Raw genomic sequence first — 57,671 nt, 5'->3', positions numbered from 1 at the left:
CATCAATACCGAGCTCCTCCACTTTCTCTACACCATACATTTCGAGAAAGGTCACGCTTTCTGGAATCGAATTTTTTAAATTTTGCAGGTGATTAAGCGATGCCAATGCCCGTGAAAAATCTTCTTTATGAAAGCCTTCCGAAAATCGATCCGGTGTGAATCGTCGATTGACCAATTCACCTTTCTCAAGGATCATCATTCCGGTTGTGGCATCACGAATATCAATAACCGTTTTCACTTGTTCCGGAAGAGACTGCATGACATCCTGTACGAATACAAGGGAAACACCTAATTCACTCGGGTCTTCATTAAAGTATTCCATCACGGAATGATCCAATATCATTTTTTCATCGGTTATTAACACAACAAAATGAGGAGTGAAATGAATTTTCTCACTTTTATTACTCTTCTCATTGGTAGCAAGCTTGCGTTCTTTTAATATCTGATAAAGGGAGTTAAGGACCTGATCACGAGAACGTTCGTGATAAACAAATCCCCTTACGTTTAGTTCTCGTAAACTAGCATGCGGGAGCCAGCGCATCCATTCCCATTTCCCTTTTTCCGCTTCAGGAAAGATCGTGACAAACTGAACATCATGGTAACTGTGAAATAAAGCAGCCTGCATCACCAGCATTTGTAACTGTTCCAGCACAAGCGGACGCTGTCCAATGTACCCCACAGGTCCATTCATTAATGATGTCGCTGCCGGTACATCTTCTAATGTGAGATACTGAGCCCGAAGATTGCGGGCTGCATCCACCAGTTCATCCTTATCAAGGGTAAACTCCTCGATATTGAATTCGACCTCAAAGCTCGAATCAACCCTCCCTAATCCAACACGATACATAAGGAAGTCATGATGCAAGCTGGTTTTTTCATAAATTCGGGGATCAACCTTCATTGCCATCACACCCAATTGCTCCACATCTGGAAAGTGATAATAGAGGGCATGCCGCTGTTCTTCACTAGCTTGATATAATTGCTGTGTTTTCTGTTTCAAGTACTCGCGGTAGCTTATATCCCGCTCTTTTATATCTAGGCGGTATTGCTTCAGACTTTTTAGATAGGATGTGATTGAAAAAATGACCGTCGTTACTGTCATAGCAAGCATAATGATGATATAAAGCCCATTCGACAGAAACAATGAGACCATGATCATCGCTGCAATCATCACAAGCGGCGGAACAATCACCCGTGCCAGCTGTTCACTCGGTTTTCCAGGTTTATTAGAGGGTTTAGCAATTTTCCGTTTTTCCTCTGGCTCACGGTATATAATCCTTGGTGAACGATGATAATCAGGGTAATGACTGCCGAAATCATGGTGAACGTCAAATAAACGAACTAATTTCGTTGTTATGATGGAGTCGACTCCTAGAATTTCAAGGTCCTCCTGACCAATCTTTATCATCATCCCGTCAAAAAAAAGCTGGTCTCCTGGTTCTAGCAGCACCACACCCGTTGTCCGAACATAATTGTGGTAAATTTGACCTTCAAAGATTTCAAGTTTAAAAGGATCGCCCAAATGCTCGCGAATCAGTACAAAATCGAGGGCAGCGTTCTCGATTCTTACATCATCGTAATCATTAGCACCAAAAGTAATACTATAGTTTTCTGTTGTATCGTATACACACCGCTCCGCTTCTTCCTTGATATAAACCTGGAACGGCTCGTCATGAGTGTTTAATGTAAGGCATTCGTTAACCTGCAGCTGCTGATTACCGATTGTGCATGCAGCTCCATCCCACATAATGGACAATCCTGGATTTAAATCGAGAAAGGTAATCGTGTTGGAACGATCATTTCCGACTGTTATTGTTTTTGGTTCATTTATTGTTAAATGGCATTTGTGCAAATGATCTTTATAGCTCAGCAGTAATAATCGTTGTGCCATCTTTCTCTCCCTCAGTTCTGCTGGTTTAGGATGGAGTCCAGACCATATTTATCAGCGTATGTATTATATTGTTCTTGATATTTTTGAACCTTCTTTTCACGCTCTGTCCCACTTAAGTCAGGGTCATTTTTCGCCTGTTCGATTTGTTTGATTAGTCCATACATGATTAATTGAGGATCATCAATATACTTGGCAAGGTCGATCGTTCTGGCAAAATCGCCCCGGCCATTGTAAATCCAATACAACAAATAATTAGGATCACTTTTTATACTAATATTTTTCAAGATGACCTCTTTCTGATCTTCCGAAAGCTTCTCAGTTTTAATGAAAGAATAAGCAAGAACATACTTACTAGTATCTGGTAATTCTTCAGGTGTTTGGTCTTCTAAATCATTAATGACGTCCCCATAATCTAAGGATAAGAAATGACGATCTGCTTCGAGGAGATCTTCCTGAAAAGGTGTTTTTACAAAACTCAGATAGACGAGCGGCACGGCCAATATAACGGCAAGAGCAATCATAGTAAAAGTTAATTGTTTAAACAGGCGAAATCGCTTTGCAGGTACATGTACCATGGTTTTTCCCAGCTCTATTTTTTCCTTTATGTACTGTTCTTCCAAAAACTTGATTAATGCATCGAAATCATCTAGTTCACCCACTTGACGTTCAAATGGAGTATCCTTGGCATTTTTCAATGAACCAGAATAGAGCTCGTCAAAGGTATACATTTTTGAAAATAAGGCGACGATTAAACATTTATATTGGAGTAATAATTTTTCTTCGTTCAGCTCATGTGGGGGAATCAACTCCCGGATACCGCGAAACACGATAGATGGTAAAAGATTATCATCAAAAATCAGATTGTTGGGATGTAAGAAGAAGGTCATGCGCGTGGTTAGGATTTTTTTGAATCGAGCTAGATTGTACAACAGGCGTAGTTTATCTTTCCTGTTTAGCTTTTGTACATCTTCCCATGTGTTAGCCCTTGGGTCGACTTCAAAAGAGAAGGTAAACATATCGTCTCCTTCTTCAACCATTGCGGGTACGAATAAGTCTGAGTCGTTATTGATTAAAGCCAATTGGCGAACATCTTTTACTCGTGTTTGTGATTTCGGCAAGTTCAGCTGCCAGCTATTGTTAAGAATGAGAAACTTGTATGTGATTGACTCCCATTGGATGCTTATTTCATTCATGAGTTCTGACTCCTTCCTGCGAAACAGGCGCCATCTTCAGAAAGATTAGTGCCTGTTTCTATATACTTATAAAACTAGTAAAAGGTCTCCATTGGTTACCGGGTAATCGATAAGCCGATCGTCATCTGCTAATAAGAGATTTTTATTGGAAAGCTTTACTGCAAACAGAGGTGCCATTGTAAGATCAAGATTTAAGGTTTCTGCCAAATTCACCAGCAGTTGATTAATCGGTTGGTGCGCAGGAATTCTTACGTCATACTGCCCTTTGCCCCATCTGCTAAAATCAACGGTCACGTTAACATGTGTTTGACTAGGCATGGTGGCCCCTCCTTTACCCAAGCGTTTTTCTCATCATAGTAAAGATCCCGCCGCAGCCAATCACGACCATCCCTAAGAACGTCGTGATTGTTTTGCTGTTAAAAAAACCACCTTGTTGATCCTCAGGCTCGTTCTCGGAGGGAGCTGCAGTAAATTGAACTGTATAATTACTCGAAAACAGTACCTTTTCGGTATGTTTCAGGGTAATATCGGGCTTACTCGGCGAAACAAAAAGCCCTCGTTGTAAATCTGACGTGGATTGTTCCATTTCTATTTGTTTCGTTTTGAGGGCAGCCTGCGTTTGTTCCTTAAACAGGTTCGGCGCCAACTTTTCCAATTCCGTTTCTTGATAGTCTTGAGTTTCTAAGTTCTCTCTTTCAACTGAATCTTGGCCAATCCTTTCCGTTTGCAATCGAATTTTCCCGCTATGATCAAGGGTTTCATCCGCCAAAGGCTGGAGTGAAAACATAAAAAGGAATCCTGTAAAAACAGTGATAACACTACAGAGCTTCATTAATTCCTTCATGATTAACCTCCTCGCTTTTAGCCGAACGATTAAAGACAAACAAATGACCGGCAAGGCTGACAACCATCAGGGCTGCTAAGCCAAAAATAATCCACTTCGTATCAGCTGCTCCACTTCCAAACTTCATTAATAACGTCTCAATGTATTGCAAAGGTGAGTAGTCTCTTAATGTAGCAGCGGCAGAAAATTGATCAAAGTGACGTCCAAGTGCCTCGGTTAGGAATAAATAGAGGCTCAAAATCACCAAAAGGATAAACATACCTGCCATTTTCAACTGCCGTAATAAATAAGCTGACACCATCAGCAATGTGACCATAATCAACGTGATTAAACCGATCCATTGCAGGGATTTCCATTCACTCATTTGCAGTAAATAGGCTGACAGCAGTCCGATCACGATCCCCTCAACCAGACCAATACTCACAGTCATAATTGTGAGCGGTATATTCTTGCCAACAATTGTTTGTTCTCCCGCAAATGTGTCTTCTTGCAGACGTTTTCGCTCATGATTAGAGAGAACATAGGCGGTAAATAAGGCGACAATAAAACAGATCAAGACAACAAAGTAAGGTGTAAAGGTATCACCTGCAGCGATAACCCCAGCATTCTTGGTTTGGACCGGATTTGAAAGAAAGCTTAACAAATCTTCATTTGGCCGCTCACCTATGCGGCTATTGGCTAGCACCCCGGCGAAATTGTCAGCAAAGTTTTGGTCCTCTGCCAATTTAGTTGTTAAATTACTCGAAAGGTTCCCTGCTTGTTGTACTAAAGTCGTTCCACTGGCTTGAATTTCCTTCGCTTGACGATCGATTGCATCGAAGGTTTGATAAACCGAATCAGCGGAAGTTAAATTAGATTTCGACTGGTCCGCTAGGGACTGACTTGCAGCAAGCAGCGAGTTAAATTCATTTCCTATCGATAGAACTGCCTGTTGTTCTTCGTCCCCATTCAGCAAAACTTTTGCTTGTTCAGTTTGTAAATTGAGACTTGCTTCGCGCCATGCTCCCAAATCTTTTAACGTCTCAGAAAGGTTTGTATTTAAAGTTTCTGCTTGTACTGTTGTTTCGTTAATACGCTCCGACATTTGGGCCGCATCTTGATTGGCATTGTCAACCAGCAGCATATATTCATCTATTTTGCCTTTTACATCTTCTGTCTGTTCCCGTATTTCCTCTGTTATTTGTTCAGCAATATAAGATGCTAACACATCGACAATGTCTTGCTTATTAAATAAATAATATAGTGAATCCCCATCTGCCATATCCGTCAGATTGGTTTGATTCAAATCATTTACTAGGTCCTGACGATTAAATTGATCTATACCAATGCCAAAGTATAAATTATACAGAGCCAATAACTTATGGAAATCACTGACGGTATCGCTGGAAGCATTGATCAGAACACTTGTCGAATCCCCGGTAAGAGGTGACATCACTTGGCGGGTAATATGGTTATTTAAGATTTCCAATTTCTCAATAATGCTTTTGTTGTCATTGTCACTTGGTTGAGTCAATTCTTGATTTTCTACCGTCTTTTCGTTCGTCGTATCATTCGGACTTTTGCCCATTTCTTCAACTGTTATGGGCTGATTACTTTCATAGGACGATACGGATGGCTCGGTTTTCTTTTTAATTTCAGCTGAAGTTCCTTCTTCCATTCCTGGCAGTTCTGGATGATCTACATCGGTTATATCCTTCTGATCGAGTTCCCAACTCCATGTAATCGGCTGGAAAACATCAAGGATTGCATCCATGTTTTGAAGTCTCACATCAACTTTTACAGTGAATTGTCCTTCATCTGTTGAAGGCAGTTTAATTTTTTGGTACGGAAGAAATGACTCAGTATAATCCATTTCTTGACTATTTGGTAAAGATAATAAAACTCTCTCAATCTCAAATTCTTTTGGAATCGATAGAGCAAGTTCCTGCCCATTCTTTTTATTTTTCTGCAGGTTTACGGTATCTGTCAGAGTTACCCCCTTTGTCATCAAATCACTTTTGACTTGTTTTACTTTTTCAGACAAAGGAATCCCATTTGCATCACGATTAGGGGTATAACCAAACTCTTGATTGTATTTATTGGTGACAGCTATGACATTTTTTAGCTGGGTGATGGTTTGATCACTTAGACCTAGGCCGTCTAAATCATTCCTATCAAGTGTTGGCAGCAGATCAATTTGCTTTTGTAATGTATCCCGTGCATTTTTATCTGGAGCAGCAAACATATGACTTAAGGAAACATTTTTCTCTTGACCTGAACTATGTTTTATTTCGTTCTTAAGCTTATCGGCAATTAATTGCTCCATATCTGATGCCAATTTGTCCGACAGCTCTGCATTCATTTGATCCATTTTATCCTTCGTGTCCTTCAGGTACGCTTGAAGGGCGGCTGATTCGGTTAAAATAGTCGCCGACTGATTACCATTCTGGTGGAACTGGTCATTGATAGCCTTATTAGCTGACGTTAAATAATCTAATTGCTGCATGACATCGCCATGATTTATTTCACGATCTAACATGTTAAGCTGGCCAGAGAAACCCTTTGTTAAAAGACCATTTGCCACTTTCAGTTTTGTAAAATCCACTAAGCTGGATTGGTAGGTATGGCTTGCGGTTACATCCTCACCCAGGCTAGTTTCAAACCCCTTTAATAGGTCCTGTAAGCCGGTAAAGCTCTCTCTCGATATCTTTGTGTTACTCTCAACAGCTCCAAACTGAGCGGTGTAACCGGATATGGGACGATGGATCGATTGATTATAGAAGTTCGTATATACTTGCTCCTTGTTTACCAATGTACCAATATTGTCCTGAGCATCATGTAAATTGCCAATGACACTAGCAAAATAGACATCAATAATTTGGCGATTAAAATCTCCTAAGATAGTGCTCGCCGTTTTCTCGGCTTTTGCTTTTATATTGCTGTTATCTGAAGCATTAATTTTGTAGTTCAATACTACCTGTTCTGGTGATTTCGAATCAATTGATAATGCCTTTTCTGTAAAATCATTCGGAATGACAATCATCATGTTGTAGACATTCCGCGCAAGGCCGCTTTCAGCCACTCCACGACTGACAACATACCAGTCATGTGTATCATCTTTCTCAATATTCTTGATAAATTCAGCACCGAATTCATAGTTCTTATCATTAAAACTTGCACCTTGATCTTCATTAACCAATGCTACGGTCATTTTCTGCTCATCTGTGTTGGCTTTGCTATTTGAACCTTGATTCAATGCCAGATAAGAGATGCCTGAAGATAGCGCAAGGATCAGCACTAGAAATAACAAGACACCCCGCTCAACCCTTTTCATCCACTCAACCCCTGAAATTTTTAGTATGTAATAAAGAAATGATTTCTATTTTTATATAAAAACATTTTAATATGTTGGGAGACTTTTTTAGTTGCCTGCTAGCTGCAAACAAAGAATAAAAGCCACACAACAATTGTCGCGTGGCTTTTGGTTTTTTGGGATCATAGCCCCTAATGACATTCCACTTATCTAATGCTCATCTTTCATTTGTCAGGCAAATGAATTAATTAAGCCCAAAATTCTGCGATAATTGCTCATCTTGTTGAGCAACTGCATCTGCCGTCTTGTTCAATTGTGTATTAATTTCCTGCATTAATTGAGCAAAATTTTGTACTTTTGGCTTCAACTGGTTAAACTGATCGTCAAATCTTTGGAAGGCACGGCCTTCCCATTCACCACGAAGTTCATTTTGTAAATTAGTTAAGTCCCTTAAAATTTGCTCAATTTGTTGTGAACTTTGCCCATAGCGAGTCGCTTTAGCTTTTAACTCCGCTGGGGTCATACGAATTTGTCCAGCCACTTGTTCTCCATCTCCTCTGCCTATAGTTTGCCGTGGAATTAATTAATCACGAATTCCAGACAATAACACTACGTTGGAAGTAAATTCCTATCTATTTATTTAACATAGGATCTGGGAACATTCAAACGCCTCTGGAAATGAGTGGGATTTCATCTAGTACTTTCCTTCTAATTTACATTAAAACTGGGAATTTTCAGCCGGAGGATAAGGGGAATATGATTCTTTCTTAGTAAGACAAAGGGTTGGTTTTTTGACTATATATAAGGAAATATTAAAAATCGTAGCACTATTTACCTGTTTTTCCGAGTTAGAATGGGTTCCTTGCACAGTTCTAAATACACAAACTTTACTTGACAAGACGATGTGGTAAGTAGCTATGTTGATACGAAGAAATGAAAAAAGAGGCTTCTCATAATTACCATTACGAGAAGCCTCTTTCAAAGAGTAGAATATTTGTCATTTTTGTAATTTACATTCAAACTTTAGCAATTTCTATCTCATAACCACTTGGCAATGCTTCAATAGCTCCTATTTTTGTACAAACAAGCGCTCCAACCTTATTTGCGAAAGACACGATGTCATGGAGCGTATCAAAATCATTACTAATAGTTTTGAGTTGTTCAGAGTCAGCAAATCTGTATAAGGCTGCTCCGACAAAAGCATCACCTGCACCTGTAGAATCAATGGATGTAACCTGAATGCTGTTAACAATCTCATTTTTCTTTCCATTAGACAGCAATGTTCCTCTTTTACCAAGCGTAACTGCTATTATTTCCGCTCCCATTTCATGAAGGAGACTAACACCTTCTTCATGATCTTTAGTCTCTGTGATAATCTCCAATTCCTCATCACTTACCTTAACAAAATCACTTAAAGCGATTGCTTTTTTGGCAATTGTGACAAACTCATCGACTCTTCCCTTCCATAAATCGCCTCGATAGTTAGGGTCAAACGAAATAAATTGTCCCTCATCTTTAGCATTGGAAATAAGATTTAGGTAGGTGCTGCAAAATGGCTCAGATAACATAGCTGTCGCCGAACCAAAATGGAGAATCTTTGCATTCCTTATTTTATCTTGATCAATATCGTCTAAGGTCAAAAAAGCATCTGCTCCCCTATGGAATACAAAGTCTCGCTCTCCACTTTTCTTTAATGAAACAAAGGCTAAAGTGGTTGGTACTTTCTCATCCATGACAAGCATAGAGGTATCTACATTTGCAGCGTCTAATGTTTGTTTCAAGAAAACCCCAAATGGATCCTTCCCTACTTTTCCGCAAAACGCTGCCCCCCCTCCTAATTCTGCAATGGCAGCTGCGACATTGGCCGGTGCACCACCAGCACTTTTTAAAAATTGACGTCCCTTTATTAAATCCCTGTCAATATCCGTACAAAAGAAATCAATTAATAATTCTCCAACACAGACAACTGAAAGATTTCTAGTTATATTATTTTGCACATCTATCACACTCATTTACTAAATTTAAATTTTTATATAAAGAATAATTAAACTGGTTGTTTTGATCTTTGCTCCAAATCTGACATCATATTTTTATATTTTTTCTCTGTTAACGGATAGAAGCTTATGATTAATACAGCAAGTAAAATAAAAAGTCCTGGGATCAATGCATTCATATTTTTAATAGCATTTAGTGAAGTTACTGTCTGTACTGCATTAGGTACATAGCCTGCTATCCCTAAATAAATGGCAGAGAACGACCCTGCGAGGGCAACTCCTAATTTATTAGTAAAACTCATGCTGGAAATAACCACGCCATCAGCCCGAACTCCAGTTTTCCATTCAGCATAATCTACACAATCGGCAATCATACCCCAAGCTAGCGTATTTAAAGGAGTGGTAAAAAAGCCCGAAGCAAATAACCAAAATAAAATTAACGTAACTGAAGAATATGGAGTAAAGTGCAGCCCGATGTACGAAATAAGAGATATAGCAGCTGAGATAATCATCACGTTCTTTCTACCCCATTTTTTTGAAAATACAGGGATAAATAAGTTACTGATTAACGCTGCCCCAAAAAATAAAACGGTTCCCCAAAACACTAATTCCTTTTGATGGATATTGTACGTAAAGTAGTACACCATGGTACTAAGTTTAATATTAAATCCAATAGCAAACGCCAAAAATGATGAGGCTAGAATTAACAAAGGCTTGTTCTTAAATAAAACAGATAACGTCATTTTAATTCCATGTTTCTCGCTCTTTTTGGGGACAATTCGCTCCCGTACTGTAAAAAAGCTAAAGAGATTCAAAACGATACTTACCATCGCATAGACTAGAGCAGTCATCTGAAATCCAAGTTCTTGATTCTCCCCTCCAAATGCTGTTGCAAGTGGTGTTGCAAATGAAATGGATAGTAGGATTCCTATATAAACCAATATCATCCGAGTAGTCGTTAATACGGTTCGTTCTTGCACGTCATTAGTAATCCGCGCTGTTAAGCTGTTAACTGGAATCGTTTGCATACTAAAGGACATTCCTAGCAAAATATAGGTAACATAGGCATAGATAATGTTTCCAGTCGGGCCAAAGTGAGGGTTGGTAAAACACAGGAAAGTGAATAACGCGAACGGAAGGGAGACCCATAATAAATATGGTCTTGCTTTCCCCCACCGCGTGTTGGTCTTATCTAAAATCATCCCCATGACTGGGTCAAAAATAGCATCTAAAATTCGTACGACAAGGAATAGAGTTGCAATAACCGCAGGGTGAATCCCACCGACATCCGTATAATAGAAAAGGAGATACGCGTTAACAAATTGGAAAACAATATTATACGACATATCACCAAGTCCGTATCCAAATCGTTCTAACCAGGATAAACCAGTACTAGTCTTACTAGAGCGGGAACTATTTTTGCCTTTGGCCTTCAATCCTGCTAATTGTCCTGTTTCTATCATAGATTATACCTCTCCATTAGTTCAGTTTTAGTCATTCGGATAGACTATAATTTTTAAACATTCATTTTTAAAATTAAGGGCTCGTTCCATCGCTTCACTTGTGTCAGCTAACGAATATCGATCCGTCACAAGATGCTTGGTGTCAACTATGCCAGAAGCAAGGAAGTTGATCCCTTTTGGATACGTGTTTGCATAACGAAAGATGCCATAAATATCAATCTCATTGTCTGCGATAAATGGTACATTTAGCGGGATTTCATTCTGGGAAGGCAATCCTACAATGGCAAGTTTTCCACCTCGACGAACGGAAGCCAGTGCGGATTGCAGCGCTGCTGGATTCCCGGCTGTTTCCCAAGCAACGTCAACCCCTCTGCCATTTGTAATGTTTTTGATTTCCTCGAGTGGTTCCTGATCCCGAATGTTGATAACATGAGTTGCCCCCATTTTTTTGGCAGCCTCAAGTCGTAATGGCTCCAAATCAGTCACTATTATCGTGCCTGCCCCAAATGCTTTGGCTGCACCGACAGCCATTAACCCCACTGGACCCATTCCCATAATAGCAATGGTTGATCCAGGTTGAAGTTTCGTTCTCATCGCTGCATGAATTCCAACAGAAAAGGGTTCGATCAGGGCAGCATCTTCAAAGGATAGTGTATCCGGGATTGCGAAGACAAAGTCTTGCCGCATTTTTATATATTGTACAAATGCACCGTCTACTGGTGGCGTTGCCAAAAATTCTACATCTGGACAAAGGTTATAACGACCCTCTTTACACGCTTCGCAGTACCCGCAGGTTACACCTGGTTCAACCGCAACGCGATCACCGACTTTAAATCTATTAACAGCCGTTCCAACAGCAGCAATCTCACCTGAGCATTCATGGCCAAGGATAATCGGCTTCTCAACGATGTATTTACCAATCCTGCCATGAGTATAATAGTGTAAATCCGACCCACAAATTCCAACGGCCATTACTTTAATCAAAACTTCATCGTGACCAATTTGCGGGACAGGCAATGATTCAATTGTAATTTCTCTTGTACTGTGCATAATTGCTGCTTTCATGTGTGTAGGTAGTGTGTTTTTCATTATAAAATTCCTTTCTTTTTGTAAGTGCATACATTTTATTTCCCTCTGTTATATTTTGATTTTACTTGCTGCCCCAATGATCTAGTAGCTTTTTAGACTGTATAAACGTACAGCGGCACTGTACTTTTTAATTTTTCATATACAAAAAGAGATGGATTGGTAAAATAACATAATAGGAGGTGTGAGGCATTATGGCTGAACTTGAGGACCAGACAGATTTTGCGGAACTGTTATCATCTGGTGTTAAGTCTTTAAAACTCCATCCTGACTTTAAGATCAGAAGGAAAAAAAATGATGTTAATACATCTGGACAATCTTACTTAGACAAAGTCGCTTACCAGCTTGGGGTCTCTTCTAACACCATTAAAAGCTGGATAGGGCAAATGGGCCCAAAATATATTCCCGGTCGAATTGACGACGGCAAACTATTTGGAATTATCTGGGTTATAATCGAAAAGACTGACAGGAATATACAGTGGTTTACAAAACTACTTGAGACTACTTCCATACCTGTAATTAAACCTGCATTACCTATCTGGGTCGTTTCATGTCTAAAAAAAGCTAAAATCTTACGAAATAACGGGGCATTCGGTGCACCGCTTGATGAAGACATTGAAAATGTAATTAATCGATTGTTTCCTGATACGCAAATAAGCAATACTATTACACCTAAAGAACAGCCAATGACGCATAACTTGCCAACTCGCTGGTCAGGAGGCTTCATCGGTAGGAGTTTTGACTTAGAAGCTATTCGTCAGTGGATGCTTTCTCCTTCACCAGTATGTACAATTACTGGTTGGGCTGGCATGGGAAAAACGACCATCGCGCTTGAAGTAGCATATGCCTGTGTTGGGGAAAAACTCCATGGGAATTCTGTTAATGTCGACGAAAATTGGCCAACATTTAGATCCATAATCTGGGTAAGTGCTGATTGGAAAGGGTTAACCTTTAGTGATTTCCTAAATACAATTGCCTATCAACTAGGACGCGTAGAACAAATAGATAAATCAATTAATGAAAAACGTTTTGTTGTCCGTAATGCATTGGCGAATTATTCTCGGCAAGAACCTGTATTGCTGATTGTAGACAGTATTGATACTGCCGAAAGTGATATTCACGATTTCATTACCAATCTCCCACAAGGTGTTAAAGTAATCCTAACCTCTCGTGAGAATTTGTATCAAAAATATCGGGAGGCCTTTCGGGAAATGGTTACCATTCAGCTGAAGGGTCTTGAAAAAACTGAAGCTTTTGATTTTTTTACTTATGAAGTACGCCGTCAATTACAAACTTGTAACTCTCCAGATAAGCGAGAAAAGATAGAACAGTTATTGAATATATCTCCTGAAATCCAGCACCAGTTGTTTTTAGCGACTGCTGGTAACCCTAAAGCTATTGCACTCAGCATAGCCTATATTTCAGACGATGACATTCCTGCTCAACAACTTATTCAGGAATTAGGGAAAGCCGGCTACACATTGTTGGAAATGTTTGATTTCCTCTTTGGGCGGACATGGAAACGCTGTGATGAAGGTACCCGGCGTCTATGGCAGGTGCTATGTTTTTTCAGCAAACCTCCTGATGAAGAGAGCTGGGCTGCAGCCGCTGGATTAGATGTTCGAAATTATCATTATGCTGTTGAACAGATGCGGACCTTTGCCCTGATCCAACCAGAGCGGATAGAAGGGAAATTATATTATCTTGGGCATCAAACCGTAGTGGCTTATGGCGAGCAGCACTTGTTAGAGAATCAAGACTTTGAAAAGGAAGCACGCAGTCGATGGAGCCGATATTATATTCAGTACTTAGAAACCCATTTAAAACGGGAGCAGCTAAATTCTGTTTATTGGAGTCACCTGCTTGGTCGTGATTTGGATAAAATCAAGAAGGAATGGCCGAACATACTTAAAGTTATAAAGTGGGCAAGCCAAGTTCCAGAAAAGGAGCTGCTAATTGATCTGGTAACACGCATAAGTCACTTTTTAAGCCGGATTAACTTGCCGCTCCGAATCGAGTACGGACTGAAAGCCGCTGATTATGCCAACCAATTGGATAAAAAAACGCATGAAGCTTTTCTTCGAATTGATACAGTAGGCTGGGCATTAATAGAAGTCAATGAATTGGATGAAGCTCTTCAACAAATTGAAGCCGGGCTTCAGATACTAGAGCATTTAGATTCTAATTACGCGGATGTTTTTGATTTAAAGGTTTGGGGACTTGCCTTAAAATCCAGACTGTTCTTAAAATCAAGCGATCCTGAAAAGGCAGAAGCAATTTTAAGAGAAGTCATAGATATATCCACTACCCCTATTATCCAACATAGAGTTTTATTAGTTCGCGGGGACTTAAGCTTGTTGCGAAAGAATTATGAAGAGGCAATCAATTTATACGAAGCCGCTAATCAAATCAGCACAATGTATGGCGGTGAAAAAACGATTGAAGCATATTTTAATTTAGGTTTAACTTATGTTAATTGCGACGAATTTGAAAAGGCAGAAACAGCGTTTGATAATATTCTCTATCACAAAAATAACGCTAATCAGATTGAGCTAATTTATTATCATTATGGGATGGCCAAAATGTTTTCTAAGAAAGGCGATAATGAAAAAGCACTGCAATCAAATCAAATCGCTATTAACCTTATTGATTCGTGGGAACCAACCATCAGTATTCGAAAAGAAGTAGAACAATTTAATGATGTAATTGAAAGTAATTTACATATTTAGCCGTGTTTTAATAAAGGCCAGAGGCTTGGCAGTAAATTTTAACACTAAAAAACCACTCCTAAATTTTATTAGGAAGTGGTTTTTTAGAGAAGAAAATAGTGGCATTTTGTCGCTATATACTCAGAATTTGTAGATATTTCCCGGGAATTTGTTGAAATTTGGAGGAATGTCCGTATCGCGTACCGCTATAAGCGCATTAATGTCGGATTGAAGAACGATGCACCAACAACCTCTATTAAAAACTCATATTTAATTCGTTATATCGCCCGGCGATACGATACAGGTAAGCAAAAAAAACCTAAAACAGGCACCTTATTTTCGGAATATGGAGAAAAGCCTCTCCCATTTTTCCTTAGGTTTTTGTATCGCTTCTTCTAAACGCTTATTAAAATCATTTTGTGAACGCCATTCTTTTTCCAGTTCGTCCCGCATATTTTGAATTTCTTTTTGTAAAAATTCACTTTTTTGTATTTCTTGCTGCAGCAAAGTTTCATAATGGTTATTTTGTTGTTCCGTTAATTTTTCAATTTTAGCATGAGTTTTTTGCGCTGAATTAGCAATACTGGAACTTATAACATGGTGATCTTGCTGGAGTCGGGAAACCGTTAGTTTAAGCTGCGACATATCGTTTGTCAGTTGGACATTCATTTCACGCGTGGCGGCAAGTTCATTGACTAAAACCTTTAAAATCTCTTTTAATTGATTAGGGTCTTGGGGTAAATTTTCATATGTATCGGGTACCGCAATTTCCGTTTCATTGAAATCTACTAATCTTTCCTTTTGTTGATACGCAAGGTCTTTAGCTGTATCGTCTAGGGGCTTATCCGTATCGCGTAGCGCTATAAGCGCTCCGATATCAGATTGAACAAAGATACGCCGATCGCCATCTTTTAAAAACTCATATCCATTCCGTTCTAAGATTTGGCCATACTTTCGAACAGTTGGTGTTGCAATCCCAACTTCTTCTGCCACTTCCTTGGATGAGAAAGCTCGTTCATTCGATTGTATATCACGTCGCATATCGGACCTCCTTTTCTATTAAATATGAAGGTTTATTGATTCATTTGCAAGATATATCGCCCAGCGATACGAAACAAAATAAGAACAGATCAGCCCTTTTTTGATGCTATCTCGAAAACATCAAATTAAAAGCGCTCCAAATGAACGCTTCTTTCTACTCAACATCGAAATTCTCCTGTATAAATTCCATTTCCTCTTCAGGTGAGGCTATGCCATTAGCCTTTCCAACCGTGCCACCCTGTAGCGACCAAATGGCATTGTGGTTATTAACGACATGATCAAAATTGCCTTTATCCCAAGATCTTAATATATTTAAATATAAATCAGCATTTCCATATTTTTTCTTATTTGCTTCCACCACTTGTAATAATCTTTTAACCCGTTCAGGCGTTAATGGCAAAGCACCCCATTTTTTTTTCGCTAATACCTTTTGATGTGACATGTTATGTATGGCTTGCTGAACAGAGTTTTCACTCATGCTTAACGGAAATTCACGATCAACCTTATTATTTTGTTCATTTACTTGGACCACTTTTTCGCCACTAGGTGCAGTTCCCACCCTAACAGTGACGTTTTCCTTATCAAGATATAAATATCCCCCAATTAATACCCCCGCGAGTACTACTGGGATCCATATTTTTTTATGTATTTTTTTCATAGTTTCTCCTGTTCCTCTAATGTGAAGGTCTGGAACATTGCTCCGTCCCTCCAAGATAGGCTTTAACTATAATAATTCAACATTTTCCCTTTACTTTCCTTTAAAACCTTTTAAAAAGTCTCAATTACCGAATAAGCTTGGCGAACATCTTCAGGGGAAAAGGGAGCAATAACTTCATACCCTTACCTATCTATATGAAGAAGGAATGGCTCTAGGGGTTATTAGAAGTTTGAGATTTTCAAGTATTGTACTATGATAAATTTAATTCCATTATTTGAGTGGGCAAGTGTATGGGACAGTGACCCTTACTCTACACAATTTAGAATTACATAAGGAGTGGTAGAAATGGCACGTGTTTTATTTATTAATGCCGGATCAGAAGGACATATCAATCCAACTATTGGAGTTGTGCAAGAGCTTATTTCGCGCGGCGAAGAGGTAGTGTACTTTACGATAGAAGCTTTTCGAGAGCGAATTGAGAAAACGGGAGCAATTGTACGAACATTGGACAATCAAAAATTTTTAAAAGCCTTTATCTCGGGTGGAAGAAATTATTTACTTGAAAGAATTAACGGTCTTTTACTTACGGCAGATATTGTCATACCTAGCGTGCTTGAACAGATTGAAGGAGAACATTTTGACTACATCATCCATGATTCCATGTTTGGTTGTGGACGTATACTTGCCCAAATCCTTAAACTTCCGGCAATCAATTCTTGTACTTCCTTTGCGCAGACAAAGGAATCATTCGATCAAATGTTGGAACAGCTTTCTAAAATCATTCCTACAGAAGTGGGTAAAGAAATAAACGATGAATATCAAGGCCTGACGGCAAAGGTGAAGGAAAAATATGATGTCGAGATCCATTCTCCTTACGATGTTTTTTGTAATCCTGCCCCACTTACAATCGTTTACACTACTAGGGAGTTTCAACCTTTTGGAGAAACATTTGACCAAACTTACAAATTTATAGGTCCATCCATCTCTACACGATTAATTCAAGAAAACTTTGACCTTACAGCAATCAAGGGAAAAAGACCAATTTATATTTCACTGGGTACTGTCTTTAACCAAGCCATTGATTTTTATAAGCTTTGTTTCGAATCATTTGGAAATAGCAATCACACGGTTGTCATGTCGATCGGGGAAAAAGTTCAAATATCTGATTTAGGGGAGGTCCCTAAAAACTTTATTGTAAAAAATTATGTTCCACAAACTGAGGTACTGAAATACACTAAATTATTTATCACACATGGTGGAATGAACAGTACCCATGAAGGTCTCTATTACGGGGTTCCGCTCATTGTCATCCCACAAAGCGCGGATCAACCGATCATTGCCGGGCAAGTTGCCAATATCGGAGCCGGCATTAAATTACAAATGCAAGGCTTGACTGCAAATCAACTACGTGAAGCTGCAGAATATGTGTTAAACACCCCATCTTTCCATAAAGCTGTTTCAAATATAAGGGAATCTTTTCAAAAATCGGGTGGATATCACCAAGCTGTTGATGAGATTTTTGAATTTAAAAGTCAATATGATATCTAAATATAAAAATTTCTATGCTGCCATTATTGGTGGCTTTTTTAGTGGTTTCGGAGCTTCCTAATAAAAAGACTACCTCCTAGTTTTTAGGAAGTAGTCTTTACTTTAGAAAATGATGATATATGTGACCTTTCTTATACAATTGTAAGATCCTTTTCAAAAACCTTTTCTGGCGAGACAAAATTATAGCCAAGATCATTGTGGGACTTAAGTTTTAATAAGAAAACAATACATTCTTTTCTATAAGTGTTTTTTCAAGTCTTTTCAACTTTTTAATCGATTCTTCTGATGACCGTTTACCAATTTCAATTACCAATGCATCTAACAATGCAATAATAGGTATTACTGAAAATTGTTCTTCACTAACTTCTACTTTCAACGTTACAGACGCATATGAAATAATTGGGCATGAGATATGGTCTGTTATCAATATAATGCTATGGCCTAGTTCATAAGCCAGCTTAACGGCTTCGATAATTCGATTAGTGTATGGTTCAAATGCAAAAACCACTAAAATTTCATCCTTTTCAAATTGCAAAATCCTGTCATAAATCACTTCCGTATCATGGCCTAGTTGCCTTATCCTAGGATAGAATTCTCCAAGCAATAGTTCAAAATATAATGCAGTTGCTTTGTACGGTCGAGTACCCAAAACATTAATATAACTTGATTTTACAATGAAATCAATTGCATTTTCAAAATTTTCCATTAAATTAGAGTCTAAGGATTTGGTAATAAGTAAAATTCGTGCTCTAATTCCACTTGTTTCCTCCTATTAATTATCTAAATTGATGAACTAACCTCACCCGTTAATCGAATAAGAAAAAGGCTGCCGTTTGATAACGGATTTATTTTTGCTCGAGAGGATCAGGCATCCACAATTAAGAAAAGTTGATGAGACCCGGCTTAAAAGGCTTCTGAAAAAAGCAGGAAAATTGACTAAACCGATGTAAAATATCACCAAATTATCATAGGTGATACACCAAGGGGTCAGGTATGGAATCGATATTGTCTAAAATTAACATCATTGGCATCCTTGTTTAAAATAGTCAAGGAGAAATAGATTATCAACATTAACTTCAATCAATCCATTTATATATATACATAAACTTCTAAGGCACCAGTTTCCTCAAAATATGAAACTAACCAAACGTTTGATTAAAACTGGTATCAGCCCTGGTAAATCAACGTTTTTCTCTGTAATTGTATAAAATATTTGTCGATAATTGGGCAGCTAAGCCTTCCATTCACCTTATTTCCTTTTAAATATACACCCTTCGACCAACTGCAAACTAATCAAACGTTTAATTAAATAGGCTGAATAGCCTTCTCTCTCAACCTTTAACTCCCAAATCTAGAAAAAAGATTGTTGAATTTACACTACTCCAAAAAACTAACCAAACGTTTGATTAGTTAACCACGAAGCCATATAAGTAAAGAGTTTCAGCCTTTTTATAAAAAAATCTTTGTCGACGCAGTTCTATTTTTCCTATATAAAAAATAAAAAACAAGTCGATATTTGGATTACCTTAGGTAAACTCTCATGCTTCGACACTTTTCCTGATCCTTCCTTACTAACCAAACGTTTGATTAGTTGCGGGAAAAACCATTTTAACAAAAGGACTTTTCCCCGGGAAATGGAGAAAAGAATGTCGAAATCCGCTCGACAAAACAAAAAGCGCAAGCGCCCGTTTAGCAGCGTATGGACTGGAGCGCTCCAACAGAGATAAATGAAACGCAGAGAGCGAAGTACACTGGGCGCTGGAGCTGATTCAGAGACCTATTTCAATGTTATCAACAATGAATTATTTTATAATTTCCTATACAACCAAAAAACCACTCCCTAATTTTTATAGGAAGTAGTTTTTGCTATTAATATAAATTATTTACATGACTACTTCACAGAATGGAGGAAAATAGCCGTAACTATTTCTCAAATGTATGGCTAACGCCTTACATCATGCCGTCCATTCATTTTGTCATATAATATGGACAAATACTCTAAAAAAAATCGGCCTTTAACGCGGTTTTTCCAGTTTACTTTGGTACCTTAAACCCTAGAATATTCAATGCTTCATGAGTTCCGTGAGGTCCGGTCCCATCATAACCGCACGTACACCCCGTTAGATATAATTGATTTCTATAACTGTCAGTAAGTATTAAATATTGATTATAGCCACCGGACAGTCTGCTAATAATGTCCGTCCATTGAATTAGGTTCTGAAATTGCCCGTGAGTTATCTATTGACCTAATTTGAGCATATTTCAATGACATTATCCTCATCAATAAAACAGGGGGTTGCTACATGGATTAAATCATATTCATTATCTTTTTTAACACAATAAGTTCCGTTATTTGCATTGTATACAGATCGTGATATTGTATTGAATTGTGTAGCTGATGGGAAAGACTGCAATTCCGTTCATTGCCATGATTGTATGACTTCGGATGTAATCACTTGTTCTCCTGATACAGATGTACATGAATGTGCTCGTATGATGGCAGACCATCAAATCCGTCGCATTCCAGTTGTACAAAATGGTGAAATGATTGGTATTTGTGTCATTGGTGAGCCAGCCTAATCTATTGCAGAATTAATAGATGTTTTTATACCAGAACAAACAAAAAGATGTTTAGACCGCGTACTGTATCTAAACATCTTTTTGTATTATTTACATCGCTTTTTCCTTTTTTGAAGTTGAAGTAGCTGTAGAGTGCTCCCAACATTCAATGCCTTCATGATTTTTAATACAATCTTTATAAAAGACAGGATCTTTACCAGCTTTTTTCTGTTTCATGTAATCCGTTAAAGCAGCAAAGGCTATTTTTGCTAGTAATGTAATAGCAATCAAGTTTATGATAACCATAATGCCCATAAATAAATCCGCTAAATCCCATACAAGCTGGACCTTCGCAATGGAACCGAATATAATCATGGCTAACACGCTTATTCGGTATAGTATCACCCATACTTTACTTTTGTGTAAAAATCGAATGTTTGTTTCCCCATAATAATAGTTACCAATTAACGCACCGAATCCAAATAGGAAAACAAAGATAGCAAGACAGCCTGATGCCCAGGAACCGATGTGTTCACTTAATGCTGCTTGTGTAAGGGCAATACCACTTAGCCCTGGTTGTTTGTAAGCATTAGAAAGCAAAATAATAAATGCTGTGCTTGTACAGACGACCAGTGTATCCGTTAATACGCCAAATGCTTGAATAAGTCCTTGTTTCACCGGATGACTTGTTGTTGCCGTTGCGGCAACGTTTGGCGCACTCCCCATTCCAGCTTCATTCGAGAACAAACCACGTTTAACTCCATTCATGAGCGCTGCGCCGATTGAACCGCCTGCTATTTGTTTAAAGCCAAATGCGTTTTGAACAATAAGAGAAAGAATTTCCGGCATTTTTGTTATGTTCGTAGCTACAACAAATAATGCAACACCGATGTATAACACAGCTAGAATCATTACCTTGTATTCAGCCATTTTTGCTATACGCGTCACACCGCCAAAGATAATCGCAGCGAAAGCAAGTGCCATGATAATCCCTACAGTTAAACGATCTGTACCGAATGAGTTCTCAAAAGCAATTGTAACGGTATTTGATTGTACAGAATTGAATACAAGACCGAAAGCAAGCGTAATTAAAATGGAGAATAATACTCCCATCCAACGTTTGTTTAATCCTTTTTCCATATAATAGGATGGGCCGCCGCGGAAACCATTTTTATCTTTTACTTTATATACTTGCGCTAACGTACTTTCGATAAAGCTGGATGCTGAGCTAATAATAGCAATAATCCACATCCAGAATACCGCTCCTGGACCGCCTAATGCAATCGCAATCGCAATTCCTGTGATATTACCTGTTCCAACACGAGCGGCCATACCGATACAGAACGCTTGAAATGGGGAAATGTTGTCTTTAGAGCCAGTTTTCCCTTCCATTAAAACACGGACCATTTCCTTTAACATTCGAAACTGTACAAATTTCGATTTAAATGTGAAATAAATCCCGCAAGAAACAAGCATAATAATTAGTAATTTTGACCAAAGGAATTCATTTGTTACACCAATCATATTTTGTAATAATTGTGGCATTTTACCACCCCTTATTAAAATTTAGTAGTTTATATTGAAGCAATTAGGACATCAGTTTGATAGAAATGGTTCGAATCGAAGTAGAGTCAGTCCCGGCGATGGTGCCACCTGCTGCTGGAATCTTAATATGAGATCATTTTTTAACAGGGTTTATTGCATCAGCATCATTTGCAGAGTTAGCTGATCTCCGTATAGACATGGATGGTAATGAAGCGGAAGAAAATGTTTCTTTGTCGCTGTGGAAAGAAACCATTGAAATGTAATTTTATTATGCTTTGTATTGATCTTGTACCACTCCTATCATGGCCGCCTACGTATTTGTTAAAGCAATAGATGAATAAATTTCATCAGAAAGCAATTCTTGGAATGGCCTTGATGAACACCTGCAATGGTTAATGAAACGAGACTGTAATCACTTCTACTGATAACCTCATCACAGGCAGGTTTCGAAATTACTATAAAAATCTAAAAAAATAATTTTGAAACTTCAAAAAAGACCCCATTTTGTTAGCTCAATGGGCATGTGAGATGACCCTCTAACCTAACCAATTTGGAGCCCATTGAAATTACATAGTTAGAGTATTTAATTAACGCGGAAAAGTTTATCCCTTTCCTTTATATCCAACTCTCGGTATCCTCTTTATCTACGTTGAATATCTAGACCCGCTAGTGGATCTTCGAAAGGTAACGGATCTCAGTAAGGATTTTACAGCCCTTCATTTTTTCAAAAGCTTCTTTTGCTTCTTTTTCAGTGTCAAACTCAAACATGTTTAGATTGTTTTTTGAATGGACAGTGATAATCCACAAGAAAATCTCCTTCTTCCTTATAATTGTAGAAAATCTCGCATTTTAGATCCAGCCCCGGAAATGTGAGGCTTCAGCCAGTTTTCTTATTCCAACCATATACGCTGCTAAGCGCATATTAACTTGATGGACATGTGTTGTTTGATAAATATTTTCAAAAGAATCGACCATTACTTTTCGTAATTTTTCAGCCACCTCTTCCTCTGACCAATAAAAACCTTGATTGTTCTGAACCCATTCAAAGTAAGATACGGTGACACCACCTGCACTTGCCAATATATCCGGAACAAGGAGGATTCCTCTTTCATCCAAAATTTTGGTTGCTTCAAGGGTTGTTGGCCCGTTAGCTGCCTCCACTACGATGGAAGCTTTAATACGATTGGCGTTTTGTGCTGTAATTTGGTTGGAAATGGCAGCCGGCACCAGAATATCACATTCTTTTTCCAGTAATTCTTGATTCGTGATAACATTGTTAAATAAAGGTGTTACTGCACCAAAACTATCGCGTCGATCGAGCAGGTAATCAATATTAAGCCCTTGTGGATCATAAAGAGCACCATATGCATCCGAAATACCAATCACTTTTGCTCCAGCATCATGCATGAATTTGGCCAAAAAGCTTCCTGCATTCCCAAAACCTTGAATCACTATGCGGGCACCTTGCAATTCAATGTTTTTTTTCTTTACCGCTTCTTCAATACAGATGGTTACACCCCGGGCTGTTGCCGTTTCACGTCCATTTGACCCCCCTAAAACAAGGGGCTTGCCCGTAATGAATCCTGGAGAATCGAATTCACGAAGGCGGCTATACTCATCCATCATCCAAGCCATGATTTGAGAGTTCGTATATACATCGGGTGCCGGTATATCTTTTGTAGGCCCAACAATTTGGCTGATGGCACGAACATAACCACGACTCAATCTTTCCAGTTCTGCAAACGACATTATTCTCGGGTCACACTTAATGCCGCCTTTTCCACCTCCGAAAGGGAGGTTCGCAATGCCGCACTTTAAACTCATCCAAATAGACAAGGCTTTTACCTCTTCTTCGTTCACTTCTGGGTGAAAGCGTACGCCTCCTTTTGTCGGACCTACTGCATCATTATGTTGGGAACGAAAACCGGTAAACACTTTGACCGAACCATCATCCATTTTTACAGGTATGCGGACAGTGAGCATTCGGATAGGTTCTTTGAATAATTCAAATTCATTATTTGAATAACCTAATTTATCCAACGCCTCTTTTATGACCGTTTGTGTAGAAAGAAATAAATCTAGAGATTCCTTTTCTTTTTTCTGTTCTTCGGCTAAGTTTTCTACAGTATTTGTTAATGCCATTAATATCACCCCATAATTTCAAGAATAAAAGTTTTATTGCAACGTTTTCTTAGTTTCGTATGGATTTTTCAAATGTCCAATGAAATCTTCCTTGGACAATCGTATTCCACCAAACTTTTCACCCATTCCTACCATCGTTAACGTAAAAGTTCCCATCCTTCGATGACAACATCTATTGATACTCTTTCTTTTCTTATAAGATGTTTTTAGAAAATACACAGATCCCATTCTTGCGATAGATGTTTCAATAGCTTAACACCCGTCAGGCTATTGCCATACTGATCAATAGCTGGTCCATAAATACCAATTCCACATCCATCTTGAAAAGGCCGTTCTCTTTTCATACTTGGGGGAACTGTTGCTAAAATACCTCCCGATACCCCGCTTTTGGCTGGCACTCCGACAAAGGCGGCAAATTTGCCTGAAGCATTGTACATTCCACAGGTAAGCATTAAGGCTTTGGAAAGTCTGGCCACTTCAACAGGCAGTATTTGTTGTTTTTGTATTGGGTGATATCCATCATGAGCAAGAATCATTCCAATCAGGGCTATATCTTCCGTATTTACTTCTAAGGAACACACCTTCAGATAAACTTCTAAAGCTTCTTCCACCTCTGATTCTAAAAAACCCGTCTCTTTTAAATAATAGGCTATTGCTCTATTTCGATTGGCAGTCTGCCATTCTGACTGAAAAACCTCCGCATTGATGTTCGGACGTTTCCCTATCATTTTTTCGATAAATTTGTAAAGAAACTCCAATTTACTTTTTGACGATTCTCCCGGAAGCAGTGATGCGATGGTAATTGCTCCTGCATTGATCATGGGATTAAACGGCTTACCTGGTTTATGCATTTCAAGGCGGATAATGGAGTTAAAGGCATCTCCAGTAGGTTCCACATCGACCCGATCTAACACATAAGGAATTCCGCGACTTACACATGCCGCTATAAAGCTGATCACTTTTGAGATACTCTGCAATGTGAAAGGGACTTGCCAATCACCCGACTTGACGACTAGTCCATTTGATCCTACGATACAAATACCTAACTGTGACGGGTTTGCCTTTCCCAAAGCAGGAATGTAGCTTGCACATCGTCCTTCTGTACCATAGGAACGATAATGAGCCACCCATTCATCCAACCAATCCTGCCTTTGGTTCCCAATTTGATCTCTTTCCTTTTTTTTAACCTTGTGAATCAACTCTTCCAACCCTCTCTTTCTAAATTCTTTTTTAGGGAAAACATTTCACACTCAAAAGAAAACGCTTTCTATTTTCTGATAGAATGATATTGTTGATTTTATAATTAGAACTACAAAAGATAACAAAAACCTACAGATAATTTTTTATCTTTCGTTTAATTTTTTATTCAAACAAAATTGGAGTATCTAATAATAATGTTTGCATTGTATTGTGGCCAATCTATCTGTATACTAATTTTCAGAAAAATGAGGAAGTGATCTGCTTGAACATCAGTCCTTTAGTAAAAAAAGAACTATTCATTCTCGTTTTGATGATGATAACAGTCCCTTTGGCGGGTGAATTAAATTTCTATCCGATTAATGAAACGTTCCGGGTCAGTTTTGGTGTACCAATATTTTTATTCTTTTTGTTATTGTTCCGAAAAATTCCCGCTATTTTGTCTGGTTTATTGACAGCTATACAAGTTGTGGTCTTTCGTATTTTACTTGAATTCATCAACCAAGGTAATATGAATTTGACTTCCTCTTTTGAAGCTAATTTTCCTAGTTTTTTCTTTTATTTTGCCTATGCTTGTTTCTTTTATTTGGCAAAAGTAAACCGATTTTATCACCGTCCTATTTTAATTGGATTGATTGGCATCACCATCGAAATATTGTCGGATTTGACAGAGATAATGATGCAATATTTCGTATTGGGAACAACGATTAAATTGGCAGCACTTAGCGAAATTCTGATTATGGCGATTTCACATAGCTTTCTGGTTGTCAGCTTTTTCACGATCATGAAGTTGTATGAGTCACAGGCAAGGGAAAAACAAATAAGAAAACAAAATGAGCATATGCTCATGCTCATTTCCAATTTATACGAGGAATCAATTCATTTAAAAAAAACATTGCTAGATGCTGAAAACATCACAAAAAAATCATATGATCTATACAAATGCTTAAATGTTTTGCAAAACGAAGGGACGACTGCCCATACAGTCGAGGACCTCGGCAGGCAGGCATTGACAATAGCCGGAGAAGTCCATGAAATAAAAAAGGATAACCAACGTATTTATGCGGGACTTTCAAAACTTATTTCTGATGAAAGTTTTACAGATTATATGAACCTGGTTGAACTTGTTTCCATTATCAAACGAACAAATGAAAAATATGCCAGTATCCTTGGAAAAAATATTCAAGTTGAATATTCCATTACAGGAGCTCATCCTCCTTACCATGTTTTTACCCTTTTATCGATTATCAATAATATTGTCACTAACGCCGTAGAAGCCATCGATAATACGGGCAAGATTACCATTAGTATTGAAAGGGAAAACCATTTGGTTAAATTCCAGATCAAAGATAATGGCCCTGGTGTTATCCAGAAAAATAAAAATTTAATTTTCAAGCCCGGGTTTACCACTAAATATGATTATTCCGGAAATCCATCAACGGGAATGGGATTATCCTTTGTAAAAGAGATAGTTGAACAACTTGAAGGTGATATTACAGTGCAGAATAGATTAGAAGGAATAGGGTCCATTTTCACTATCCGCTTATCGACCAATCATTTAATGGAGAAAGGGTGATTTGTTCCTTTTTCATATAATAGATGATGATGAAGCCGTTCGTTCGATGCTGGCTCAAATCATCGAAGATGAGGGCTTAGGGGAAGTGGCCGGGGAGGCAGCAGATGGATCCTTATTGGATAGAAAGAGGTTAGACATTGATATACTTGAGAGAGTCATTGCATAGTCTCAATGACGGAAAAACTTCACTGAACCGTTGTTTAGTGGAGTTTTTCTGTTATAAGAAGAGAAAAATATACTATTCGTTAACAAAATAACAGGGCTTACATGTTTTGACCTGATACGCCATAAATTAATATAAGCTCTGTTGACCTTAAGGATAATTTGTTGTTAAAAAAGCAGCTAATTTTTTGCTCTTTTGTTTTCTTTCTTTCCGCATTATTGCTCGCTCTGGTGCGGTCTCATGCAATTTTTTCTCTTCTTCTGTTTCCGGAATAACCTGTGGAACATGTGTTGGACGTTTATGTTGATCAAGTGCGACAAATGTTAATAGAGCTGTTGCTGCAATTGTACGTTTACCACTTTTTAAATCTTCAGCAATAATTTTCACAAAAATCTCCATAGACGATGTCCCTGTCCATGTCACATATGATTCAAAACAGACCGAATCTGTTGTACGAACAGGATATAAGAAGTCAACTGAATCGGTTGAAGCAGTTACACATTCCCTGCGACTATGGCGAGCCGCAGAAATAGAAGCTACCTGGTCCACATCACTCATTAATTTTCCTCCAAATAATGTATGGTGATTGTTTACGTCATTTGGAAATACACGACTTGTTCGTATAACTCGTGATTCTTTACAATATTTTGCTTCCATAATATTCTCCCCTATTTGAACTACTGGCACCATCTTCTACGAAATAGCTTTAATTGAGCCACACTATAAAGCTCTTAGTCTTCTAATAATTAAGTTTCTGGATCTTACAAATAACTGGTTGACAGTGCCAAGAAACTAACGACTTCTTTTTCCATCCCAATCCAGTGATCGTAGGAAAGGGCAATATACATCTTTGATTTTAATCATACCGAGAATCCCCCCTTGCAGGCTTTTTAAGATCCGCGTTGATATTAAGGAACTAAAGACTCCACCGTTTGTGACAAAAATTTTCTGATTCGCATCACAACTGGTACTAGTAATCCTTCCGGTGCCGCCATGGCAATTCTGATATCATAAAACTTCTTCACCTCCAGTTCATCCCCTTAAATTCGGCATTCAAATGCAGAAATTGCTTTAACACTGCTACCACAGCTTTTGTAAAACCACATTACAGCGAAGGACATTTTCACGCGTTCTACCGTCTTATCGAATAAGCTTTTACAAAAAAATGTTTTATCGAACCGTTTGCATTAACCCGAACTTTCCATTTTATAGCCAAGATTTGGACCATGAAAGTATCGACAAAAGTTTTTGTTGGGTTTTCTGTATTTCCATGCACAATATCCCCCATGATTCTGTTTCTCATTAGAGAAGTATTTATATGACTAAGAATAATGCAATAATTGAAATAAATAAAATGATATAAAATTATAATCACATATAAAAAACTTTTATATGTAAAATTTCAATGGTACATTGAGCTATGATTTGTAGTCAGATGTGCTCAAAAATATTTCCATGAAATCAAAAGCTTTTTTAAGCATAAAAAAGACCCCCAACCAAATTGGTTGAGAGTATGAAACGTAAAATTAACGTTTTGAGAAGAGCTGTACGACGAGTGCCTTTAAGACCATATTTTTTACGTTCTTTTATCCAAAAGAATTCGGAGTTATGGCAGCCTAAAGGGTGTTTTATATGTGTCTCATATCGCTAGGTAAGTTCAGTTCACGCCTTTTTATTTACTAAATTCTCAATCCCACATGATGGTCGAGCCCGTCATCCCGTAGTTCCACAAATGGTCCTGTAGACTTTTCCTCTTCAGAAATCGGAATTTGCACCCCGTCAACTGTCAACCCACATTCATTACCACCAGAACCATTTTTAACATTAATGTGGTAACGAGTATTACCAAATCGGTACGTAATCGAAAATCCTGGCCATTCACTTGGAATACGAGGATTAAGATAAAGACGAGTTTCTCGTCGCCGAATCCCAAGTATCCACTCAATTCCGGCCTGATAAAACCAACCTGATGCACCCGTATACCATGTCCATCCTGAATGTCCCTGATTCGGTTCTGCCGTATACACATCGGCGGCAATTGCGTATGGTTCACCCGTATACCTTCTTACTTCATGGTCGGTTCGAGTATGCGTCATCGGATTAAGCATCGTAAACATCTCCATTGCTTTATCACCATTACCAAGCTGACACCAAGCGATGATGCCCCAAATAACTCCATGAGTATACTGGGCACCGTTCTCCCTGATTCCAGGCGGATAACCTTGTATATATCCAGGGCTTGGTTCGGTCTGATCGAAAGCTGGAGTCAACAGCCGGACAACAGCAAGATCCCGCTCTACCAGCTCCCTGTCGAACGAGTTCATTGCCTGAACAGCACGATCCATTGGTGCTGCCCCTGAGATTACGGACCATGATTGAGCAATCGCGTCGATCCGGCACTCCTCATTTTGAATTGAGCCGAGCCATTGTCCTGCATCGGTAAAAGCACGTCGGTACCACTGACCATCCCAGCCCTGCTCGTTGAGAGAGTCTGTTAACTGCTGGCGCATTTTCTGGAATGCTTCCACCCGTTCGGAATCGCCACGCAATCCGCAAAGCTCGGCAAACCGGTTCAACACGTCACAAATAAACCAGCCGAGCCACACGCTTTCGCCTCGTCCTTTCACCCCAACCTGATTCATGCCATCATTCCAATCCCCCACTCCGATTAATGGCAAACCATGCTCGCCAATCCGGCTCAAAGCCCGATCGATCGCTCTCAGGCAATGCTCATAAACCGTGCCCGTTTCTGAAGAGCGTACGGTCGGCTCATAGCGTTCGTGTTCACCCTCAGCAAGCGGTTCACTAATTAGAAACGGTGCGACTTCGTCCAAAACCGTTCGATCACCCGAATGCTCGATGTACCGTGAAACCACATACGGCATCCATAATAAATCATCAGAAAACGTCGTGCGGATACCACGTTCAGTTTCTTCATGCCACCAATGCTGCACATCCCCTTCTATATATTGGTGGGACGCGTGGAGCACAATTTGTTCTCTTGTTTTTTCCGGCATCGTATGCAGGAGTGCGAGCGAATCCTGCAATTGATCGCGAAAGCCAAATGCTCCTCCAGCTTGATAAAAAGCAGTTCTTGCCCATATTCGACATGCAAGCGATTGATATAATAACCACCCGTTCAACAAAAAATCTGTTTCCTTCGACGGGGTTGACACTTGTATTTGGCCTAAATGATGGTCCCAAAAAGCAATAACCTCATCCATCGCTTGCTCACAAGCTGAAGATTGGCTGTATTTCCTGGCTAATTGTAAGACTCTCTCTTTAGAGTCGTCACAGCCTAACAAAATATAGACAACCTGTTCTTCACCTGGCTTTAGCGTAAGCTTAGTCTGAATCGCACCACAAGATTCGTAATGCGTGCCTGTCCGACACGATAAACCAACGCGTCCCATTGCCGCTGGATGTTCCATGCTTCCATTTCGTCCAATAAATTCGTTGCGGTCCGCCGTCCAAGTAAGATCATATGAATGGTCAGAAGCAGAAACAGATCCTCGAACTTGGTCAGGAGCAGTAATAGAATCCTGTTCCTTTGCTGCATCAGAACCTGGAATTTCCCCCGGTGCTCCACTTGAATCTTGCCAAGCTGCTATACCGGAATCTTTCACTTCACCGGAACCTGTAACAGCACCCCGCTGCGGATAAATCCCTAAAAATACGGTTGCATCCCGGAAGGTTTCTTGATACGTGTTTTTTGCTATCATGACCCGCTCAGACTCAACCCAATCGGTCACAATAAACGGTGCATTCGCTTGTCGCTGTACCCCTAAAACCCATTCGGCATAATAGGTCAAAGAAATGTGCCTTTGTTCCGAAGTCTTGTTTTGCAGCTTCAACCTGATGATTTTCACAGGATCTTCTAATGGTACGTATACCAGCATTTCGTGTTTAATGCCGTTTCTTTCGTGATCAAACTTTGTAAATCCTTTGCCATGCGTTATTTTATATGGCTCGTTTGAATGGACTGCTGATGGTGCGGCGGACCACACCTTACCACTTTCTTCATCTCTTAAATAAGCTGTTTCCGTCGGTGGATCAAGGACGGGATCATTGGACCATGGCGTTAGCTTGCATTCACGGCTGTTCCGCCACCACGTATAACCCGATCCCATCTCGGAAATGAGAGAGCCAAAACGAGGATTGGCCAGGACATTAATCCACGGCGCTGGCAAATGATTTCCATTTTTGATCATGATCCGGTACTCTTTTCCATCGGGGGAAAACCCGCCCCAACCGTTAAAAAATAACCATTCTTTCGTTTCCTCTTGTATTGTTTGCCCAGAAAAAACAATCTTATTTTTAGCAGAAGTCACCGGAATCAGTTGTTCCGGCATCCCATTCTCCGTTTCATCCTTAAGCAGCCCATTTGGCGTTCCAATCTTATGCATCCCATTTTCCATTTCACCCTTAGGCAATCGCATTTGTGTCGCTAAACTAGCTCCGCCAGCGCGGAGCTCGACACGAGCTACTGCCATCAACAATGCTTTGTCCTCCGCAGACAATTGATTTGAGGCAATAACATATACACCGGACAAACCTACACCAAAACGATCAACTCCATGTTCTGCCACCTGCTGAAGTGCTTCTTGCAAGTGTTGATAATAGCCTTCCTCCGACTCGTTAAGGAGAACAAGGTCGAATAAAAGACCAAGTCGCCTTATGTATTCATGACCTGTTAACATTTTAACAACGAACGGCATTTGGCTGCGGTCTTCAATTCGTAAGAGGACGATCGGTCGATCCCCAGATACCCCAAAACTCCAAAGTCCAGACTGACCTTTTGTATTAATTAAAATACTTTTCCCTCGGTCCTTCTTGAACGGAGAAGTATATAAAATGTAACCTGCCAGCCTTTGAAAATCAGTTGCCTCTTGATTCGTTAAATGCAGATTACGAATCTCAATCTGTCCTCGGTTCCATGATAATTGAAACGCACGTTCCACTGCTTGATCAGGAGCAAACTTACGCACAATTTCGATCGCATCTTCCTTTGTCTCACTAACCGAAGTAACAGCAACTAATTGAATTTGCTTACCAGGTTCAATGCAGATGCGCCTTCTCATCACAAAGGCCGGATCGGCCACCGAACCAACCTTACCACGAAGGCGAGTCCGGATTCCTTGGGGATCGGATAGTCGATAGCCCCGGCCAATAAAGCTAGAACGGTCTGTTTCAAATTCAACCGATCCAAGAGTATCACCGTCAACCAAGAGTGAATGCGCTGACCAAAGTGTCTGGTCCTTCGCTTCACGCGGTCTTCGACCAGCAACAAGGCAGCCTGATTCAGCATCGAAAGCAGTCCGAATAAAAAGCTTGCTAAATGCAGTATGGGCAACATCTGCTATTGGGTTGGACAAAGCTAACTCAACAAAAGTAGTAACCTCCAAAACTTTTGCTTCTTCACCGCTATTTGTCAAAGTTATTCTACGCAGCTCCGCATTCATCTCTGATGAAACGACAATCTCCATACTTGTCTTAACGTCTCCATCCACCCGCATAAATGTTGCACGATCTAACCCAAATTGTACGCGTTGTTCAGAAGATTCCACTCGGCATGGTTGGTACGACGGTGACCATAGTTTATCTTCGGAGATATCCCTAATATAAACATAGTTCCCCCATGGATCCATTACCGGGTCTTCGCGCCATCTAGAGACCAATAAACCTTTATACTGGCTAAAACCACTGCCGGTATTCGTTACGACTGTTGTGAACGAACCATTTGAAAGAACGCTGACCTCAGGAACCCTTGTGTCAGGTGAAATATATTCTCTTATTTTTGCAGCATCCTGAGCGCTTTTTGAATTTTGCTTGTGCACTCGACCCAAAGCTGGATGCTTAATATACTTAGGCGTTTTCGGAATTCGTTCTTGTAAGAGCAATTCTGCTGACCGAATTTGTTTATTACGATGGAATCTCTCCACCATTGTTTTTGGCAGTAATAGGTTCGCCAGGGTTAGTAAGCTCATACCTTGATGATGGGCCATAAAACTTTGAATCACCTTATGCTGCTTATCATTAGGCAGCCGTTCTTGCGTAAAATCCATTGCTTCATAAAAGCCATATTTTCCTCGACCATTTAACTGCTCTATTTTTTTCAAAGCATCCAAAGCCTGATCCTTTGCAAATGGGAGAGCCATGATCGTAGCGTAAGGTGCGATAACCAAGTCTTGTTCAAGTCCCCGTTTAAATCCGAGACCCGGAACACCGAAGGCCCGATACTGGTAATTCATTTGATAATCAAACGCATAATAGCCTGACTCAGAGATCCCGAATGGCACTCCTCGCTGGTGTGCGTATTGAATTTGGCGATCAACAACCGCCGCATACGTATTTTCCCACAATGTTTTTCGATACGTCCTCATTAACAGCCATGGCATTAAATATTCAAACATCGTACCAGACCAGGACAAGAGGACGGGTCGTTTCCCAACTCTGGTCATCGTTCTTCCAAGTACATGCCAGTGGGATACCGACACTTGACCAAGCGCAATCGCGACAAAGCTTGCAATTCTTGCCTCAGACGCCATTAAATCATAAAGCACCTCATCCCGTGTATTACGATCAGCATGGTATCCTAAGGAAAATAACTTGGCTCTGTGATCAAATAAAGGCTGGAAATTAGTTTCTTCAATCAATTCTTCTAAACGTTTAAGCAACATTTGACCCCTATCCCGCCAATTAACACTTACCTTCTTACCATTTCGTCTTCTCGAGAAATCCGGTGTGATTTCTTCGGAAAAAGCAATTTTCATCGTTTCATCGTTATGAAAGTGGTAAGTTGGATTTTCCTTTTTATCAAAGGCTTCTAGCCACTCGGCTAAGCCTTCTTTTACTGTAATTAGACAGCCAACTAAATTTCCTGAATCAACTGTTGATACATACCTTGGCGATAACGGGTTCAGTGTCTCAGTGTCATACCAATTGTAAAAATGCCCTTCCCACTTTTCCATCCGCTCAAGCGTCTCCAATGTCCTCTCCAACCGCAAAATTAATCCAGGGGTATCAATAAACGAAAAATCCCTCGCTGCTAAAGCACAGGTAAGATACATCCCGATGTTGGTAGGAGAGGTGCGATGCGCCACCCCGTTCGGCGGTTCCATTTGCACATTGTCAGGAGGTAGCCAGTTCTCTTTTTCGGTAACATAATCTTCATAAAAAGACCATATTTGCTGAGCCAGGTTCGTCAGTTCTTCCATCTCATCTTCCGAAAAAGTAATACGATCCTGTGGAGACGGCTGATCGAGCCAGCTAATCACGAATGGAGCACACATCCACATCACACTCAATGTAAGCCCAATGATTTGCACCACGATATTTTCATTAAATAATGTTGCCGCCAAAAACAAAATACAAAGAACATAACCTCCCGCCATGCCTTGTAACAAGGGAGCATCCTTCTGATTGCTCTTGCGATTCTCTTCATCTGATGATACCCATTCGAGCAATCGTTTTTTTGAAAATAATAAACGGTACAACGTTCTACCAATTGCATCAAGCAAAAGGACAATTTGAAACGGCAGGATAACAATCCCCAACAAGACTTGAACCGTCGTGTTCAAAATACTACGCAGATTCATTAAACCGGTCTGAACGGTGACAATCTGGCGAAGAACCGGCAAGAACCATGTTGCAGCCACAAAAGCTATCCAGCGTAAAGGTGAACCCGGAAGGATCGTGACTGCTAAAAGAAGGGTGACAAATAGTGTCGTAGACAATAGACTCCGCCGCATATTATCAATGATCTGCCACCGAGTCAGCACAGACAAATCGACTGGCATCAGTTCACCTCTTCGGTTATACAATCTTGGCAGTAACCATAGTAATAGCTGCCAATCTCCTCTTACCCAGCGATGCTGCCGCTTTTGAAAGACAATAAACTTCGACGGATAATGGTCAATTAATTCGATATCTGAAAGTAGGCCTGCGCGCAGGAAACCGCCTTCAAGTAAATCATGACTCAACACCCGGTTGTCCGGAATCCGTTCACATAGCACTTGATAAAACGTATCGACTTCAAATATTCCTTTTCCAGTGAAAATCCCCTGACCGAGCGCATCTTGATACGGATCAGAAACAGCAAACGCATATGGATCAAACCCTGGATTTGTTGACCAAAGACTGGAAAAACGCGAACTCATTGAGGCCTGATGACTCATACTGAGTCTTGGTTGAAGCACACCGTAGCCCTCTATCACTCTCGTCTTCGTATCATTTAGAACCGGCTGATTATATGGTAGATGCAGCGTACCGATCATTCGCTGTGCACTTTCAAGTGGAAGCTGCGTATCAGAATCGAGAGTAATGATATAACGAACATCCTGAAGTAAACTCAAATCTGCCTCGAAAAAAGCGAAGCTGGTATCCTCTCTCCCTTTTAGAAACTCCACAAATTCGACTAGCTTTCCTCGCTTTCTCTCCCATCCCATCCATACACCCTCAGACGGGATCCATTTCCGCTTTCGCTGAAAGAGATGAAAGTTTGTGTTGGAGTAGGTATTTCGCAATTGTTCAATTTCTCGTTTGGCTGCTGTTAAAATGACTTCATCCTGTTCGAGAGACTCTGTCTCCGCATCCTTGAAGTCGCCCAATAACCCAAAGTGGAGATTGGAATCCCGGTTCGCCAAATAATGCAATTCAAGCCGTTCTGCCAACTCCTTCACTTCTGCTATTGATGACCAGATGACTGGAATCACAACCATCGTTTTCGCATCAGCTGAAATTCCTTTTGAAAAATCAAATCGCAATAACGGGACTGGACCTTTGACACGTTCAATGAACCAATGAGCTGAAGTAACCGCCCACTCTGTCACCGGGAACAAGAGGATTCCTAGGATAGCAAGCCATTGAATTGGTGAAAAAAGTTCATCCCAACCTATCCAGATTGAAAAGCCAAGCAAGAAAACAACGAAGCATACTGCTAACATATTAAAATACGTTCCAGTTGCACGGCGCATTAACCCTGTTTCAGGGAGAGTTCGTGGTTTACCGCACATCTTTAACGCTTGTCTCAATTGCATAATGCCATTGGGATCTAATAAGTAATATGCAACAAATAATGGACGATTTCTCTCCGTGCTATTTCTCTCGTGAAGCTCCTTTCCGTATTTTTCTGCTAATTCTTCACTATTTTCCCCTTTTTGTGATACCTCAACAGATGGTTCCTCTCCATATTTATCCGCGAGCTCCACTGCCTGTGCTGCCACAAGGTTTTCAGGCAGATTTAAACGTCTCGCTAGCTGCTCGACCCTCTTTCGGAGAGTGTCACGACTAGAGAAATCCAATTGCGAATAAAAGCCTGTCCTCTCTTTCCGCAGCGATTGTTCAACCATGCTAATTTGCTCAAAGGTTTCATTCCAATCCCAGCGAGAAAGCTTACGCATACTTGTGATTAGGTTACCTGTTGTCACTTGAAAGGCTGCTTGGAGCTGAAATTCATATGACAATATGTGATCAAGGCTCTCTGGTCCATTCTCCAATTTGCAAATGAGCCATTCTCCTACTGTTGCTGTATAATCAGCACGTTCGCGCAGATGTTTTACCAAATGGACAATCATCAGTCCAGAAAGAGGCATTTCTTGCCCAGCTTCCTCTAATACTTGCTTCAGTTTTTCTGGAGTGATCTCCGATGCCTTGATACCGGAAAGTAACTTCTCAACCAACGAACAAACATCGCGTCTTTCCTTGACTGTATCCATGATTTCGGCCAGACGACGAATCAAAGCCACCCTCATAATAAGCGGCATCGCCCAAACTTCAGCCATTTTCAATAGGGAAACTTCTTGATATGACTGGAGATAGGAAATAAATGAATCCATTTCCAAATGCCCGTCGTTAAATTGAAGGTAGTCTGTACAAATAGAAAATACTCTGGAATCCCCCGTTTTTTTTAGGTGGGGTAAAGAGTTAACAAACCCTTTCGTTAAACCTTGGTTTACTACAAGGACCTGTTCTTCCAAAAATTCCGCATTATCTAGTAACCATTCTTCAGCCGGCTGTGAACAGGAAGAACGATTATCTCTTAAGTCGTTAACAAAGCCGCGCAATTTCTCTAAGTCTGATTCATTAGACTGTAAAAAGCGGGCAGATGGCTTTCGGCTTATGAAAGGATCGTGTCTTAACGCTGCTTTATGCGCTTCTTCTCTTAACTGCTCTTTATTATAAATCACTTATATATCCCCCAAAATAGCATTTTCCATCAAAGTCTTACTGATAAAATTTGCCCACTCCGGCTGGAAAATATGCAAAATAGTTCCAAAGAGAGATGAAACTGGTGGAATCGACTAACCTCCAAATGCTCGACACGGAGTAGCCTAGTTAGCCTTATTACAGTTGAATATGATGTCCGAGAGACCGGCCAGAGGAGGCTGAAGTATTTCGTTTTGAACCAGCTTCAACTGAATTACCAAAACGCTTTAAATGATTTAAAGAAAAGAGGATAGATATATCCAAAACACAATTGATGGAGTTCACCGTACTGGAAAAATGTTTTTTAGAAAAACTGTAGAATTGGAAGTTTTAAAGAAAGATCCGACAGAATTCACTCATGTTCACAAACTGCAGAAGACAATCGAAGAATTAGAAGGGAGAAAAGATTTACCTAATTATTTAGAAAAACGGGAACTCAAGCACTTTCTCCAAGTTGCAAAAAAACCACTCCCTAATTTTTATAGGAAGTGGTTTTTGCTATTGATATAAATTATTTACATGACTGCTTCACAGTTTGGTCGGTAAATGCACTTAACCATTTCTCAAAAGAGAGTGGTTAAATTACATCATGCCGCCCATAAGTCCACCACTTTGTAATATGTTTAACATGAGTTTACAAAAGTTATTTAACCCGCGCCATACAAACGTTTTCTTAAACTTGGTAATGTAACATCTTTAACGATAATTAATGGGGTAACACAGGGTTATGTTACCCTTTTGTTACCCTCTTTTTCAAGCTATGGTGGTTTGATTTATAGACTTTTACTTTATACCAGTCCTATTTTGTTACTTGTTAAAACTTAAACCAGCTTCATGGCTACAGTATCTAATCTTTTAGGACCATATTTCTTACGTTCTTTAATTTATTTATAGAGGATACCTAGCCCTTTCATTAAAGGGTTTACCGGTTTGGAAGAAGTCATTAAGGAATAAGGAAATCTGCACCTTTGTTCTTACAACACCAACTTAATTTATTAAAATCCCTTAGCCGGGGACTTTCCAAAACTTCGAATTGATTTTAGACCTACAAAAGAAATCCAGATTAATAATTTTCATTATCAATGAAGGACATTCAGTCTACCCATTATATCCGAGCCATTTGTCATATAGGTCCGTTCTTCTGTCATCAAGAATACTGTTGAAAGGAGTCCAATGCTTTTCCCTGGATAACGAGAGGTCGATCGTTTCTATCAGGAGAACTTCCCCTTCTTTAGCTGCACTACGAATTTCCCTCAACCATTCGGCCCGACAATCGCAGAGTTTCCAAGAAACGTCACCCCACGTTCCGTCCCGACACGGTTGTATGCTGCAATAAACAATCCGTTTGCCTGGGCAGCGCACATTGTATGGTAAAGGGCCATTCACCTTCCACTGTCATCAAACAGGGGACCAGGCGTGTATATTCCCAGTTGTTAAGAGTGAGAATCAAATCTGCCCCCTGCATTCCCAAGATCCTGAATGTCTCAGGGAACCAAGTGTCCCAGCAAATCAACATTCCGATTTTTCGTATTTCCGCCTCAAACACAGGATAATCCAGGTTACCCTTTTCGAAATATTGATTTTCCCTGTTCCAAAGGTGCGTTTTGCGGTATTTCCCCACTTCACCTTTTGGTCCATACAGAATGCTTGAGTCATAAAGCCTTTCTACATCCCTTTCACCATAGGAACCTGCTATGTATACGTCGTGTTTTTTTGCAAGACTTTCCCATAGTTCAAGAGCGTCCTTTGCATGATTCGCATGTTCGTATACTTCCTTCAGACTTTCGAATACATAACCCGTTGCATTCAATTCCGGAAACAGAATTACATCTCACTTGAGCTGAACGGCTTGTCCTATCCATCTTTCGTTTTCCTTTAGGTTATGCGTTGCGTTCTCCATCCCCACTTTTGGGTCGCTCTGGACAACACTACCGTAACAGGGTTACTCACCTAATGATCTATTTTATTCTTAAAAACGCGCTCAAATTGAGTTCTATTCAAATATACTTAAAGCATCCGATAAAACCTTTTCCAACTTACTAAAGTCCTCCCTTGGGCTGTAAGGGATTCTAGTCAACCAGTCATCAACTTTTACTCTGCCGCTTGTCTCTTCTTGGAAGTTAGGGTACATAACCCACACTTGTTGAACTGGTTCCCACATCAAAGAAGATCGCTTTTCTGTAACCTTAAAATCACTTTTTTGGTTAACGAAAGGACTATCAAATTTCTTATAATGTAATAATTGTTGATAAACCTTACGATCATTAACATAACTTAACACCGATCCAATTGCTTGTGCGGGCCTATATTTAAAGTCAATGACAAAACTAGCTTTATACATGTCATCCACATATACATCGATTCGAGCATCAGGACGATTATTAGGAAATTCGGTATAAAGTGGATTATAGTATGTTGTGTCTTTTTTGTATTTCGGTATTGGTTTATCGTAAACAAGATTCAGAAATTGGTTTTTATCTGGATGTACAAATTTAATTGTCGTCCCTTCTTGTAAAAAAGGGACAACCCAATTTTCTCTTAATTCACTATTGCCATATATCCATCCTTTTATTGGGACAAAACCAACCGTTTTGGTCTGTAGAGCTTTGATTAAACGTATAAATCCCCACATTTCATAAATAAGATCTGTCCTTTTCCAAAAAAAGGCATAATTTGAATCTAGCTTGATCTGCTTCTTTAGATTTTTCAACTCAAGATATAACTGAAAAAGGTTACGATACCTAACATCTAAGTATAGGCTGGGTGTATTTGATGTATGAACCAAAACTTCTTTTACCCAGTCACTCTTTAGAAAAAGGGTACAGCTATTTACGATTTTTTTCATGGTTTTAACTTGAAAAAGTAATTCATCCAATTGAAGTGTTTGTCGTTTAACAATATTGTCATTTTGGTTGCGCCCTTGATAGTAATGGAAATTTCCCCTGTCAGGTACTAGCATAGATTCCCTTCCCTTTTCAACATAAGGAATTATACTATTTAAATAATCGATTGCATTTTTACCAATCTTCAAAAAGAACTGAACAGCTTTGATGATTACTTGGTTCTCAGGTAAATCATGCGTAATTAAGCGTTTGGGTACATACATCCGCTCTTGTGTATCTGGATGCTTTAAGCGATGTTTAATTGTCTCCTGATCAATAATACGAACCTTGGATGGCTCTTCCATATGATAAATTTTAGCAATTTTAGATCTTGGGGAATTCTTTATTTCTTCAATAAGGCCCATTAGTTTACCCGAATCTTGCATCAGTCTTAGTATTTGGTTTGCCACAGAAACATCATTATCCGGATTGACTTTATCTAGTGATGCTGATTCATGTTTAATAAGATCGTGTGCCAGATTCTCTATCATTTCTTCAACTTCGGCTCTCAAGTCATTTAAGTCTTTTTTTGATAACTGCTTCGGTTCAACATTTAGATAAGCATAATAAACTTTATTTCCTATCCGTACATGTATGCGGTAACTACCCGGAACAAAAGGGTAATGACTGATATTATTTTCATGGTCATATTTGTTTTGGAATAGTGTAATCCTTTCATTTGATTCTGAAATAAATATATTTCCGCTTTCGTCTTCTTCACATATACTACTCTGATAATAATCAAGTGTATCCATATATAATCTAGCCCCAACGCCACCAGCATCAAAATCCATGAGGATATCTTTGTTTTCAGTTATAGAGATCATGTTTGTTTCATTCAGATCCCCAAAAAATATATCTTCTTGGAAAAAACTTGTAGCATCTATTTGTCTATATGTTGGAGTTCCATAGCCACCCATTTTTTCATGTAAAATGATCTTAAAGGGTGTGTCCATACACGCTTAACTCCTTCGCTAATGAACTTACTTTCAATCGAGATTCTGTGAAGTCAGATAATAACGTATTCTTATTAAACATTTCTATGAGCTGGCTATTACGAGGCTCTTTTGAAGATTGATCATATATACCAATTAAGTTAGTCAATTGTTCTTCACTACCTCGGACCTTAGTTAACACACGTTGTAAAACTTGTAGATCGAAGGCGATCTTTCTTGTTAGCTTTCCGGTTTCTGGTAAGCACTGTAAGTATCTATCTATTTGTCTAACTATACGAAAACCAATCCCCAATTTATCATTACTTTCTTTTAAGGCTCTATGTAAATCCCATAAGAAACTAATTTCGTTTTCAGTCACAAAAAAATTGTTATCCCCAAAGCTATCTGGCCTTGTCCCGAAGTAATCATTCTTCTTATAGATAGCGGTTTCAATTCCATCTGTGGCTTTATAATTTAATGCATCTCTATAAACTTCACTGAAATCTCTTAATTTTAAATGTATTACGTTTGCCCTATCCAAAACCTTGTCTGAAAATTGATAAGTAGATTCATCTAAATTGACAGTACCAACAAACAAAACATTCGAGCCAATTTTCACTGCACTTTTGTACTGGTGGCTGTTATAGAGTTTACCTTCGTATTCTTTATTATAAAGAAAAATTTTTCGTTCATTCTCGTCATTTTCCAACACCGAAAGGAATTGAGAAAAATAATGCTCAACTCGAGCCAAGTTCATCTCATCAAAGCAAACAATAAACATATCATCCGGCTTATCCTGTGCTTCCTTTAGAAAGTCGATTAATCCTGAGTCTCCTGGTCGATAAATATTATTTAAAACGTCCAAATAGCCAAGCAAATCACTATCATCTTGCCAAAAAGGCCTAACTGGTATTTTTAAGAGTCTTCCATTTTCTTTTAACCCCAGTGCCTCACCGTAACAATCTACAATTTTCGATTTACCTGTGCCACTCATTCCAGCTAATATAACCATATTTCCTGTTTTCATAGCTGTATGGAAATTGTAAAGATCGAGATCATCAAAATATAGACCTTTACTTTCCGCACTCTCTTTAAAGCGCTCCATAATTTTTTGTTCCATTTGCATAGCTGGATTTTGTTCTTTTTCTTTTTCAACTACAACCTTCACTTTGCTCGACTCACTTTTTAATAACACTGTTACTTCTTCTTTTTGTTTCTCATGTGTCTTCATTTTCTCACGAATCTTATCAGATGAAATAGTATTAATAAAGTAACATGTGAGTTTAGTTATGTTATCAGACTCTTCATCCCCCAAATTATTATAATTATTATATAAGAAATCATCGTCATTCATCTTAAATTTATCAACATGGTCAGCAAATATAAATGATGTTCCATTGTCATCGCGTTTAATTTTATTTATCGGGCCATATGCAAATACATCATCCTCAGTATCATGAATAATGATGTATGGGGGTACATAATCGCTTTCGAAAAAACCTTCATCAAAATAACGATTTTCAATCACCCCTCTTAAGTCGGAAATAGTTGCTCCTCTTTTTAATTGATCAATAAAGCTATCCACAGAAGATACCTTAAAATAAGGAATTGTATCATAACGTTCTTCCACATTGTAAGGCTCATTTCGTTTCTTTATTGAACTACTAATTAAATTATAATAAAGATCTCTTTTTTCAAGCTTAAAAATAACGAGCGACTTACTTAAATCTGATTGTATTAGCTTTCTTTTCTCTATTTTTGACAACTTAGCATATGCTGGATTTGTTTCACTATTATATTGTGGTCTAATACGTGATTCCAATCCTGTTATAATATTGCTAGTATGGGCTAGGTCCACTTTTTCAGGTATTTCCGATAAGATCTTAATATTTACTTTGAATCGAGTTTGATTATCAAAGATAGGGTCTTGTTGACTAGGCATCTCTGATTGCGTTGCAAGTCTCCCAATATAGTAATTACCTATTGTATATGTTTCGTTCGTTTTAATCATAATGCAAATTCCTCACTTTTCTGTTTCTTATTCATTTCACCATAGTATGTTTTCTTAACCCAGTCGATCTTCTGTGCATGTTCATTTTTTTCAAGTTGTCTCTTTTCTCGCACCGATAATTTATCAACCACATACCAATATTCGTCATAAGAATCATTAAAATCATAATTCGAATAATCTCCATCAAAATATGAAAATTTATATTTCTCGTTCTGTCTTGTCGTCGTGAAAGGTAAATCGCCAAAAACAAGTACATTCACGGATGAGGCTTTCTTGAATGACTCTTTTAGTTCCAGAGTAATATGTTCAGGTATTCTTTGGACCTCTTCTTGTAATTGTTTTTTCTCGACCTCGAGCATGGAGACCTGCTTCTGTTTAATATCTAAATTAAGTTCTTGGTTTTCTTTTTCTGTTGTAAGTACAAGGATTTCATTCTTGTGTTCGTCTATTTGTTTCATTAAAATTTTAAGTTCCTTATCATATTCTTTAATTATTTCTTTTTGTTGATCTAACAGTTCCTTATTTTTTTTTTCTACTTCTTGCAGGGTTGCTTTTTGCTTTTCAATTTTATCAATTAAATTCTTGTTCTTTTTGGTTAAGTTATAGTTTTCCTTCTTTGCTAATTCTAATTTTTCTCTTAAATCCTTACTAATGTCCTCATTTACTTCTTCCTTAACCATTTCATCCTGTATATTTTCTATTATCTCATTTGCTTTTTGTAAATTATTTTTCAGAACAAAAAACATAAGAACATAAATATAGCCATTTTCTTCGATGACTTCTTTAAAATTTTCAATCGGCATATCCATTAATTCATCAAAATATTCGAGCTTTTTTTCATCCTCCATATCCTCTAATAGCTCTGGAACAATATGTTTGCCAAAATAAACAGATATCGCGTTTTTAATTTTTATTTGCGTACAGTTTTTTTCTAATAATTTTAAGGCAACCTTCCATTGACTCTCATTTGTAAGTAATCTTGGTTGCATATTCCCAATCTTTAGATCTTTCTCTTTAATAAATTCCTTTTTTTGATCGTTACTTAAATAATTAATGAGATATTTCCAGACGTTTGAAAAATCATTTTTTTTCATTTACATGTACTCCCTTCATTTAATAATCCTCTTATCTAGTCTTCATATAAAAAATTTTATTTTCCTACTTTTGTCACACTACTAATTGTACAGCATGTTAACTATTAATTTCCAATTAATAAGAGATATACTAAATATCCAGCCTTTAAATAACGCAAATGATCACAACTCATGAAAATGTAGTTCTGAAGTACGAATGTCTTCAGGGGCTTTTTAAATTCCTTGTATAGCTACTTTAAAAATTCTTATCTCCAATAGAAATATCAATGGCGCCCAGGATTGGGCGCCAACCAAATATTTACTATAATTTAAATTGCTCCCCCATTTGCTCCAATATCCGCAATAAATCCCTCTCCACATTCTCAATGAGCAGGTTTCAATGGATGATTTTAGATAGGTTATATCAGTCTTAGTCAGTCTTCTACTCCGGCAATAGAATTCAACATATTTAATGTAGGAATAATAAACGGAGCATATGCCACACAGATCTTTTCAACATCTTCTACAGATTGAAATCCATTAGAATTCTCATCATCTTCTTTTACAAGAGAATACGCTGCTAGCCCTAACATCGTCATTCCATAGATGAACTTACTTTTAGTTAAGTCTTTCAAGCTTTGACGAGCAGAACTTACCTCTGATTTCAATACTGTGTTATCTGCATTGAACACAAAAGTTAAAGACTTAGTGCTATCAATAATCTTTAATACACGCTTAGCATTAAAATCATATTGTTCCCAGTCTTCCTTTGTAACAGTCGACATATTTGGCAGCTTTAATTTACTTTTAGATGGAGCATCTCCTGTACCACCAGTATTTCCCGTAGTGTTGCCACCACCTCCACCCCCGCCGGTTGATTCAGAAGGCTTAACGATTGTAAGCTCAAATACATTACTGAAAATTTCGTCTGCTGCATCACTCTTAACATCGAATCTACATTTTATTACATCATTTTCCTTATAGATACTTGGAAGATTAAATGATAGCGAAGCATTACCGTTTTTAAGCTTTAGTGAGTAATCTAATGAGATAAGATCCCATTCAGATTGTAATAAAAATAATTGGCTTTTCCAACCCGATCCTTCTCGCGTAAAAAGATCATTATTCGCATCTGTTTCGAATTTAATGCGAGATTTTTTTCCTTCTTGATTGTTTCCTTTAAAGACATGATCATCTTGCTGGCCATAAAATCTAAAGAAGGTTGGAGTCTCTTTTCCTACAAATTTTTCTGAGCCATTGCCTTCCTCGTCATTATTACCAGAACCTATACCCTCGTCATCAGGAATATCAATCCCTAAATCTAATAACTGGTTTAATACTTCTGTATTCTTAACGACTTTCTTTAAAGCATCTGCTAAAGGCTTATTATCAGCCATACTATTTTTAATCATCTCTTGAATACGAGCCTCATTTAATCGCTTAAGGCTTGCTTCATAAGCTAGATAATTTTCTAGCTCTTTCTTTACTTCTTCAGCAAAAGGCGATTCCACTAATCGGTCACGACTGTTCATGAACAATTTTTCAATTGCTGCATTAGTTAAATGAGAGCAATCAACAATTGTTAATGTATCATCTTTAATTTCATTTAGTTTAAGTCGCTTACGTGAATAAATAGCCTTATCTTGCATTGCATGAGTTTGCCCATTTAAAGAGAAAATGGCCCCTGTACCACGTAAAAATCTCGAAAGCGTTCCTCGTTTAAATACATAGGTAGAACAGCTCAAAGTTTCCCCATGTACTGTCATTGTAGTATGAGTTGGGAAACCTTCCTCTAAATCTCCTTGACGAGAATCAACAAAGTAGTCTAATAAACCATCTGCAAATACATTTTTAGATCCTTGTGCTCTAAATTCACGGAATTCACAAAAACGAACAGGTATCGTCATTTTTGGTAAACGCATTTTGATAGCATGACCTAAGCCATTATCTAAGAGAATACTAGTCTTATGAGAGCCGACTTCATAATCAAATAATTTAATGAATGTTCCATACTCTACTTCTGTACCACATAAAGTCGTTGCATTCGGCATAATTGGAAAAGTATCTGCATCAAATCCTAAAATAGACCCTTTCTTTGGTTTAATATCTGCCGCAATTGGCGCTAAATATTCCACTACCGAACTGCGCATATTACCAGTTGGGGGTGTACGTCTGATTACTGTAAATGCCCACTGTTTATCACGAGGATTTGTAGAATCGATTAAAGCTGGGTTTTTACGAGTAATGATAACTTGTAGCTCAGTAAACTTTGCTACGCCACTTCCTCCCATATTATGTTTTCCTTGAACAATCGGGATTCGGATCTTATTGCTTTTACCTAATGATAAAATAGTATCTGGTAAGCTATCAGGTGTTTGTCCTTCTCCACGGTCTGCAATTGTAACATTAGGATTATCAGGATGCTTAGCCCCTGTTAAAGAAATTGCAACTAATCGCGAAATATCTTCTTTAATTCTTTTTACATCAGAAGCAGTGCTATTGCATTCTTGAATATATTTCATAATATTTTCTTTAGTCTTAGCTGGATCTAGAATATTGTACAAGTCAATTCCCATCTCTTTACCAGCGTTCATTATGATGGCATCAAATGCATTGACAATTTTTTCTACAATGGAAGAAACCGGATGGCTTTGCTGATTCCCAATACTGGAGTAGTTATTTTCGGAGTCACCTAAATATCTCCATACGGTATCGTCGTCCCAATAGCCTTTCTTCACTAAGAAAGAAATGATTTCTTGAGTTCTATCGAAATTACAAACTACTTTTACCTCATTCAAAGTAAGATTTTTATCTTTTACAGTAATCATATTAATATACCTCCCAAGGTATGCCGAGCGGCTCATTTGTATTCATTAAACATCATGTTGCATGATTTGTCAAACTTTTTATGTAAAAAGATAATAAAATAAGATAATTTTATACAGCGGCTGAATAACCAAAAAACAATATCACTATTTACGAGCGGCTTATAAAAATTATCGAAAAAAATAAATATTATTGCAATAAGTCCATAATAATGATAAATTTAATACATAACTATTTAGAGGTGATAAAATGTCTGTATTAAACTCAATTAAAATTTCATTTAAAGGTTCAAAGGGGAATCAATTTGGAAGGGATACTTATGTAACAATGATTCCTTTCAATAAACTTGAAAGTTTCTTTAAGGTTTTCCCAGAAGTTCAACGAAAACTAAGTAAGCCACGCGTTAAAGCAATCGCGAAGTATATTTTAGATGGTATTGATAAAAAAAGAATGACATTTTTAAGTGCTATTACAGTAACGTGTAAAAATGAAATTGAATATAATGAAGAAGAAGCTACTATTGATGTCGATATTAGCACTGTTTTTTCTATCAACGATGGACAACATCGATCTGAAGCTATTAAATTGGCCATTACAATATTAAAAGAGGCTATCGAAAATTCAAGTAACCATAATGAAAGAGAAAAGCTTACAGAAAAGCTTAACATCTTAGAAAACATGACTATTCCAGTTGTAATTTTCACTAGAATTGATCAAAAAGGCGAACAACAACTATTCCACGATTTAAATCTATTAGCTGGTAAGCCTAACAAATCAATTGCATTAAACTTTGATTCAAGTGATTTATACAGTACATTAGCTAAAGATTTGGCTAAAAATAACGAGCAGTTATTAAGATTAAAAATCGAAACTGAAAAAACTCAAATTCGTGGCAATAACAATCTAATCATGGTTCTTTCTACATTAAGAAACATGTTATGCTATATCATTACAGGTGCAAATAAGGATAATGATAGCAAATTAAACATCGAAACTTATAATGATTACCACAATACACTTGATGAAACCCTCAATTTACTATTCGAAGTATTACCAGAAGATGCTTCTAATCGTGAAAAGTACATTATCGGTACAGCGGCTACGTTACAAGGGATTGGTAAATACTTAAACGAAGTGATTTATAATCAAAATAACCTTGATTGGCAAAGTGAAATTAAAAAGTTAGGCACTATCGATTGGTCTCATAGTAGTTCAGCATGGGAAGGTTATGGGGGTAGCTATATTCCTGAGAAAAATAAGTTTGTATTTACTGGTACTAGTGCTGGTATTAATGGTGTATATGATGCTTTAAAAAACGCCTTGAATAAGCAATAGAAAATGAGCCGCTCATTTAATAATGAGCGGCTCATTTTTTATTTAATTATATATTTTTAAAATATGCAAATTTTGTTTGAATAAAATAAATTGAGCGGCTCAATCTTTTTTAACTTATAAGACTTTCTCACCTTTGATCCACTTTAATTATTACATAGTTACCCTAAATACAACCGTTTTTCTGCTGAAATTGGTCCCATTATCCGCTTCGAACCAATGGATTTTATAGAGTGTTTATAAAAGGCATATTGAGAGAAAAAGAATAAATTAATTATTTCAGTCTTGATATTGATTTGTTCAAAAGGAAAAGCGGTATAGGAATTATATAGGAAACTTTAATAAAAAGGATATGAAATGTATAAAGAAGTCTTAGATCACAGGCTAATCAAGTCTGTGCTTAAAGTTATTCAAAAAAACTCTCGACCATGTTACTATTGGGAGAAAAAAGTGAGTTAATAATAGAATAAGAGTAGTTTGAGATACGCAATTACAAAAAAAGAAAGAAATTAAGACGTTTCTACGAATAGCAAAAATAGAATTATCTTTCCGTGACTATTTACTGATTCATCTTTTAATTTTTACAGGTGCACGCAAAGGGGAAATGATGATATTAATTTTAAAGAAAGAGCTATAAGATTTACTAAAACATTGTTCATGGTGCTCCGATTCGTTTAGCGAATTTAACTGAATATTTTAATTAAGATAAAGGCTTTCATAAAATCTCTTTTACGTTTTCGGCATACACCCTCTTCGCTTTTACTTAAAGCTGGTGCCAGTATAAAAGAAGTTCAGGAGCGGTTAGGACACTCTGTATTCAAACATCGATGCTACACACACATAACATATTTCTAAAAGAACACACAGCTCAAAAATCCCAGTGGTATATCGACTTATAATATGTGATCAGAAATTTTTCGTGGTGAAACTGTGGTCAAAAAAAAAGACCCCCAATCAAATTTTGGTTGGGAGCCTTTGAATACACCAAAATTAACGTTTTGAGAAATGATGTTCACGACGAGCCGCACCTTTAAATACCGAACTTCTTACGCCCTTTCATTTGCATATTTAACAAGAAGAATTAGGTACAATATCATCTCATAAAAAGCTGATTTAAAAAGCTTTATTTTTATCCTTTAAAAGGGCAATAACCTCATAATATGTTTCGATGTCAAAAAATTCATTTGTTACCTTTAATTAAAATGGGTAGCATATTCGTTAAATACCTTTTGAACTATCGTACCAAAGTGCCTTCTGTTGTATCACTCTCCAGACCACTTTCAGTTAAAAATCGTCCAATTATTTGTTTGGCCATTTGAGAATATGTTTTCTCTGGTAGCATAAAGCTTTTAAGTTCTCCCATTTCAAAACTTAACTGCTCTTCAAACTCTGGATCGTCAGGATAACGCAATAAATTCTTCCATGCAGATTTTACACTTTTTATCTGAGCCTTAATATTGACTGTTACCTTTTCACGCTCCATCGATAGAGAGAGACGATCTAATCCGTAAACTTTAATAGAAATATCACCTTTCATGCTCTCTTTTCCCTCATTTATTGTAGGTCGGATAACTCCTTCATCGGTAAATTCAATATGATCTTCTGGGTTATCCTTGCAAGGATTCAATAGTAAAGGGAATTCATCATTAATTAAGTAAGTGTGTCGTGTAGCTCTTTTGCTATCTTCTTCAAGAGGAAATAAATTCCCCTTCCCCCTTAAAACCTTACCATTATTGAAAGTATCTTGATAAGATACACGATTACAATGAATACAAGAAGGGAACAAATTATCCCAATCCCAAGCCAACCAATAATATCCCGAAAGTCTTCTGCTATCACCTCGGTATTGTTGAACACTACCTTTTGGGCGAAAATGCTCTACATCCATTGGATGTACATGTTCATAGGTCGATTCACAATAAGCGCATTTCTTATGAAACATATCGTTTAATTTTTGTTTGACATCATCAAGATTATAATTTTTGAATTTGAAGGTTTTTCTCTTTTTATTCTCTTCATAATAAACATCTGGGATTCCTATCCCTTCAGTATCTTTTCCCTCGGGGTCTACCGGTCCTTGTATTGCCTCTGAACCTCTCTCGAGACTTTCAAAGTATGCTATAAAATTATTGATAGCCCTTTCAAGTTGTCCTCCTTGTCCAATTTCATTTTCCAGGGAAGAAGGTACTGTTGGCCACCTTTCTATTTTAATCATCCAGATCACCCGCGACAGAATTTTTCCATATTTCTGTAATCCTAGTGAAAACTTTTTGTTTTAAAGATTTTTCTTTTAGTTCAGTGACCGACAAATGTTGAGTATTTGCCAAATATTCATCAATCACTTCATACATCAACTGTTCCCTTCTGCCTGTCCCCATGTACTTTAATCCCTTTAATTGACTTTTAATGTCTTTAACTCGATTATTTTCATCAACTGAACGTTTTCTCTTTGCAAGCAAGGCATAGTATTCAAGGAATAACTGTTCCGTATCTTTATCCATTGTACTGCTTAATCCAAAAAATTCGGACGTTAATAGTTGATCGGTCCTTAGGCCTTCAGGGGAGGGTAACTCATCAAACTGTACTTGAACTCCATCACCTTTTCGTTCTAACACCATGATTTCTCCTTTGTTTAGCCCTCTTAAACATAAAGGATCATGGGTAGTTGTTATAAATTGAACGTGTTTAAAAAGCTCCTTTAATTGGCTTACAATACTCATTTTCCAACGGGGATGTAAATGAACGTCGATTTCATCCAGTAATACAATTCCTCTTGCCAAATTACTGTCAGGCTGGCCCATTTTATGAAAAATATCTATCACTAAAGTGAAAATACTACGATAGCCTGAACTCAAAGAATCAAAAGAAATTTCATCATCTGTTCGGTGGAGGTTTTGAAAAACAAGATGCATTTCTACCGGAATAAGTAAAAAGTCATTATCCTTCTGATTCTGTAAAGGTGCCATAGAACGAATACAGCGAACAGCTCCTGAAAATAACTCTCTATCTTCGTGGTAACATTGTATTAACCATTCATTCATATTTATTAAAGGTGTAAAATGATCAAAAAGATTTCGAACCTTCTGAATACGGCTGAATTTTATATTTGAAGGTAACCTTACTGGTCCATATCCTAGAACCTCCATCGGAAAAGGCTTATCCGCGCTGCCGCTCCATGATCCGTCACTGTTAAAAATTAACTCCCTTTCATAAAGAGGTTCACCAGTAAACACCAAGCGTATTGAACCTGAGGTTTTTCCATAATCGACTAATGACTCTGCAGTTATGGAATAACTTTTTTTTCGTCCCTTTTTACCTACCAAATTCATGGCTATCAATTTTAACAAAGTACTTTTCCCTGTAGCATTCTCTCCCAAGATCATTAGCCAATTTTTTTCTTCATTTTCATTTAACTCTACCTCAAAGTCTTTTAAACCTTTTAAATTTTTTACAATTATTTTATTAATAGTTCTATACTTACTTTCATGTTTAACAGTAATCTTTTTTTCCTCTTGTTGACTACTAGTGAAAAAATTATCCCAACCAATCTTATGCTCATTCGTAAAATCTAAGATAACCTTATTTTCAAATAGAATGTTTTTAGCAAAAGCTAATTGACACCCCCGATAAGGGGTATTTGGGGATTTCAACATTGTAAGAATTTGGTCAAATTCCTCTTTTATTTCAGCTAACTCCATAATACCTTTATTAAATGCTTTAATCCTTAAAACTAACCTAAAAATAGATTTTTCAAGGTATGCAAGGTCCTGGGAACGCATTTCGACTAACCCCGGGCGATTCAGTTCCAATATTTTAATTGTCTCTTCACCCCGATGAGTCAGTGCCATAGCCCTAGGGCCATTAAATGAAATATGTTCCTGAGGGTTATCAAAACATGGATCAATTAGTAAATAACTTTCTAATTTACGTGTCTGTTCTAATGAAGATAGGTAAGGTGCCCTCTTTCCATCTACAGGGAATAGATTATTTTTCGCCCTATTACAACCCTCACAACATAGATATAGATTTTGCCATTCAAAGGATAGCCACCCGTAATAAAGATGATTATATTTACCTTTTTCGACTACTCCGTTCTTAGGTCGAAATTCGCTAATGTCCCCAGAAGAAACCTGGTAAATTCGGGATTCACAGTAAGCACATTTACCATGAAATAATTCGCTTAAGGCATTTTTCACCTCATTATCTTTGTAAATATTATGTTGAACTTCTTTTAACTCTGGAATCGCACTTACTGGCTTTTGTTCAAGTATTTCAGGGTTACTTTTATAAAACAATTGTATTTTTTTACGAATTGTTTCAACCTTGTTCGTTTTGAATATTTCTGGTTCGGCAAATTGCCCTCTATCAACATAGATCATATATCTATAAATCCCTCCTAAACTGTTTACTCAATTTGCCTTAACCCCCAGGCTAAAAATACAACAAGTGAGCTTTTTCAATTTCCATGGCTATCAAGTAATTTTCCTTCAATTTGTTCCTGTCTTACAACTTACTAATTTTGTGTAATAAGTTAAACTGGTTTCTATCCGTAATACCGAACTCAATGTCCCCATTTAATGTCCTCCATAAGGATTTTGTAATTTTTATGGCGTGGGCGCTTCCTGCTACCTGTGCAAAAATCCCCCATGGATTTCAAACTAGTATTTACCACTTCAGCAAAAGTTAAAATTTCATATAAAACGAGCATATTATACTTTTTTCCTGGTCAAAAGACGCTCCTCACAAAAACAGCATCACTCCTCTTTCCATCCTTCTATAAATAGCACCAAAAAAAGCACCAAAAGGTGCTTTTTGCTAATTAAAACTTTCAGTGATTAAAACAGTAGGCATTTTTAAAACCCTAGGCCAAAAAAACGGGCAACTCCGGCTAAAGAGGCTGCAGTTCCAAGTGAACTTTTTAGAAATCCGATAACCGTTTGGGCCTTGGTAGTATCCTTGGTTTTATATGCTTCTTTCAATTGTTCAGCAAAAAATTGAGCCTGAGTTCTTTGAGTTTCATCATTAATTTGTGTTACGTCCTTTAATAGAGAAGCAAATGCTTGATCAAACTCTCCGCTTTTTTCTAATTTACTTTGCCTGACATTGTCACCTTGAAGGTTAATATTGTCACCAAATGTATTATTACTCATATCACCAATTTTTCTACTATTGTCCATAAGCACATCTCCTATCACAAGCTGTTCAATCTTTACACCAGCCGCTAGGAGTTCAACCACTTTAGTATCACGTGCAACGAGTAGGGGAACTCTTAAACTAGCGCTAGGTGTTTGTTTTTCTGTTTGTAATTTCTCTTTTTTTTTACGTAATCCCTATATTCAGGTAGGAAGTCAAAGGCAATCCAAACTCTATCTATATCAGGAGTATATTCTGTGTTACAAATATGACAATTTCTTGGTTCAGTGGGTAGAACTAGTGGGGATTCAACCGAAAAATCGCTATCTCCTTCTGGACATTCTACTTCATAGTAAACATTAAGCTTAGCACCTACTAATTTCAATAAGTATTCACTAACTGATTTTAGATCATTTATGCATGCTCTGTTACAAATGTAGTGTGGAGAAAAATGACTTTTGTTTTCATAGGCCATTTCTTCAAGAATGTCATCTAAAATGAATAGCACGGCTGTCACCTCACTTTCTTACTTTTATTATTTTATGTCTATTGCCAATTGTTCTTCGATATATTCACCTGTGTCGATTGATAGTGTTTCGTCAATTTCCACTTCACTCAGGTCATCATCACTATCTGATTCAGAAGGGTACCTAATTTGGATTATTTGGTCTAAGACATAGGTAATAACTTCTTCCCCAGCCTTTGACCGAATCCATAACCCTTCATCTGTTATACAGTAAGAAATGCTATCTTCATATCCAAAGCTATAAGAATATTCAAAGACTAGTGTTTTCTTTTTCATTGGTTGGTTACTAAATTCCTGTTTATACTGCTCGTCACTTTCAAGATCATCAATTTGGGTATGAGCAGTAACTTCCTTGGTTGCATAAGGCCCTTCGGTCATTTTATGTTTCGCAGCCCGTAATCTTGCTTTCAGTCTTGTTGCAAGTTCATTGGCTTGTTCTTCAGTAAGTTTTGTTGCTTTCTCCCATACAACATCACTTGGTGTTATACCCATTATATCAATTACCGAATCTCTAAACACTTTATTTTGTTCATGACTCGCACGAACCTCAACAGCAAAAGGAGAAAAATGAATTACAACATATTCTACTATTTGTGGACTTCTTGAAACTATTTGAAAATCTTCAAGATATCTTCTTGGTGTTCCAAGGAATGAAAATGCTAACACCAATTTTGTACCCTGATCATATGCACTTATTAATCTAGGGATTTTATCTAATACCGGACGAATACCAGTGGTGAAAATTGCAGGTGAAAACTTATTACTTAGCTTAGTTTTAAAATAATCTTTATTATGCCAATCTGGAGATATACCCTTCATAACAATATTTAGATTCACGGCAGTACTGCCAGCAAATTTAAACTCATTTGCCAAGTCATTTCCTGTTCTGATATCTTGCTCAGCAATCGCGGAAGCCATATCTTCAGTGGAATTTAATTTCGAGTCAATTCCCTTGTTTTTTACTACCTTTTTTAAGGCTCCTGAAGGTACTTCCATTACTAAGACATCTTTTAAATTCACCCAAAACCCTCCCCATGGTAATTATCTCTAAATTCGACAATATTCCATATTACAGAATCTGTCAACAAGATTTTATTACTAAAGGTATGAGAGTTATATTCGCTTTGAATTCTAATTTTCCTTCCTATTATATACTTAATAATGGAATTTTTATGAATTTATGCATCCACTGAAAAAATAAAAATATAAAAAATTCACCTGATTGAACGCCAATCAATCATTCAATAATTTAAGTGCTCCTTCCTCTTTCTCTAGGATTCGCAACAGTTCCCTCTCCACATTCTCAATGAATAGGTGAAATTCGTAAGGAGTATTTGCCCTAGAAACTAACATGTATGGGCGCCATTCGGGATTTTTGGTAGTCCAATTCACATCCCTTAACTCTCCTACTACTTCTTCCCAATTTACAATCCAACTGAACCTCTGTGTATTTTCAGTCATAATTCTTTTATGGCAGTAGAGAGCGATGGCATTTTGCAAAGGATTATGCCCTAGCATATATTTCAGAACATTGCCTGGTTCTGGCGGCATGACTTCTATAAGTACACGGAAAAAACGTTCTAGAAAACTGAGCAGTTCATCATAATACTCCTTGATCAGATGTTCATCTTTGGAACTCGGCTCCTTCTTCCCGAATAAAAGCAGGCTGATAAATTTCTTTAACCGAACGCTAGTAGTGAAATGAGTACTTGTCGGCCTAACCAGTCTGCTTTTGTTAAACTCTACCCTAATTGATTGCAAAGGTTTTGAAATATTATACAACTCCTTCACCAACACGTTCATTAAGTCCCTTGTATCATAATTGGCAATTAGCGACATCGATACTCGTTTGGAATTCGAATTCATATCCGCGAATAAAGTTTGTTCGTCTAGGATTGTTAGGCCAAAATACAATTGCAGGGTCATATCACTGTCTAAGATCCTTTCCTTCTTTTCTTCACTGAGCCCTTTTGAGGTCGTATACTGTTCTAAACTTTTGATCCTGTGCTGCCCATCGATCACGACAAGCTTGCATCCAGCTGGGACTACGAGTTCCATCTTCTCCCGGTCATAGTAACGGGTAGGATCTTCCGGGAAGGTACAGACGATGGATGGCAAGAAGATCCCGATATCGGTTTCAAAGCTATCAACGTATTGAATGATTTTAGGTATCCGGTTGTAGCTGAGGTCACGGTTAATGCCCGGATCAATACGGTATCGAGTAAGGATATCCCTCACTTTGATCTGGGTCGTCATCAAGGCCTTTTTTTCATCCTGGTCAATGACCTGTATGCTGCCTATCAGTCTAAAATCATCCATTGAAACCTACCTCCCCTAATTCCTTTTCTAAAAATCCAGCAATGATGGTGCTTCCACGGGCTCCATTTGAAAAGTTGTATCTTTTTGTTGTCTGTTTGTAGGGAATGCCTAGTGTCCTGAAATCTTTGTTCCGATGAGACCAATCCACTTTCTTTATAACCGTGTCAAAGAGGCGTTCCATTGATAAGGGTGGATTCTTTTTCCTAGCATGATGGATAAATAAGGCGATTCCAAACAGGACGCTGGGGATAAAAACAATGTATTGCTGTCGGTTTAAGGCATTCTTTGGGGCATACTTAACGAGCAAGTTCAGGAATTCCTCAGTATTCTTCCTATATTTCTGAATATTCCCCTCTGCGAGTCTCCCAGTTGTCATCGCCGTATAGAAGACTCCTTCATTCAGCGTGATGATCAGATTGTGCAATGTGGCTGCGGTCATCAGTTTGGTCCTTGTCGTTTTACTCCGCACTTCGAATTTATCTTCGGATATCGAGTGATGGTTGGCGATAATTTCTTTGGCGAGTTCCGCACACGGGTTATTCTGTTTGTACATCACTAGCAGTGTGTTACTCACTTTGGAGGCTTTTGTGTTTACGTCCGTAAAGAGCTGTTGTTCCTGCTGGATAGAAAGATCCGTGAAGATTTGTAGGGTTAATGGGAAATTTTTTGCTGTGTGTAATTTCTGTTTGCTGTTGGCATCCTCCCTGGTCTCGAGCCTTTTTATCACCATTTCGAATGCAATGATACGATGTTGGCCATCCAGCACAATCAGTTTGTCATCAAGATTTAAGTGGTATTTATAGCCGTCATCAGTAAATTTCCCTTTCCCTCTTGATGAAAATATTAAGGGAGGGAAATAGATGTTGTTCCCATCGAGCCCGAATTGGATGTATTTCTGGATATCTGTTACATGCTGTTCAATTACATCCCTCTGAACTTCCCTGTCGATCTCGATAAACTTCAAGACCTGTTCGGCTGTGCATTGCATAGAAATCACTTCTTTCCCGAACTGGTTGCCCCTGAGGGCGTTGAACGTCAGATAATGGGGTGCTACGGTTAAACCCTTTAAATTTGCCATTACTTTCTTCACTCCCTTTCCTTTGTCTGGGTCATTTCTTTCTGATTCCTCTTACTATCCATTTTATGGGTATACCTAGGAATTAGAACTATGGTTCCAGTCCTAATTCTGTGTGTTTACTTCCTTACTTAGAATTAGCCAAATAATATATAATGTGTTCCATGGTCAATTTGAGGTCAATAAAAAAGGCACCCTTTTGTAACATTTCGGATGCCTTTCTTTCAAAAAATTTTTTCACTGTAATGGTTTTGATTCGTTTTAAAAAATGTAGGTTTTAATACTTTCAGTGGTCAAATTTTGAAAAGAAGCCTCCTCATTCTAGGCGGCTCCTTCTTATGTCTATTGCTATTGACTGATACTCACAATTTCCTTCAAGTATCTCTTCATATTGGGATTTGTTGCGAATACGTAACAGCCGTTTATACCACGGGATAGTAATACGTAGTAAAT

Annotated in this window: 36 protein-coding genes and 3 pseudogenes (2 of these 39 running past the window's edge); 6 read left to right on the top strand and 33 right to left on the bottom strand. The window is 38.1% G+C overall.

Annotated features, from left to right (window positions below):
* From essC to CCK98_RS02335, 9 genes are all read right to left on the bottom strand, one after another.
* Nucleotides 1-1,891: the beginning of a type VII secretion protein EssC gene (gene essC / locus CCK98_RS02375; RefSeq protein ID WP_088085122.1), read on the bottom strand. The gene continues 2,648 nt to the left of window position 1, outside the view; the window shows 1,891 of its 4,539 coding nt (coding positions 1-1,891); it begins with the start codon at nt 1,889-1,891; the stop codon falls past the left edge of the window.
* An 11-nt stretch (nt 1,892-1,902) separates the two neighbouring features.
* On the bottom strand, nt 1,903-3,084 hold the full coding sequence (gene essB, locus CCK98_RS02370; RefSeq protein WP_088085121.1) for a type VII secretion protein EssB: 1,182 nt from the start codon (nt 3,082-3,084) through the stop codon (nt 1,903-1,905).
* 66 nt (nt 3,085-3,150) lie between these two features.
* The gene (locus tag CCK98_RS02365) at nt 3,151-3,402 is read right to left on the bottom strand and encodes an EsaB/YukD family protein (RefSeq protein ID WP_088085120.1); all 252 of its coding nucleotides are present in this window, start codon (nt 3,400-3,402) and stop codon (nt 3,151-3,153) included.
* Nucleotides 3,403-3,415: 13 nt separating this feature from the next.
* Nucleotides 3,416-3,928, bottom strand: a complete 513-nt coding sequence (gene essA, locus CCK98_RS02360; protein ID WP_088085119.1) for a type VII secretion protein EssA — start codon at nt 3,926-3,928, stop codon at nt 3,416-3,418.
* The gene (gene esaA, locus CCK98_RS02355; protein WP_088085118.1) at nt 3,903-7,241 is read right to left on the bottom strand and encodes a type VII secretion protein EsaA; all 3,339 of its coding nucleotides are present in this window, start codon (nt 7,239-7,241) and stop codon (nt 3,903-3,905) included. The genes essA and esaA overlap by 26 nt, the downstream gene beginning before the upstream one ends.
* 223 nt (nt 7,242-7,464) lie before the next feature.
* A complete protein-coding gene (locus CCK98_RS02350) occupies nt 7,465-7,761 on the bottom strand; it encodes a WXG100 family type VII secretion target (RefSeq protein WP_026565218.1) in 297 nt (98 codons plus the stop codon).
* A 475-nt stretch (nt 7,762-8,236) separates the two neighbouring features.
* Nucleotides 8,237-9,205 carry a carbohydrate kinase gene (locus tag CCK98_RS02345; RefSeq protein WP_256942517.1) on the bottom strand — a complete coding sequence of 323 codons (969 nt, stop codon included), beginning with the start codon at nt 9,203-9,205 and terminating at the stop codon, nt 8,237-8,239.
* A gap of 59 nt (nt 9,206-9,264) precedes the next feature.
* A complete protein-coding gene (locus CCK98_RS02340; RefSeq protein ID WP_088085116.1) occupies nt 9,265-10,677 on the bottom strand; it encodes an MFS transporter in 1,413 nt (470 codons plus the stop codon).
* A gap of 27 nt (nt 10,678-10,704) precedes the next feature.
* Nucleotides 10,705-11,766: an NAD(P)-dependent alcohol dehydrogenase gene (locus CCK98_RS02335; protein WP_088090256.1), complete on the bottom strand. Its 1,062-nt coding sequence runs from the start codon at nt 11,764-11,766 to the stop codon at nt 10,705-10,707.
* Nucleotides 11,767-11,957: 191 nt separating this feature from the next.
* On the opposite strand from CCK98_RS02335, the gene CCK98_RS02330 reads away from it, so the two are divergent.
* Nucleotides 11,958-14,492, top strand: coding sequence for a tetratricopeptide repeat protein (locus tag CCK98_RS02330; RefSeq protein WP_088085115.1), 2,535 nt, complete (start codon nt 11,958-11,960; stop codon nt 14,490-14,492).
* A gap of 312 nt (nt 14,493-14,804) precedes the next feature.
* On the opposite strand, the gene CCK98_RS02325 is transcribed toward CCK98_RS02330, so the two are convergent.
* Together CCK98_RS02325 and CCK98_RS02320 are read right to left on the bottom strand one after the other, a co-directional pair.
* Entirely contained in the window at nt 14,805-15,512 is a 708-nt protein-coding gene (locus tag CCK98_RS02325) for a hypothetical protein (protein WP_088085114.1), read from the bottom strand.
* Nucleotides 15,513-15,666: 154 nt separating this feature from the next.
* Nucleotides 15,667-16,170 carry a DUF6241 domain-containing protein gene (locus CCK98_RS02320; RefSeq protein WP_088085113.1) on the bottom strand — a complete coding sequence of 168 codons (504 nt, stop codon included), beginning with the start codon at nt 16,168-16,170 and terminating at the stop codon, nt 15,667-15,669.
* A 345-nt stretch (nt 16,171-16,515) separates the two neighbouring features.
* Here CCK98_RS02320 and CCK98_RS02315 point away from each other — a divergent pair, with 345 nt between their 5' ends.
* Nucleotides 16,516-17,718 carry a macrolide family glycosyltransferase gene (locus CCK98_RS02315; RefSeq protein ID WP_088085112.1) on the top strand — a complete coding sequence of 401 codons (1,203 nt, stop codon included), beginning with the start codon at nt 16,516-16,518 and terminating at the stop codon, nt 17,716-17,718.
* A gap of 211 nt (nt 17,719-17,929) precedes the next feature.
* Here the strand turns inward: CCK98_RS02315 and CCK98_RS02310 are convergent, their stop codons facing one another.
* Nucleotides 17,930-18,424 (bottom strand): MurR/RpiR family transcriptional regulator, encoded by a 495-nt coding sequence (locus tag CCK98_RS02310; protein WP_256942230.1) that lies wholly within the window; start codon nt 18,422-18,424, stop codon nt 17,930-17,932.
* 1,676 nt (nt 18,425-20,100) lie between these two features.
* Here CCK98_RS02310 and CCK98_RS02305 point away from each other — a divergent pair.
* Nucleotides 20,101-20,298, top strand: coding sequence for a CBS domain-containing protein (locus CCK98_RS02305; RefSeq protein WP_256942229.1), 198 nt, complete (start codon nt 20,101-20,103; stop codon nt 20,296-20,298).
* A 90-nt stretch (nt 20,299-20,388) separates the two neighbouring features.
* On the opposite strand, the gene CCK98_RS02300 is transcribed toward CCK98_RS02305, so the two are convergent.
* From CCK98_RS02300 to CCK98_RS02290, 4 genes are all read right to left on the bottom strand, one after another.
* Nucleotides 20,389-21,822: a sodium:alanine symporter family protein gene (locus CCK98_RS02300; protein WP_088085110.1), complete on the bottom strand. Its 1,434-nt coding sequence runs from the start codon at nt 21,820-21,822 to the stop codon at nt 20,389-20,391.
* Between the two features lie 666 nt (nt 21,823-22,488).
* Nucleotides 22,489-22,629, bottom strand: a complete 141-nt coding sequence (locus CCK98_RS35095) for a hypothetical protein (protein ID WP_179195687.1) — start codon at nt 22,627-22,629, stop codon at nt 22,489-22,491.
* Between the two features lie 42 nt (nt 22,630-22,671).
* Nucleotides 22,672-23,964 (bottom strand): Glu/Leu/Phe/Val dehydrogenase, encoded by a 1,293-nt coding sequence (locus CCK98_RS02295; protein WP_088085109.1) that lies wholly within the window; start codon nt 23,962-23,964, stop codon nt 22,672-22,674.
* Between the two features lie 206 nt (nt 23,965-24,170).
* Entirely contained in the window at nt 24,171-25,160 is a 990-nt protein-coding gene (locus tag CCK98_RS02290) for a glutaminase (protein ID WP_256942516.1), read from the bottom strand.
* Nucleotides 25,161-25,417: 257 nt separating this feature from the next.
* Here CCK98_RS02290 and CCK98_RS02285 point away from each other — a divergent pair, with 257 nt between their 5' ends.
* A complete protein-coding gene (locus tag CCK98_RS02285) occupies nt 25,418-26,737 on the top strand; it encodes a sensor histidine kinase (protein ID WP_142292110.1) in 1,320 nt (439 codons plus the stop codon).
* Between the two features lie 46 nt (nt 26,738-26,783).
* Nucleotides 26,784-26,885: pseudogene (locus CCK98_RS34640) on the top strand (transcriptional regulator); the annotation flags it as partial.
* Nucleotides 26,886-27,050: 165 nt separating this feature from the next.
* Here CCK98_RS34640 and CCK98_RS02280 read toward each other — a convergent pair.
* The 9 genes and pseudogenes from CCK98_RS02280 to CCK98_RS02245 form a co-directional block, all read right to left on the bottom strand.
* Complete coding sequence (locus tag CCK98_RS02280) at nt 27,051-27,557, bottom strand: acyl-CoA thioesterase (RefSeq protein WP_088085108.1); 507 nt, start codon at nt 27,555-27,557, stop codon at nt 27,051-27,053.
* A gap of 302 nt (nt 27,558-27,859) precedes the next feature.
* Nucleotides 27,860-27,999: pseudogene (locus tag CCK98_RS36920) on the bottom strand (2-oxo acid dehydrogenase subunit E2); the annotation flags it as partial.
* A gap of 580 nt (nt 28,000-28,579) precedes the next feature.
* Nucleotides 28,580-37,087, bottom strand: a complete 8,508-nt coding sequence (locus CCK98_RS02275) for a GH36-type glycosyl hydrolase domain-containing protein (RefSeq protein WP_088085107.1) — start codon at nt 37,085-37,087, stop codon at nt 28,580-28,582.
* Between the two features lie 1,272 nt (nt 37,088-38,359).
* Entirely contained in the window at nt 38,360-38,488 is a 129-nt protein-coding gene (locus CCK98_RS36015) for a nitrilase-related carbon-nitrogen hydrolase (RefSeq protein WP_256942228.1), read from the bottom strand.
* Between the two features lie 110 nt (nt 38,489-38,598).
* Nucleotides 38,599-38,916: pseudogene (locus CCK98_RS36010) on the bottom strand (nitrilase-related carbon-nitrogen hydrolase); the annotation flags it as partial.
* Nucleotides 38,917-39,099: 183 nt separating this feature from the next.
* Entirely contained in the window at nt 39,100-40,944 is a 1,845-nt protein-coding gene (locus tag CCK98_RS02260) for a DUF2357 domain-containing protein (RefSeq protein WP_088085105.1), read from the bottom strand.
* Complete coding sequence (locus CCK98_RS02255; RefSeq protein WP_088085104.1) at nt 40,928-42,934, bottom strand: McrB family protein; 2,007 nt, start codon at nt 42,932-42,934, stop codon at nt 40,928-40,930. The genes CCK98_RS02260 and CCK98_RS02255 overlap by 17 nt, the downstream gene beginning before the upstream one ends.
* Nucleotides 42,931-44,028, bottom strand: coding sequence for a hypothetical protein (locus CCK98_RS02250; protein ID WP_088085103.1), 1,098 nt, complete (start codon nt 44,026-44,028; stop codon nt 42,931-42,933). Before CCK98_RS02250 ends, CCK98_RS02255 begins: the two co-directional genes overlap by 4 nt.
* Nucleotides 44,029-44,441: 413 nt before the next feature.
* Complete coding sequence (locus CCK98_RS02245; protein ID WP_088085102.1) at nt 44,442-46,835, bottom strand: hypothetical protein; 2,394 nt, start codon at nt 46,833-46,835, stop codon at nt 44,442-44,444.
* Nucleotides 46,836-47,082: 247 nt separating this feature from the next.
* Here CCK98_RS02245 and CCK98_RS02240 point away from each other — a divergent pair, with 247 nt between their 5' ends.
* Nucleotides 47,083-48,168, top strand: coding sequence for a DNA sulfur modification protein DndB (locus CCK98_RS02240; RefSeq protein WP_088085101.1), 1,086 nt, complete (start codon nt 47,083-47,085; stop codon nt 48,166-48,168).
* A gap of 1,231 nt (nt 48,169-49,399) precedes the next feature.
* Here the strand turns inward: CCK98_RS02240 and CCK98_RS02235 are convergent.
* The 8 genes from CCK98_RS02235 to CCK98_RS02200 form a co-directional block, all read right to left on the bottom strand.
* Nucleotides 49,400-50,380, bottom strand: a complete 981-nt coding sequence (locus CCK98_RS02235; protein ID WP_088085100.1) for a hypothetical protein — start codon at nt 50,378-50,380, stop codon at nt 49,400-49,402.
* Nucleotides 50,373-52,544: an AAA family ATPase gene (locus CCK98_RS02230; RefSeq protein ID WP_088085099.1), complete on the bottom strand. Its 2,172-nt coding sequence runs from the start codon at nt 52,542-52,544 to the stop codon at nt 50,373-50,375. Before CCK98_RS02230 ends, CCK98_RS02235 begins: the two co-directional genes overlap by 8 nt.
* A 474-nt stretch (nt 52,545-53,018) precedes the next feature.
* Nucleotides 53,019-53,342: a hypothetical protein gene (locus CCK98_RS02225; RefSeq protein ID WP_088085098.1), complete on the bottom strand. Its 324-nt coding sequence runs from the start codon at nt 53,340-53,342 to the stop codon at nt 53,019-53,021.
* Between the two features lie 92 nt (nt 53,343-53,434).
* Nucleotides 53,435-53,806, bottom strand: a complete 372-nt coding sequence (locus CCK98_RS02220; protein ID WP_088085097.1) for a hypothetical protein — start codon at nt 53,804-53,806, stop codon at nt 53,435-53,437.
* 27 nt (nt 53,807-53,833) lie between these two features.
* The gene (locus CCK98_RS02215) at nt 53,834-54,844 is read right to left on the bottom strand and encodes a hypothetical protein (RefSeq protein ID WP_088085096.1); all 1,011 of its coding nucleotides are present in this window, start codon (nt 54,842-54,844) and stop codon (nt 53,834-53,836) included.
* 213 nt (nt 54,845-55,057) lie between these two features.
* A complete protein-coding gene (locus CCK98_RS02210) occupies nt 55,058-56,143 on the bottom strand; it encodes a DNA sulfur modification protein DndB (protein WP_088085095.1) in 1,086 nt (361 codons plus the stop codon).
* Entirely contained in the window at nt 56,136-57,221 is a 1,086-nt protein-coding gene (locus CCK98_RS02205; RefSeq protein WP_088085094.1) for a DNA sulfur modification protein DndB, read from the bottom strand. The genes CCK98_RS02210 and CCK98_RS02205 overlap by 8 nt, the downstream gene beginning before the upstream one ends.
* 345 nt (nt 57,222-57,566) lie before the next feature.
* A protein-coding gene (locus CCK98_RS02200) for a DUF2075 domain-containing protein (protein WP_088085093.1) crosses the window boundary here: on the bottom strand, nt 57,567-57,671 show its end. It continues 1,578 nt past the right edge of the window; only the last 105 of its 1,683 coding nucleotides appear in the window; the start codon falls outside the window, past its right edge — the gene reads right to left on this strand; it ends in the stop codon at nt 57,567-57,569.

Origin of the sequence: Bacillus sp. OV166 (genome assembly GCF_900177675.1) — a bacterium.
Classification (GTDB): Bacteria; Bacillota; Bacilli; order Bacillales; family Cytobacillaceae; genus Neobacillus.
Note: the sequence above shows the minus strand (reverse complement) of the source record. Positions and strands in the feature narration are given on the sequence as shown.

Excerpts from the sequence above, each read along its gene's own strand:
- CCK98_RS02280 (WP_088085108.1), bottom strand. The coding sequence starts at position 27,557 with ATGGAAGCAAAATATTGTAAAGAATCACGAGTTATACGAACAAGTCGT.
- CCK98_RS02320 (WP_088085113.1), bottom strand. The coding sequence starts at position 16,170 with ATGAAAAAAATACATAAAAAAATATGGATCCCAGTAGTACTCGCGGGG.
- CCK98_RS02205 (WP_088085094.1), bottom strand. The coding sequence starts at position 57,221 with ATGGCAAATTTAAAGGGTTTAACCGTAGCACCCCATTATCTGACGTTC.
- CCK98_RS02310 (WP_256942230.1), bottom strand. The coding sequence starts at position 18,424 with ATGGAAAATTTTGAAAATGCAATTGATTTCATTGTAAAATCAAGTTAT.
- CCK98_RS02295 (WP_088085109.1), bottom strand. The coding sequence starts at position 23,964 with ATGGCATTAACAAATACTGTAGAAAACTTAGCCGAAGAACAGAAAAAA.
- CCK98_RS02340 (WP_088085116.1), bottom strand. The coding sequence starts at position 10,677 with ATGATAGAAACAGGACAATTAGCAGGATTGAAGGCCAAAGGCAAAAAT.
- esaA (WP_088085118.1), bottom strand. The coding sequence starts at position 7,241 with ATGAAAAGGGTTGAGCGGGGTGTCTTGTTATTTCTAGTGCTGATCCTT.
- CCK98_RS02260 (WP_088085105.1), bottom strand. The coding sequence starts at position 40,944 with ATGGACACACCCTTTAAGATCATTTTACATGAAAAAATGGGTGGCTAT.
- CCK98_RS02330 (WP_088085115.1), top strand. The coding sequence starts at position 11,958 with ATGGCTGAACTTGAGGACCAGACAGATTTTGCGGAACTGTTATCATCT.
- CCK98_RS02315 (WP_088085112.1), top strand. The coding sequence starts at position 16,516 with ATGGCACGTGTTTTATTTATTAATGCCGGATCAGAAGGACATATCAAT.
- CCK98_RS02230 (WP_088085099.1), bottom strand. The coding sequence starts at position 52,544 with ATGATCTATGTTGATAGAGGGCAATTTGCCGAACCAGAAATATTCAAA.
- CCK98_RS36015 (WP_256942228.1), bottom strand. The coding sequence starts at position 38,488 with ATGGCCCTTTACCATACAATGTGCGCTGCCCAGGCAAACGGATTGTTT.
- essB (WP_088085121.1), bottom strand. The coding sequence starts at position 3,084 with ATGAATGAAATAAGCATCCAATGGGAGTCAATCACATACAAGTTTCTC.
- CCK98_RS02255 (WP_088085104.1), bottom strand. The coding sequence starts at position 42,934 with ATGATTAAAACGAACGAAACATATACAATAGGTAATTACTATATTGGG.
- CCK98_RS02300 (WP_088085110.1), bottom strand. The coding sequence starts at position 21,822 with ATGCCACAATTATTACAAAATATGATTGGTGTAACAAATGAATTCCTT.
- CCK98_RS02365 (WP_088085120.1), bottom strand. The coding sequence starts at position 3,402 with ATGCCTAGTCAAACACATGTTAACGTGACCGTTGATTTTAGCAGATGG.
- CCK98_RS02225 (WP_088085098.1), bottom strand. The coding sequence starts at position 53,342 with ATGGACAATAGTAGAAAAATTGGTGATATGAGTAATAATACATTTGGT.
- CCK98_RS02250 (WP_088085103.1), bottom strand. The coding sequence starts at position 44,028 with ATGAAAAAAAATGATTTTTCAAACGTCTGGAAATATCTCATTAATTAT.
- essA (WP_088085119.1), bottom strand. The coding sequence starts at position 3,928 with ATGAAGGAATTAATGAAGCTCTGTAGTGTTATCACTGTTTTTACAGGA.
- CCK98_RS02210 (WP_088085095.1), bottom strand. The coding sequence starts at position 56,143 with ATGGATGATTTTAGACTGATAGGCAGCATACAGGTCATTGACCAGGAT.
- CCK98_RS02245 (WP_088085102.1), bottom strand. The coding sequence starts at position 46,835 with ATGATTACTGTAAAAGATAAAAATCTTACTTTGAATGAGGTAAAAGTA.
- CCK98_RS02235 (WP_088085100.1), bottom strand. The coding sequence starts at position 50,380 with ATGATTAAAATAGAAAGGTGGCCAACAGTACCTTCTTCCCTGGAAAAT.
- CCK98_RS02325 (WP_088085114.1), bottom strand. The coding sequence starts at position 15,512 with ATGCGACGTGATATACAATCGAATGAACGAGCTTTCTCATCCAAGGAA.
- CCK98_RS02335 (WP_088090256.1), bottom strand. The coding sequence starts at position 11,766 with ATGAAAAACACACTACCTACACACATGAAAGCAGCAATTATGCACAGT.
- CCK98_RS02240 (WP_088085101.1), top strand. The coding sequence starts at position 47,083 with ATGTCTGTATTAAACTCAATTAAAATTTCATTTAAAGGTTCAAAGGGG.